This is a genomic window from Leptothoe spongobia TAU-MAC 1115, assembly GCF_018739885.1.
GTDB classification, from domain to species: Bacteria; Cyanobacteriota; Cyanobacteriia; order Phormidesmidales; family Phormidesmidaceae; genus Leptothoe; species Leptothoe spongobia.
This window is the reverse complement of record NZ_JADOES010000043.1, coordinates 1-44,515: the sequence shown is the minus strand read 5'-3', so window position 1 is coordinate 44,515 and position 44,515 is coordinate 1. Positions and strand designations below refer to the sequence as shown.

Below are 44,515 nucleotides of genomic sequence, written 5' to 3'. Positions count from 1 at the left end.
ACTAAGTCTGATGAAATTGGGGCCTTCCCTCATGAAACGAGCTGTTTAACCGTCTTTTTCCTTGTCATTGAGCGAGATCATGCCAAGCATGACCGCAAATCTGTGGCGAAAAATTCATGACACTAACCGTTGTTCACGACACACTTATCAGGACTACACTTATGCGGCTTACTCATCTCGGTGCATCTTACACTCCTCCTGCACAAGATTTCGAAACAGGCACAGCCAAGGCTAAGCCGTCTTTTCTAGGACGTCTTTTGAGGATGAGAGCTCCGGTTGCAAGACCTTTGAATCCTGGGAGAGGGGGCGATCTCAAAAGTCACTACAGAGCATAACATTAGAAAATTCAGTGTTGAATCCAGTAGAGTAGACGTCATAAAGCCTCTGACAAAACTGCCAGAGGCTTCTTTTTATATTCCTGATAATCACTGTATTGGCTAGGTGTAGCAACCTCTGCATCCCTTGGCTGTTATGTGTATCAAAATTGTTTGATTGAGTTGCTAGATGAGTAGTCATTTGAAGTCTAAAATTTAGCTAGTCCTCATTTCTTTCGATCGGTAATAAGGTACTTAGGTTGATTTCTTCACGCACCTCACGACTAACATAACAATCCCCATGTAGACAGCGAGATAGTAACTTATTGACATTGTAATAGTCTTTCAGGGATTGTATCTCTGCTTTGGTGAAGTTCCAGTTTTGGCCAAGATTTCTATAGTCTATGATAATTACTCTAAAGTCTTGAATCCATCTTGGCGAGTCGTTACGCCACCACGGATCAGTAAGCTGAATTTGGCTGGGAAGTTCTTGTTGGAGCTTTTCTAGCTTTTGTTTAATGGATGGTTCTTGTGTTTTCTTTATGCACTTTTTCATAAAATGAAGCATTGCTTTATGGTCACTTTTTAATGCTTTGAAGGATTCATCTATTGTCTCCTGTGAGGCTAGGCTATTAATATGACCTATTTTGCTTTGGATTGAAAGATTAGAATGAAGCACACTCATTAATTCCGAATCCAAGATAAAATCTTCACTTAATTTCTGGCTCGAAATAATTTTTTGATTAACGATCAAGTTAAAGTAAAAAACTTGCGCAATTGAATTAAAATTGCGATGATTTTTCGTGTTTTCCGCAGCGTCAGATTTTTCTTTTAGCCAATTTATAAAACTCTTGATTCTGGCGTTTTCTTCCGCGATTTTATCAATTTCGTATTTTATTAGGGTTAATAAAAAGTCTGCATTTGGCAACATGCATGCAGCGAGTAAAAAAACTTCTTGCCATCTATAATCACTAATATGAATGGCTAGTGATTGCAAGCATTTTTCCTGTTCTTTAGGGTCTAAGGTTTTGACGATTTTTAAGCTAACAAAATATTCATGAAATGTTCGATGAGAAAACGAATAAATACCTTTGGCAACTTCAACAATGAGTCCATGTTGAGCAATCATAGACTTTAAAATTGAACTGCAGTCTGGTTCCACCTCTTCTGGTGCTCTAATCGATCTTGGTAGGTTTTCGACATATTCTCGTATTTCAGCTTCGATAGTTGCCTTTTTGAATAACCCCTTATCTTTTTCGAAAGTAGCGTAGGCAATCTTGCTCAGTAAATCTTCTTTCTTGTTCTTAGAGAGTTTTCTGTAAGTTTCAGGTCTTTCAATAGCTCTACTGACATCCCATTTTCTGAGTAGAATATCTAGGCCTTCTTCATAGAGTTCAGTTTGATTTTTTGGAAATTCTTCTGATTCTTCAAAGACTAAGCATAGTAAAGTTAAAAGTAGTGGATTGGTTGCTAATTCACCAATTTCTTTGTCTTTTTTAATGTAGTTTATAAATTTTTTTGCTTTTTTAGGTGATCCTTTGACTGTAAACCAATTGCGGGCGAATAGGGCAATCTGCTTTTTCGTGAACTCGCACACTTCTACTTCTAGAAAGTTCTCAAAGGTATACTCGCTGGCTGCTAAACGGCATGTAATAATAAATCTATTGTTGTTGAATGCCTGAGCAAGATCTTTGATTTGTTTGATAATCCAGTTGAAGTGCTTCTTCCTGACCTCATCTAAACCATCGAATAAGAAAATGATTCTTGACTCTTTGAGGAGTCTGTTGAAGATTTCTTGGTGTACTTCACAGTGGCTTAGTTCATTTTCTATGTGTGTTCTTAAGTTGGTTTGATTTTCTTCGGCTTGAAAATCCTTGAGTGAAACGAAAATGGGTACATACCCAGGTAGAATTTCAGATTTATTGGTAAATGTGGCAAGATATTTTAAGAATGTTGTTTTCCCCGCGCCAGGTCTCCCAAGAATCATTAATTTGGGATAGTCCCTTACCAGCTGGATTCCTGAAACTTTATCTCCTTCAAAGAGTCTAGATATCGTAAACTTAGTATCGTCTTGTTGTTCACGTTGCTCGAACTTTTTTACTAAATCTTCTAACTCTATACGTCTTTTGGATGGAATTTGATCCGTAATCTTGACTTCTGTAAAAATATCCTCGACCTCGATAGGCCTATTCATGTCAAGAATTTGAATTTGTCCACATTTCGCATTAATCAGGGCTTGAGTTTTTTGTTGAGTTTCGCGTACTAAATCTTCGATTGCTTGATTGACAACTAGATAAGTATTTTCATCTGCTGGATGTGACTTTTGATACATGTCAAGCACCTCTAAGTAGAGGAGCTTAGCCTTACCAGGATTTCTGCCAGTAGGGACATTGAACTTTTTATAGACCTGTGTCATCCGAGAACTGTATCGATCTCTCGATATATGTAGTATTTGTTGGGCAACAAATAAATCTGAACGCTCAATATTCGCTAGCCGTTCTACAAAGGCATCTTTCTGGAATGAAGTTAAACCTTTTTGATTAGCTACTACCTCAAGATATTCGCGAGGGATAGAAGGCATGTTCAGGAACTAGGATGATTTACATCCGTTATAGCACCATATCTCTTGGAAATCTTATTGTATTGAAGTTCTCTGGAGTATTTCTGAGAACTCCTAGCCAGAAGATGTTCGTGTGGCTGACAGTTAAACAAAGCCTAACGTGACATTATGCATTTGTTTTTGAGATTTGTCATATTATTTCACATATGGAATCTCTCTCGTTGCATGCCTTTACGGTGTTTTTGCAACGTATGTCAGTAGATGTAAGCAAACTCAACAGATATGTCAGTAGTCAAATATGCGATTCTCAAAGAGAAATCGAGTTTCTGATGCATCGTTAAACCATCTATGAGGTGTAGTCAAGGGAGCATGCTTATATAGATTGCTCCTTTGGATGCTTCATTAGACCCTGTAGTGATACTAATTGGCTAGAACAGTATTCGCTTCGTGTACTTATCTAAACCTAATCAGGAGCATGAAAATGTCTTATGCACCAGAAAAAGACTTGTTTTATGAGGCTATCTGCCTGTATCACGATATGCCATTAGCCGTTCTTGGCAAGCTGTCTACAAAAGGCTACTTTAAGGAGTTTCATCAACCTGACTTATCACCCATTGAGGTTGATTTGAATTGTATTGGTGTTGTTTACACCGAGATGACTGCTCTTAAAAAAGGAGTGGTTAGGCTTGATGCTCGTTGGTGGTTTGCTCTGTCTAATAGTCATATGGCCATCCATCCAGGGCAACAGGTTCGTGTTACCGATCTGCAAAGCTGTACGTTGCTGGTTGAGCAATATCAGTGCAAGTAACAAGTGTCGTCACTTATTAATTGTTGATTTTACATTGGGTGTAGATCAATGCCAGATAAAAACGAAGAGATTGTTGATACTTCATATACCGGTTTACTGTATACCTGTCCAAAATGTTTGAATACATCTTTGCTGAAGGTGAGTCCTAGCTTATATCGATGTCTTGTGTGTAGTTCGCCGAAGCCTATTCCTAGCCAGCGGCAACGGAATAATAATTTTCCCAGTTTATGGCTGGTGGTGGTAGTTTTACTACTGTTATTTTTCTTTCTGTCATGATGATTTTTCTCTCTTTTAGAGTGATATGTATCTTGGTGGATGATCTGACGATGTGTGAGTGTATGGCTTAAACTGTTGATTTGGCCTGTTGTTAAAAGATTTGATGACCTCAAAATACTATCGTCCTGTTGGTGATGGTTTTTGAGGTTGTCGTTGATTCGATCTTTAGGTTCATTGCGCCTGTAGAGTGTAAAATTTTTATGTGATGCTCTGTCCTGTCAAGAAAGTATTTTTAGGGAGTTAAGCTCAGGATGATGTAGTTGCATACATGATTGCTTTTAAGCTTCTTAACTTAGAGCTATCACTCTGGCGTAAAAAAAAGTAGTGGCTCTTGTGTCTTCGTTAACTATCCGCGATAAAGTCGAAAGACACTTTTCGTCTGACGACTACGATGACCACCCCTGCTGATAATTCACCTCCGGCGGATACCGAAGCCTTAATCTTGCAATTGCGCCGTAAACAAGGCAATTGGGTTGATTGGGCTGCGGCTTGTCAAACGTTACAAAAGTCTGGCATGACGCCCCAGGCAATTTTTGAAGGAACTGGATTTGAGCAGATCCAGCAAAATCAGATCGTTGTGGCCGGTCAGGTATACCAATCCATTACGGGTGGCGCTGTATCAGATGCTGTGCTGGAGCACTTTACTAAGCGGGGGAGTGATTCCCTCTATGAGCTGCGGATCTTGTCCAAGGATGATCGGGCCAGGGCAGTTCAGTTTATCTACGATCAAGGTCTGGACTCTGAGGGCGTCCGAGACATTGCGAAAGCGCTAAAAGAATATTCGTACCGTAGTGAGCCTCCAGCAGGTTTCACCGATCATCCAGGTGATGCGGTGGCTTTTTCCTATTGGAGCTTGGCTCGGCAAAAATCAGACTTACAGGCTCGCTCTCGACTCATTGCCCAAGGATTACGCTTTGCCCATAGTGCTGGTGCCCGTGAAGCCATTGAGAAATTACTGACTGACTTTGCGGTAGTGAAGGCTAAGCCCATTCCTCGCTTACCCTTGTTTCGCATAGAAACAGATACCGATGTGCCCTTTGTGGTCGCGATGATTGGGGAGTGGCCGATTGCTGTGGATGAGTTTCAGTCTGTCCCGACCGTGGAGCCTGACCCTCTGTTTGGGATAGTGCGCTCATCATCTGCTCAGCAAGCATGGGTGCCTGTGCCGGGTTGGCAGGTGCTACTCACAGCACAGGATCCTGTGGCGCTGACGATGGACTTCAATGCGTTGCCTAATCAGGCTGATAGTTCTTTGTCTGAGACTGTGTTGGTGATTGTAGATCGGCAGCAGCAGGTATGGGATGATGGCAGCTATTTTGTAGTGGCTGGTGAGGATGGTCAGCTGGCAATGAGTTGGTTTGATTCTGAGCCAGGTTCCGTGCTTCTGGGCAGGGTGATTGTGATCGTGCGGCCTAAGAAAGTACTGGATGAAAATTACACCCAAGAACTTTGGCAGATTGATGAATAATCAGGAGGCGCTATGGCCCTAGAACGTCGATTATCGCGGGCAATGTTTGAAGCGACTGAAATAGTAGAACTACGTCAGATGTGCTTTACTCCAGGTCGGGTATTTGAGCCGGGCAAGTATATCACTGGGGATTTGCCTGATGTGGCTTTTACGATGGGTTTGGTGGAAAAGCTACCGCCTGTCCGTGGCAAGAGTGAAGAAGTCGCTGATCCCGCTGAAGAAGAATAGCGTTGCTGATTATAGGTAAGGAGTTAGGACTATCTATACGCGTCCGTTAGCTAAATTGATTGAGGAGTTTCAGCGGTTGCCAGGGGTGGGGCCTAAGACAGCTCAACGTCTCGCATTGCATATTCTCAAACGCCCAGAGACCGAGGTTCGCGCTTTAGCCCAGGCCCTGGTTGATGCTAAGCAGCAGGTGGGACAGTGCTCCATCTGCTTTCATTTATCGGCAGACCCGGTCTGTGATATCTGTCGCTCTACCCGTCGAGACAATCAAACCCTCTGTGTTGTGGCGGATTCACGGGATGTGATTGCGATCGAACGGACCCGAGAATTTAAGGGTAAGTACCATGTCCTGGGTGGTTTAATTTCACCGATGGATGGCATTGGTCCAGAGCAATTAAATATTGGTCAACTGGTTCATCGGGTGAATAAGGATGAAATCACTGAAGTGATTTTGGCCATCAGCCCCAGTATTGAGGGAGATACGACGACACTATACGTTGGCCAGCTGGTCAAACCCTTTACCAAAGTCACCCGCATTGCTTTTGGGTTACCCATGGGGGGTGATTTAGAATATGCAGACGAAGTAACCCTGGCTAGAGCCCTAGAAGGACGCCAGGCTTTGAGTTAAGACCATGAATGTCGGGACGGTGGGCGATGCCCACCCTGCATATCTAAACCACGTCCAAGTTGAAACCTGTAGTTTCTCCCACGGTAAAACGACCGTCCTGGACGTGGACAAGGTTTATTTCAGTTTCTGTTTAATAAAGGCCAGAATCTTAGCGGTCTGATTTTTTAACATGGCCACTTCTTTTTGTAGGGTGGCGACTTGCTGCTTCAAGGCTGCTATTTCAGCTGCACTCTCACCTGATGCAGCACCAGCGCCAGCAGCAGGAGCGGACGCGGCACTGGTTTGGGGACGCACTTTTCGTGCTTTGACCATGGATGCCTTGATGGCTTCGATGAGTTCTTTCTGTTCAAAGGGTTTCTGAATGAACTCAAAATATTCGAAGGGGCCTTGAATTTTTTCGGTGACCTCTTCCCGTCGTCCTGACATAAGGACAAGAGGGATTTTTTGGAGTTCAGGGGAGGCTTGGATTTCTTGGAATACTTCCCAGCCACTCATGCGCGGTAGCAAAAAGTCGAGCATGATGAGATTGGGCCGTTGGTTTCGAATAGCGTCTAAACCTTCGACTCCGTCGGTGGCCTCAATCACCTCAAAGTTACCTTGAGGCAACATGTCACGCACGCGCATACGGATAACCCGGCTATCATCAATAACTAAAATCTTATGATTTGCGGCCACAACTGACTCCTAATAGATAGCTACAGTTTAAGTAAAGGGTAGATTGCTGATTCTGTGCTAGCTCAGCAACGATATAAAAAGATGTTGCCCAAGTCGGCAACGATGTGAGTCTGACCCTGACTAGTTTCTAAGAATCATATAGGATCAAAAAGGCGATAGAACGCGGCTAAACTCTGTCCACGTCCAGAACTTCAGTTTTCTTGTCAAGGAAACCATAGGATCAACTTGGATGTGATTGATGAAGTTACCATCGTGCCCATACTCGCGTAATGCTGAGGATACCCAGCCTACTTTAGAAACGCTGATTGTGTCATGGAAAGTTTATCTCAAATGAGTTCCAGCGGTGCTGCTAAACCTGAGATTGTTCAGTTGCCAGATTGGCTGAGGCGTCCTATTGGACGGGCTAGTGAGCTGTCGACGGTTCAAAAAATTATTAAGCAACGGCAGATTCATACGATTTGTGAGGAGGGGCGGTGTCCTAATCGTAGTGAGTGTTATGCCAATAAGACGGCTTCATTTTTGCTGATGGGGCCTACCTGTACCCGTTCCTGTGGATTTTGTCAGGTGGATAAGGGCCATGCGCCGATGCCCCTCGATCCTGAGGAGCCTCAGAAAGTGGCGGAGTCCATCCAGTTGCTGGGGTTGACCTACGTGGTGCTGACGTCGGTGGCAAGAGATGATTTGCCTGATCAGGGTGCGGGTTGGTTTGTGGCCACTATGGATGCTATTCGTGCGGTTAACCCTGAGACTCAGATTGAGTTGCTAACTCCAGATTTTTGGGGTGGGGCAAATCCTGAGGAAAAGCAGCGCGAGCGACTGGCGATGATTGTGGCGGCGCAACCTGCTTGTTTTAACCATAATGTGGAGACGGTGGAGCGTTTGCAAGATCCGGTGCGTCGTGGGGCTAAGTACCGACGTTCGCTGGAGGTGCTGCGTTATGTCAAGGAGTTGGATGCGACGATGCCGACAAAATCGGGTCTGATGCTGGGCCATGGGGAAACGGAGGAAGAGTTGGTAGAGACTATGAGGGATTTGCGTGCGGTGAAGTGCGATCGCATCACCCTCGGTCAATACATGCGACCCTCCCTGGCCCATCTGCCTGTACAACGCTATTGGACCCCAGACGAATTTGAGCATCTGGGAGAAATTGCTCGCGATCTAGGCTTTTCTCAAGTGCGTTCAGGTCCGTTGGTCCGCAGTTCCTATCATGCAGGCGAAGATGGATGATGCCTGTAGAGGTGTTCCATAGAACACCTCTACAGCGTTTACCTACAATTTATTCAATGCATCGAGCACAATCCGATAACGCGTTGCCTCGTTATTGGTCAGGTATAGGCTACCGGCTTTCTCTAAGTCGGCCTCTGCACCAGCAGGATTTCCCAGGAGAGCGTTAGTAACGCCACGATAATAAAACACATCAGCGTCAAACACATTGGCTGCGATGACCGTAGAGAAGTCGGCGTAAGCTTCCTGATAGTTACCTTCTTCGTAATGTATGCGTCCACGGCTGGAGTAAGCATCCCAGTAGATATTATCTAGATCGATAGCAGTTGTGTAGTCACCCAGGGCATTAAAGCCATTGCCTAGATTGGCAAACGCATCTCCACGGCCTTTGTATGAGGGTGCATGGTTCGGATCGCGGGCCAAGGCCGCTGTAAAGTCAGCAACGGCAGCCTGCTGATCGCTGGTGAGTAAATGGGCCTGGCCTCGACCGTAGTAAGCTTCTGCAGAATCAGGTGCAAGCTCTAGCACCTGATTAAAGCTGTTGATGGCAGCTGATGTATTGCCTGTGGTGGAATACACCTGGCCACGAATTAAATAAGCGTCAGCATAGCTTGGGTCTAAGGTCAGCACCGTATTCAGTGCATCCAGGGCTGCCTTGGGGCGATTTTGGGCAATGAGTATAAAACTACGATTGTAGTGGGCTTCTATGTTGTTCTCGTCAATCGCGATGGCTTGGTCAATATCTTCGAGGGCAGGTGTCATCGCATCTAATTCGTAGTGAGTGACACCTCGATTTAGATAGGCTTCGGCATAGTCGTCTTGCAGGTCAATTGCCTGGGTAAAATCATTAATCGCTAGGTCTGGATTATCTAATTGCTTGAGAATTAAGCCCCGATGGAAGTAGGCAGACGCATTATTGGGATCTAAACGGACGGCATCGTTGAGATATTCCAACGCAGTTTCATAGCTACCCTGTTCAGAATCGATCAGCCCACGGTAGATATAGGCTGTGGCCGAGTTAGTATCTGTGGCAATAGCTCGGTCAAAATCTTCTGCTGCCAGACTAGTGTTTTGTAGATCGTAATGAAGAATGCCTCGATTTAGATAGGCTGCACTGTAATTTGGATCGATACTGAGGGCTAGATTGTAGCTATTTAATGCGGCGTTAGAATTTTCTAATCGGGCAAACGTAGCACCGCGAAACAAATAGGCGGGAGCATAATCTGGGTTGATGGCAATGGCCGCGTTGAACTCCTCAATGGCAGCTTCATTGTTGCCAGCCCGATATTGCTCGACGCCAGCGTTATATCGCTCAATATAGCTAGGTGTCTCGACAACTTCTTCGGGGATGGTGTCTATCGGTAACTCAGAGTCTTCGGGGATTGCCTCTGTGGGTAACTCGGATTCTGTGTCCAACGCATCCTCTGGGAGGGCTGGCTCTTCAAACTCCAGGAAGTCATCTTCCAAGATGTCTTCTGGCAGCACAGGTTCTATAAAGGTGGGCTGTGCTTCGGGTTGTGCGTCAGGGGCGGCATCGGCTTCAGTTTCTTGGAAAATTGCTTCTTCACTAAAGTCTTCGGCTGCTGTGGTGCCGACGACCTGAGCCATGCTAGAGGCCGCTGTGCTTCCTAGAAATGCCACTGTGCTCAGTAGGATCAGAGCAAATTGGTTAATATTCATGCCTATTCCCCTATTTATATGAGTTAACTAAAAGTTACCCAGAGTGAAGACTAGAGTTGCCATTAGTTCAATTACTGTTGATATGAGCGGAGTAGCAAGGGGCGACTCAACCGGATTGGCTACCAGCATTTGGACGGCTTGCGATCGCACATATCATCTCCCAGTGAATGGTCCCCCTGGCTCGTCTGCTCGATACTTCATGACTTGGGTTGGGTATCTAGCGGACCTTAGTCTGAGGATCACAGCGAATTTCTACTAAGAAGCCATCAGGGTCGTAGAAATAGATGCCTCGTCCCGTCGGTCGACTAACAGGCCCATGATCGATGGGAACGTTATTGTCCCTCAGTACCTCGACAGCCTGATCAAATAATGATGGCTCGATATCAAAAGCGAGATGGTTTGCCCGAGTAAATTGTTGAGTGGGATCTGCATTAGGCGGTTCTAGATCTGGTTCGCCAAATAGATCCAAAATAGTGCCATCGGGAAGTTCAAAATTAGTGACCTTGCCCTCAGCAACTAATTTCACAAGAGTTTCAGGAACTTTATTGCCAGTGAGTTCGTAGAGTCCTAAGACGGTGCCGTAAAAATAGCGTGAGGCACTCATGTCTTTGACATTCAACGCAATGTGATGAACTCCACGCAGGGTATTGAGATTGAGTCCTATGCCTTCTCGATCTTTAGATTTGGTCATAGCAATGCCTGAAGTTGTATTTCCTGAAAGAATGTATCGATTTGCTCCTTTTAAGAGCTTTGATCTCATCCATAACGCGAATTAAACGTTCTCTACAATCCAACAACTATATTTTTTTTATAGGGAAATTCAAGTTGAATTAGCTTTATGAAGAAGGTCGATAATAATAGATATAGTCCAACATTGCTGATCTTCGGTATGGTTGCATGGCTCAAGCTCAGGTTTATCGCCTAATTGACCGATCGACTCATCCCTAAAATCAGTAACGACAATCGTCTCCGCTTCGCTGAATTAACTTTAATTCCTATGCATAGTACTTTTATTGAACGTTTGCACAGTCCTGAAAGGCCCGTGATTGTTTTTGATGGGGCGATGGGGACTAACCTGCAGGTGCAAGAACTGACAGCTGATGACTTTGGTGGTCTGGAGTATGAAGGCTGTAATGAGTATTTGGTGATGACCAAGCCTGATGCGGTGGAAAAGGTCCATCGTGATTTTTTGGCAGCCGGAGCGGATGTCATTGAGACGGATACCTTTGGTGGTAGTACATTCGTTTTGGCAGAATATGGCCTGCAGGATCAGGCTTATGAGATGAATAAGCTGGCTGCAGAACTGGCCAAACGCTGTACGGCTGATTTTTCGACACCCGAGAAACCCAGATTTGTGGCAGGTTCCATGGGGCCCGGTACTAAGCTACCCACACTGGGACATATTACCTATGACGAACTGCTGGCAGCCTTTACCGTTCAGGCTGAGGGTCTATATGACGGTGGTGTAGACCTATTTATTGTCGAAACCTGTCAGGATGTATTGCAGATTAAAGCGGCACTCAATGCGATTGAAACTATTTTTCAGCAGAAAGGCGCTCGCTTACCACTGATGGTCTCCGTGACGATGGAAACCACGGGGACCATGCTGGTGGGGTCTGATATTACTGCGGTGGTTAGTATTCTTGAGCCTTATCCCATCGATATTTTGGGTCTGAACTGTGCTACAGGTCCAGATCTGATGAAGGAGCATGTCAAATATCTATCGGAGACATCGCCCTTTGTGGTGTCCTGTGTGCCCAATGCGGGCCTACCGGAAAATATTGGCGGTCATGCCCATTACAAGCTGACGCCGATGGAGTTACGCATGGCGCTGCATCGGTTTGTCGAGGACTTAGGCGTGCAGGTGATCGGAGGCTGTTGTGGCACGCGCCCTGAGCATATTGCCGCCCTGGCAGAGATTGCCAATGAGCTATCTCCTAAGCAGCGAGAGATTCGGATCTCGGCTTTGGGTAGAGAGACGGCAGAGGCAGAGCCTCGTCCAGCGTTGAATTATACGCCTGCAGCTGCGTCCATCTATGGGACGCAACCCTATGAGCAGGACAATTCATTCCTGATTGTGGGTGAGCGGTTGAATGCGAGTGGTTCTCGCAAGGTGCGGGAGCTGCTGAATGAGGATGATTGGGATGGGTTGATTGCGATCGCAAAGCGCCAAGTCAAAGAAGGTGCCCATATTCTCGACGTCAATGTCGACTACGTAGGTCGTAATGGCGAATCTGATATGCACGAGATGGTATCTCGTCTGGTCACCAACGTCACCCTACCCCTGATGCTCGACTCCACCGAGTGGACCAAAATGGAAGCTGGACTCAAGGTCGCTGGTGGCAAATGCATTTTGAACTCCACCAATTATGAGGACGGTGATGAGAGATTTTTCAAAGTTCTAGAGTTAGCAAAAACCTATGGTGCAGGTGTTGTTATCGGTTGCATTGACGAAGATGGTATGGCTCGTACTGCTGAGCAAAAATTCAAAATTGCCCAGCGAGCCTATCGGGACGCATTAGAATACGGTCTCCCACCCCATGAGTTGTTCTTTGATACGTTGGCATTGCCAATCTCAACCGGTATTGAAGAAGACCGAGAGAATGCCAAAGCAACCATTGATGCCATCAAAACAATCAGTGAAAATCTCCCTGGTGTTCACTTTATGCTGGGTGTGTCCAATGTCTCATTTGGCCTGAGTCCAGCCGCTCGGATCACCCTCAACTCAATGTTTCTCCACGAGGCAATGCAGGTGGGTATGGATGGAGCCATTGTCTCAGCAGCAAAGATTTTGCCGCTGATCAAAATTGATCCAGATCACCAAAAGGTCTGTAAAGACCTGATCTATGACAACCGAGAGTTTGATGGTGAAATTTGCACCTACGATCCCCTGGGTAAATTAACCACATTATTTGAAGGTGTCACCACAAAAGACGCTCGTTCGTCAGCATCATTAGCCGATCTCCCCATTGAAGAGCGCCTTAAGCAGCACATCATTGATGGCGAGCGTATTGGCCTGGATGAAGCTCTCCAGGTTGCCTTAGATACTCCTTATGAGCCTTTGCAGATTATCAATACTTTCTTACTTGATGGTATGAAAGTTGTTGGAGAACTCTTCGGGTCTGGTCAAATGCAACTTCCCTTTGTGCTCCAATCAGCCCAAACGATGAAGGCGGCCGTGGCGTTTTTAGAGCCGCTCATGGAGAAAGAAGATGGTGAAGATGATTCTGGAAAAGGCAAATTCTTAATTGCCACGGTGAGGGGAGATGTTCATGACATCGGTAAAAACCTGGTCGATATTATTCTCACCAACAATGGTTATAAGGTGATCAACTTGGGCATTAAGCAGACTGTGGATGCGATTGTTGCTGCCTACGAGGAGCATAAGCCCGACTGTATTGCCATGAGTGGCCTACTGGTAAAGTCCACGGCATTTATGAAAGAGAACTTGTCAGTCTTTAACGACAAGGGTATCTCTACTCCAGTGATTTTAGGGGGGGCTGCCCTGACGCCCAAATTTGTCTATGGTGATTGCCAAGAAACCTATGGTGGTCAGGTGATCTACGGTAAAGATGCATTTGCTGACCTCACCTTTATGGATCGGCTCATGCCTGCCAAGAAAGAAGATAGCTGGCAGGATACCGAAGGCTTTATTGGTGAATACGCTCAATATAATCAGAAAGGACGTAAGGCCATTGAGAAAGCCGAAGCTGAGCTTAATGGCGGTGCTAAGAAAAAAGCCAAAAAAGAGCCCGACGTCATCGACACGAATCGCTCTGAAGCGGTAGATATTGATATTGCTCGTCCTACTCCACCCTTCTGGGGGACCAAGGTCCTTAAACCTGAGGACTTTGATATGGATGAGCTGTATTGGCATCTAGACAAGCAAGCTTTATTTGCTGGTCAATGGCAATTTCGTAAGCCTAAGAATCAAACTCGGGAAGAGTACGACGTATTTTTAGCTGAGACAGTCCATCCAATCTTGGCTGAATGGAAGCAAAAGATTAAGGATGAAAACTTACTCCATCCTCAGTTGGTTTATGGTTACTTCCCCTGTACGGCGGTCGGCAATTCTGTTCATATCTATGATCCATCCGTGATCGATCAGGGTTTGACTCCTGCGGAAGCTGAGCCTCTGTTCACGTGGGAATTTCCCCGTCAGAGATCCCTGCGGCGTCTATGTATTGCCGATTTCTTCTTACCTAAGGACAAGAATCAATTCGATGTATTTCCGATGCAGGCGGTGACAGTGGGGCAAATTTCGGCAGATTATGCCCGTCAGTTGTTTGCCGAGGATAAGTACACTGACTATCTTTATTTTCATGGTTTAGCGGTGCAGGTGGCTGAGGCGATGGCGGAATGGTGCCATGCTCTGATCCGTAAGGAGCTGGGCTACGGCGATCAAGAACCTGATAATATCCGCGATATGCTAGCTCAGCGTTATCAGGGGAGTCGTTATAGCTTTGGTTATCCCGCATGTCCCAATGTGCCTGATCAGGCCAAGCAGCTAGATATCCTAGGCACTGATCGTATTGGCATGTCCATGGATGAAAGCGATCAGCTATATCCAGAGGAGTCCACCACAGCGATTATTACGTATCATCCAACCGCCAAATATTTCAGCGCGTAGATATTCGCATAACCTGGGATATATAACCTGTAGGGTGGGCACGGCCCACCTTTACTTATCAAAAAATTGAGGCCAGAACCGATGTCCAGTCACCGTGTTCCTATTCTCAAGCCAGATCAGTCTTATACTTTTGGCAGTTACTTCAAGATGAAGTTTCCTGTGGCTGAGATTTTGCAGGAGTTAGGGGTGACCTTTGAGGTGGCTGCTATTGAGTTTTTGCCTACGTCTAATGATTTGATATCGGTTGCTGAAACGCTTAAGACACGGCTAGAAAATCGTAGGCAGCGGGTACGACTGACCAGTGAAGCGGCTAGACGTGAGGTCTTGATTGCACCTGTATTGCTTGAGGTTGCTGATATTACTCAGGCCATTGTCAATATTGAGTATCCTGTCGAGGTTAATCAGTTTCTCAGTGGTGACTTGGATTATCTGTTAGAGGCCGAGCATCGAGTTTTGGTGGTAGAGGCGAAACAGGCAGATCTGACACGGGGGTTTACCCAACTGGCAACCGAGATGATCGCGCTGGATCAATGGGTAGAACTCAGCGATCCGATTTTATATGGAGCGATTACCACAGGAGATATTTGGCAGTTTGGTAGTTTTAACCGCGCTGAGAAACGAATCACTCAGGACACGATGCTCTATCGTGTGCCCACTGATTTGGCTCAATTGATGCAAATTTTAGTGGGTATTTTGCAAGCTGAATAAGTAGAAGACTCTGAATTGATTTATCAAAGAGATAGCTTAACAAAGCTACGATCCCTTGCCATTAGCTCATCATAAGCGAGTAAATTCCATTCCATTGCGATCATGGTTGAGCTGACGTCATGCTTCTTTTGTGACAGCATCTTAGCCCACATTACAAAAGCGTAAGATGTGGGCTTCTGCCTTTCAACATGGCCAATCCCCTACTTATATTGTTAATACACTCGTCTTTTCCCAAGACAGCCTAATTTGTTGAGAGCAATATTTAGAATGAGAGCACTGTTGACTGCAATTCTGGCCATCGTTGCCAGTGTAATGTTTGCCATACCCGCTTTTGCCGACGATGCCTATGTAGGTGATGTGGCTGCAGGGGAGAAGGTTTTTGCTAAGACCTGTGCTACATGTCATGCTGGCGGTAACAACGCTATCATATCTTCCCAAACCCTGAAGCAAGAAGCCTTAGAGCAGTATTTGTTTAACTACCGTCTTGAGCATAATGTTGAGGCGATTGTGTATCAGGTCGCTAATGGTAGAGGGGCTATGCCTGCGTTTCAGGGACGTATCAGTGATAGAGCCATTGCTGACGTTGCGGCCTATGTCAAATCTCAATCTGAAAGTGGTTGGGGCGAATAATAAGGCATCATTAGTCAGAGTTTCTAAAGAAAATGCCCAGACCTGAAAGTCTGGGCATTTTCTTTGCTTGAATCGGTTAAACCAGTCAAATTACCACTTCAGTAAATTGAACTGTTCCATGTCAACAGTGTCACGATTTCGATAAATCGATAGAACAATTGCCAGACCAACAGCGGCTTCAGCAGCTGCAATCGTAATGACAAAGACGGCAAAAACTTGACCTTTAATCTCAGCTGGATCCAAATAGTTGGAAAACGCCATCAAATTGAGATTGACCGCATTGAGCATCAGCTCAATGGACATGAGTACTCGAATCACATTTCGGCTAGTGACAAGGCCATAAATGCCCACGCAGAAAAGCGCAGCGGCAAGAATCAAAAAGTACTCTAGTTGCATCATAATTTAACTAAGTTCCTCTTCTAAATTAGCAACTGCCATTGTCCTAGTCGTTCTGAAGGTCATTGCTAGCAGCAGCAACGAGTTCACGAGGACGCTCTCGTAGAGTCAGTACCTTCTGCTCATTCTCAGGTTCTTCATCGGGTACATATTCCCGACGTGCCAGAATAATTGCCCCCACTAGTGCCATCAATAGCAGTACTGAGGCGAGTTCAAACGGTAATAAAAAGTCGCTAAAGAAGTGCTGTCCAATGACTTCAATCGCGGCTTCCCCGGCTGGTATTGCTGACGATAGATGCCAAGGTGTGGCCAGCACCATAGAACTTAAGAGGGCAAACAAGCCAGCACATACGGCGGCAGTTGCGGCCTTACCTATCCATGCATTGGCAACGGGTTGGAAATCTTCACGTTTATTCACTAGCATGATCCCGAATAGGATCAGAATATTGACCGCACCCACGTAGACTAAGATTTGAGCTGCTGCAACAAAGCCTGCATTCAGCAAAATATAGAGCCCTGAAATACTGGCAAATACCATCGCCAGCAAAAAGGCTGAGTAGACAATATTAGAAAGCAGCACCACCCCAAGGGCCGACGCTAGCATTAAGACACCAAGGATGCCTAGGGAAACGATTTGTACGCCTTCTGCTAAATTCACTACTACTCCGATTGTTCAGTCTGTTACGAGTTTGAGCTAAATCGGTCCCCTGAGTGAGCGACCAAACTTTTGCTAGACTACCAAACCTATGATTCGCTGGCTTCTTCAGCCTTAGCGGGTTTAGAAGCTTCTAGCTCTTCCAATATCTCTTGAGGTAGTTTACCAGCGCGACGGGATCCTGCTGGTAGTTCATGGGGATCCATGACACCTTTGGGGAGATAAGCCAGCTCGCGCATCGGGGTCACCATAGGATCATCTGTGACCTTATAGGGAAGACGACCTAGGGCAACGTTGTCATAATTCAATTCATGACGATCGTAGGCGGCTAGCTCATACTCTTCTGTCATGGAAAGACAGTTGGTCGGGCAATACTCTACGCAATTACCACAAAAGATACACACCCCAAAATCAATACTGTAATGATCAAGGGTCTTTTTCTTGGTCTTCTTGTCAAAGGTCCAATCCACAACAGGGAGGTTAATTGGACATACTCTGACACAGACTTCGCAAGCAATACACTTATCAAACTCAAAGTGAATCCGACCGCGATAACGCTCCGATGGGATTAATTTTTCGTAGGGATATTGCACCGTCACAGGACGACGCTTCATGTGGTCAAAAGTTACCGATAGGCCTTCCCCAATGTATTTGGCGGCTTGGACGGTTTCTTTGGCGTAGTCACCAACTTGCTTTAGAAAATTGAGCATTAGTTTTACCCTCCAAACGCAAATGGAAATGCGAGCTTGAGCGCAGCTGTGAGTAGTAGATTCACCAAGGAGACTGGGAGCAAAAACTTCCAGCCTAAATCAAGGAGCTGGTCAATACGTACACGAGGTACGGTCCAGCGTAGAAGAACGGCTAGAAACACAAGTAAATAGGCTTTCATCAGGGTCATCATGATCCCTAATGCTGCGGTAATCACTTGTAGCCAAGGGGTTGTTTCGCTAATGCCTAGACCACCAGAAATCACCTCCACTGGAATTGGAAAACTCCATCCTCCAAGGTATAGAACTGATACCAGCATGGCCGACAGCACTAAGTTTACGTAAGAGCCAACGTAAAAGAGGCCAAATTTCATGCCACCATATTCGGTTTGATATCCGGCGACAATTTCTTCCTCTGCTTCAGGGAGATCAAAAGGGAGTCGTTCGCATTCTGCTAGGGCGGCAATCCAAAATAGGAGAAAGCCTACTGGCTGCCGCCAGATATTCCAACTGAGAATGCCGTAACCTGCTTGCTGATTGACAATGTCAATTGTGCTAAGGCTGTTTGACATCATGACCACAGCTAGGACTGCTAAGGCTAGAGGAATTTCGTAGCTAATGGACTGAGCTGTTGCTCGCAATCCTCCTAGTAAGGAGTATTTATTGTTTGATGAGTAACCTGACATCAGCAAACCGATAGGTGTCACGCTAGACAGCGCAATCCACAAGAAAATGCCAACACCTAAATCAGTAATCACCATGTTTTGCCCAAACGGCACAACTAGGTACGAAACGAATACTGGGATTACAACTAAAGCAGGCCCCAAGGTGAAGAGAATCGGGTCTGCTTGAGCTGGGTTAATGTCCTCTTTAAAGATGAGTTTAATGCCGTCGGCAGTTGCTTGTAGTGCCCCTAGTGGACCGATATATTCGGGGCCAATGCGTTGTTGAGCGGCGGCTGAAATTTTTCTCTCTAGCCAGACAGCGATAAAAATGCTAACTGTGGCAGCTATCAGTATTAGTAACATCGGTAGCGGCATCCAAACCAACTTGGCCAAGGATGGGGGTAACCCCAGTGACACTAGTATTTGAATGAAGCTCTCTTGCAGGTCGATTCCAGAACTCATACCCAGAGTATATAGATGAAGCGGGGGGCCAGAGGGCCAATTTCCCTAATGATTCTAACCCTTAATATGGCGTGACAGGCGAAATACTCTTGCGCTACCAATAGGAATTTCTACGCATGGTTATAGATTTAACCGTAACCATACAAAAACCCCCCTTGATATGCATCAAGGGGGGCTGGAGTTCCTGAAAATCGTCACTGGTATAAGTGTCGTTGGATTTCTCAGTATTGACAAGAGGGGTGATGCCCATCACGGCTAAAAATGAGGGCTTATACGGATCCGTTCTGGCTGGTGTTGGGTGCTTGAACTTGCTTGTCCCACAGGTGTATACGCTCTGACAAATTAATATAGGCTTGATTGTGAGGCCCAGTATAAATTTGTGTGGGTCGAAAAATTCGATTTTCGGCTAATTGTTCTTTCCAGTGTGCTAGCCATCCGGCTACACGTGAGATCGCAAATATCGGTGTAAATAAATCTATGGGAATGCCCAGCTTTCGGTAGACCAGTCCAGAGTAAAAATCCACATTGGGATAGACCCCTTTATGTCCGAGTTTTTCGGTGACAGTCGTTTCGAGTTCTAGGGCGATCTCATAGTACTCATCCTGACCAAACTTCTCAAATAGCTGTTCCGCCAGCTTTTGTAAAATCACTGCCCGTGGATCTTTCACCTTATAAACTCGGTGACCAAAGCCCATAATCTTGGCTTTCTTCGCCATCCGGTCTTCTACAAATGGACGAACGTTTTCTACCGAGCCAATTAGCTGGAGCATGCTAATGACTTCTTCATTAGCGCCACCATGCAGTGGACCGGCGAGAGTACCAACGGCTGACGCAACTACAGCATAGGGATCGGTTAGTGTAGATGCCGTAACCATGGCAGAAAAGGTGGAGGCATTGATGGTGTGTTCTGCATGTAATGTGAGGCATACATCAAAAATTCTGGCTGCTAATGGGTCTGGCTCTTTCTCATTGAGCATATACAGAAAATTTGCTGCATAGTCGAGGTCATCCCGAGGTTGTACAGGGTCGTTCCCTTTACGTATCAGCTTAAATGCTGCCACCATCGTGGGAATTTTAGCGAGTAATCGAACAACGGCTGCCTGAATATAGGCGGGATTCTCAAGGGCTCGGCGCGAGTAAAACAAGCCTAAAGCTGCCGCACAAGCTTGCAGTGCATCCATCGGATGACCACTTTCAGGAAAGCATTTCATCATGTCGCGGATGCGATACTTTAACCGGCGATGATGCTGTATTTCATCTTTAAAGGCATCCAGTTCTTGCTTATTGGGTAGTCCCCCCCAAATCAGCAAATAGGCCGTTTCTAAAAATGTGCTCTTCTGAGCTAATTCTTCAATGCGAATGCCTCGGTACTCTAAAATCCCTTCCTGACCATTCACATAGCTAATGCTCGATTCTGTGGCGGGAATTCCCTCTAAACCAGGCCGATATTCGCATAGGGTCATTGTTTAATTGTCCTATCGCTGTTCTCCGTTATTCTTTAAGGATATCGACAATTGACAGCTGAAGTGATCGATTCCATGATTTTCCGGCGACACAGACAAACTTTTGTCAGAGAAAAAAAACTTCTGGATTAAAGATTGAGGTCAGGAGCCAGGATATTTTGGGTTGAGTGGATATTCTCCTGTATCGGGTTAAAGGATCAGTCGAGGAGGAGCCAACCAAAAAAGTTGGCTATGGCCGATCGCAACCTGGCCATCAGGTACCTCTAATCCAATAATTCCGGCTTTTTTGAGTACCCATTGGTGATGATTATCACCATGGACAAGTTGCTGCGCCCAGTTACTGAGATCGGGCTCATGTCCCACCAAAGCGAGGGTGGGACGTTTTACGGATTGCCAAGTTATCAGCCAATAGAGCCAATGTTCTAAATTTCCGCCCGGAGCCAGCGGCTCAAAAATCTGATATTTTTCTGCTAATCCTGTCTGGCACAATAGCTCAGAGGTTTGCGTTGCTCGTATAAACGGACTGGTCAGCAATGTATTAAATTCCAGGCCAAGCTCCATGAGGCGCTGAGCTATTTTTGCGGTTTTTAGCCTCCCTTTCTCAACTAGTGGGCGCTGACTATCATCGTGATAAACGCCTCGCTCCGCCGCAATTCCATGGCGGATAAAGTACACCTGAGTGCTGATTTGCGAGGGTAGATCCGTCATATTTATAGCAACGTCATCTCTAATCTGTATTGATCACCCCATCTTCTGGGTTAATCAATTTCAGGAGTTTCTGTTTAATCTGCACATCAAAGACTTCCCACTTGAGCCGGTTATAGTCTCCGTTTTCATAAAAGCCTGATAAAAAACCCACCGGTACTTCAAAGCCACCGGCTGTGGCGCGACCGCCACCAAAAAAGCGACCCTGGTCATCTTGCCCAAAGGCTTCCTTGATAAACTCATCTGGATCGAGGGTGATTTTACTAGTGCGTAAGGAGCCAATTACCAATTCCCGTTCGTCATCTTCATCGTGGACGATGCCATAGACGACGGCGGTGTGCACATCTTCTTCGGTTAGTAAAAAGTCTGTTGCTTGTGGGATCGCATCTCGATCTTCATAGCGAAGGTAGCCAACACCTGCAATAGAGACACTATTTTGGATGTTGCGATTGCGTAAAGAACGTTCGATGATATCCATGGCTCTTTTCGATCGAGAAGCCTGGAGAATGGCACTCAGGAGTTGTGCATCGCAATATTGGCTCAGGTAAGCGGCAGCCATAAAGTCTGCTTCTGCCGCTTGCATCAGTTGCCCTGTATCTGAGCGTAAGCCATGCATCAGAGCTGTGGCACATTTAACATGCTTACTATTACTGCGATCTAGATCTAAAAGACCTGTTTGCAGATATTGGGTCAAAATTGTGGCTGTTGCCCGAGCATCGGGACGAATATCGGAAAATTCTGCCTTGGAGCTACCTTGTAGACTATGGTGATCAATGACAACCATAAGTGGAACGCCAGCTGTATTGACTCGTTCCAGGAGCTGACTGGTGGTGCCTTGGGTATCGACCAAGACATAGCCTGAATACTGGGACAAATCAGGCGGCTTTTGGTTGGACCAGCGTTTTGCGGGAAGATTTGTCAGTTTCACTAACGCAATATTTTCTTGATGGCTAAGGGTGCCGGAATAAAAAATATCGCAATCCACATCATAGGCAGCGGCAATCAACTTATAGGCCCAAGCTGAAGATAGGGCATCGGGATCTGGAAAGTCTTGTAATAAAATCAGCTGCCGACTATCGGCATAGGTAATCAGCAAATGCCGTAGGGAGGCTGCAGGACCATCGCTCAAATCCATGCTGGATCTATAATTGGTTCGATTGGAAGATTGAAGCAATGCGTCTTGGGATGCCATGCACAAGAAGGAGTTAGATAATTTTGCGTAATGCTTGGACGGTGTGTAGGTAGATTAACCTGTCAGGCCAATTACGTACTTACGCCATTCCTTATGGGCATCTCCACGAGTGTGGCGTGCAATTTCAAAGTAAAGACTGCTATGGGGTTTGCGTGGTGTAATTCGTAATGGCATTCTGGCTTCTTTTGGGGTGCGATTACCCTTTTTGACATTACACCGCACACAAGCTGATACCATGTTTTCCCAGACTTCCTTGCCACCACGGGAACGGGGAACAATGTGGTCTAGTGTGAGCCCGTCTCCAGCGTAGCCACAGTACTGGCAGGTATGGTTATCGCGGTACAGCAGATTGCGGCGAGTTAGAGGAATTTCTTTGTATGGGATACGTACGTAGTGACGTAACCTAATTACTGTCGGCAGAGGAAAATTAGTGTATATCACTAAACCGTTATGTTCTACGGTTTCAGCCTTGCCTTTGATAATCAATACAACAGCCCGCCGCCAACTCGTAATGTTCAACGGCTCATAGGACGCATTCAAGACAAGAACCTTACTCATTGAGGTTCATCTAAAAGTTGTGATTTGATACTAGCACAGGTCGTTGGAGTGCCTGGGTACTTCCGATACTGTGCTATGGCTTTGCTATGGCCGTAATCTAGCCGTACTGTAACTTGGCGGCAAAGGAGATCAATATGTTGAGTTGGGACGATACGCCCAGCGTGTCAGCCATGAGATGCTCGCGGGCCTGGGTAGAAATCAACTTGGATGCGATTCAGCACAATGTGTGCCAGTTTCGGCGGCTTTTGCGACCGACGACGGACTTGATGGCGGTGGTCAAAGCGGATGCCTATGGTCATGGTGCGGTTGCCGTGGCCCGAGCTGCTGTATCGGCAGGGGCAACATGGCTAGGGGTAGCAACGGTGCCTGAAGGTATTGAGCTACGCCAGGCTGGCCTCAATGTTCCGATCTTGGTGATGGGGGCATTACATCATGCTGATGAGGTACGAGCGCTGGCGCGTTGGCAGCTACAGCCTACAATTGTTACTCCCAAGCAAGCGTTAGTATTTGCAGAAGCATTGAGCGATGCTTGTTTGCCACTCCCGGTCCATATCAAGCTAGATACAGGGATGTCTCGTTTGGGCTTTGATTGGCAGCGAGCGGTTGAGTTTGTGGAGTTTGTGGCGGGTTTACCTGCGCTGCAGATTACGAATCTGTATTCCCATTTTGCGACGGCTGATGAAGCTGATGAGACGGAGATGCGTCGTCAACATGAGCGGTTTAAGCGTGCGATCGCTATGCTCCAACGTCACAACCGCTTGCCCGCTCGCCTACATTTAGCGAATACAGCGGCTACACTCAGCGATGCTGCTGCACTTCAGTACGATATGGTTCGGATCGGCTTGGGTCTTTATGGCTTAGCACCCTCCCCTCACTTGAAAGCCGTCCTAAACTTAAAACCCGCACTAGAGGTGAAAGCACGTATTACACACTTAAAGCCAATTGCCGCTGGTGCCGGTGTGAGTTACGGACATCGGTTTGTGGCAGAGCATCCCATGACCATTGCTGTTGTTGGGATTGGCTATGCCGATGGCATTCCCCGTTTATTGTCGAATCAGATGCATGTGCTCATTGGCGATGAGTGTGTGCGCCAAATTGGTGCGATTACGATGGATCAGCTGATGTTGGATGTATCTGATATACATGGATTAAAAGAAGGGGATATCGTCACTTTGCTCGGTGCATCTCCTTCCCACCAGTTGACTGCAGATGCTTGGGCTAACTGGGTTGGGACCATTTCTTGGGAGATTTTATGCGGCTTTAAACATCGATTGCCGCGCATTATCCCAAGAAATAACGCTAGAAAGCTTTACCCTGCTGAAGATAGCTTGTTATAATGCAAATCTCACCTTGGAGAGGTGGCTGAGTGGTTGAAAGCGGCTCCCTGCTAAGGAGTTATAGGGCGTAAGCTCTATCGAGGGTTCGAATCCCTCCCTCTCCGTTTTTTGAATACTTAAAAGCTAAAGTCTGGATTTTAAGTTAGCGACTGGCATTGTGGACGGCCCATAATAGCCTTTCAGCGCTGGCATTGGTGTGGGCAAATGAAAACAAATGCTGAAACCTGAGTTTGCCTGTTCGGTCGATTACAAACTGTGCTGGTAGCGGAGCGCCCAAAGCTTGGCCTGTGCCATAGAGGCGAAAAGTAGCACAGCTAGGATTCACCAGTAATGGCATCGCTAACCCAAGGTCCTGCTGCACGATTTTACTTTGGCGCATATCCGTACTCGTAATCATGAGTACTTCGGCACCGAGTTGCTCAAACTGTTTGTGAGCTGCCACCATCGAAACAATATGGGGATAACAGAAGGGGCAGTATTGCTTTTCGGTAAAAATGCGTGTAAAGGCGATGACGATCACCGCCTTGTGGCGATAACTGGACAGCTTGATTGGGGCTCTTTGACCGACTACAGGCAACTCAAAATCAGGTAAGGTTTGCCCTACCTGAAACCTGTTTAATGCAGGTAATGGTAAAAAGTTTTTAAAAAATCGCCGACTAATGACCCCTCGGAAATCCATAGAGGTCAGCTTGAAAGCTGCGGTCATTGATAATTAAATAGGGACTAGATTTGGGTTATAGGTACTGCTGACTTTGGGGCAGCAGTCTAAATCGAAGCAAAGAATTCTTTCGATTTCACGGGATCGGGGTTCATCGTTTTCTCCCCTGGAGTCCAACCCGCTGGACAAACTTCGTCTGGATGAGATTGCACATGCTGCACTGCTTGCAGCACACGAAGGGTTTCATCAACGCTACGACCAAATGACAGGTTATTAATCGTTGCATGCTGTACAGTCCCATCTTTATCAATGAGAAATAGACCACGCAATGCGACACCTGCTTCAGGCTCTAGTACATTGTAGGCAGAGCTGATTTCCTTCTTGATATCGGATACCAAAGGATAGGCTAAATCTCCCAGGCCACCAGCTTTTCGCTCAGTTTGTATCCAAGCTAAGTGGGAAAACTCACTGTCAACTGAAACTCCTAACACTTCAGTGTTGAGATCCTTAAACTCATCGTAGCGATCGCTAAAAGCTGTAATTTCGGTTGGACAAACAAAGGTAAAGTCTAGCGGATAGAAAAATAGAACGACATACTGTCCACGATAGTCAGATAGTTTAATAGTTTTAAACTCCTGATCAACAACGGCAGTTGCCGTGAAGTCAGGAGCAGGCTGACCAACACGCAGACATCCTTCCGCTAAGTTACTCATCCGCTTGTCTCCTGTAAATTAAGTTGACTACTTTGCAAACGACGAAAGCCTATGGCTAATGCTTGATGGCATTAGCTTTCAAATACGATTCTATACCGTGAATTGATTCCCTCAAAACTGCTAATCAAGTTAGCATAATTCAAGAAAACACGTATATTTAGGGATTAAAATGGCTCAGACGTGATTTGAACACGTGACCAAGGGCTTATGAGTCCCCTGCTCTACCACTGAGCTACTGAGCCGGTTGTTGTCACTTTACATTTAGCAACTCATTAAATTTATCACGAAATGTCAAGGAACTAAATAGGGAATTGAATTCTTCGCCGGGAGTAAGCCTAATACTGCCAATGGCAAGTTGTGATTGCAATCCCTATTGACCTATGCGAAGGCAAGCACCGATTTACTCACAGTAAATCGGTGCTTGCCTTTTGATATTAAGTAAAGCTGAGACCTTTACCGTCCAGGTAACATTGCCATTGGGTTCACTGTTCCACGTTCAGGTAAGTGAACCTCAAAGTGAAGATGAGGACCCGTACTGTATCCAGTACTACCCATGTCAGCAATATGTTGACCTTGAGTCACTCGTTGACCTGAGCGAACTACGATACGACTGTTATGAGCATAACGCGTCATACTACCGTCGGCATGACGTACTTCGACCAGATTCCCATAACCGCCGGAGTTCCAACCCGCTCTTTCAACGACACCGGGAGCTGCTGACACAATAGGAGTTCCTACAGGGCCTGCAACATCAATACCACGGTGCATTCGTCCCCAACGCCAGCCATAGCCAGATGTCAGAGTTCCTCGGGTAGGCCAAATATACCCATTGAAGTAATCAGGCGCTTCTGGCAGATATTCATCCGCTGAAGGCAGAATTGGCATCTCAGGCGATACTACCTGTCCAGTTGCTGGAGCTGGAGACGATACATAGACGCTTGGATCTAGGGGAGCTGCTGCTAGCAGTTCCGAGCGTTGAGATGTCTCATCAGATGTAGCTCTTGCTTCCAAATGACTTCCCTGAAACTCAGGATTGACCACAATGCTCTCTGCGGATTGAACAGGTTGTCGTAATGCAACCTCGTTATCCTGAGTTAGGGAACCGCTTATTTGTTGAGCAGAGTTAACGTCTGCCAATAAGTCAGCTGTGTATGGATCTTCGATAGATACCTCATCCGCTTCTGCTTCAGGGGTATCAATGGAAGTCTGTGTCATAACTTCAGCCGATTGAGCACCCTGAAGCTTATCCAGCATAGAGGATGCATCAATGCGATTCTCGACTGTCGATTGCAAACGACTTAAACGAGTACCATCAAAGCCACCAATGCCCGAAGAAGAAGCCGTGATCTCGGGCGAAACTTGTGCCAGAGAAGTAACAGCCTCAGAGATAGTAAGCTCATTAGCTACTTCTTCTGGAAGTGCTAGAGTGTCGCCCGCTACGATAAAGTCAGGATCCTCTAAACCATTGACTTCTGCGAGTTCCTCGGAAGTTGTTCCCAAGGCCATTGCAATATCTTCAACGGTATCGCCGGGACGAACCTCAACTTGATACCCTTCAGATGCCGTATCGGTGACATCTGGATCTTGCTCAGGAGAAGCAGTGAGTTCATTCACAGGCTCATCAAGAGCAGTCGCTTCTAACTCATCAGCCTGTACCTCATTGGTGATATCGGCTGGATTGCTTCTAATGTCAGTATTGGATGCTGATGCTAACTGTTCTAGATCAGCCTGGAATCCATCAGATTGTGAGACCAATCCAGCTGAGCGCAGAGAAATATCACCAGTAAGTTCTTCAGCAGCTACAACAGTAGGCTCATCTTCTGGAGTTGCATTAGATGCCTCAGCGTTTTGTAGGTCAGTGGCGGCATCATTCTCCCCAATACTCGCCATTAGACTTTCAAGGCTGGGGTTTTGAGCTTGCTCATTAGAACTTCTCTGTACGCCTGGCAGCAGAGATACTAATGTCGGTTTGGTTTGATCTTCATTAGGAACCTTAATTACCTGACCTACCTGTAGGGGGGAATCAGGAGATATACGGTTGGCAACCTTAATGTCTTGGACCTCAACCTGATGCTCCTTGGCAATTTGCCAAAGACTATCACCCTGCTCAACGGTGTGATAGACCGCTAAACCTTGACCATTCACCGAATACTGATCAATCTGCTTGTTTAGTACAGATGGTAGCTGGGGTGATTCGCTTGAAGCTGCGGACTTTGTAACAACAAAGGACCCAACCGCTGCGGTTGCTTCACTATCTGCGAATAAAACTCCAGATGCACCAAATGAAAGTGCAAGTCCCAGCATAGCGGCAGACTTTGATCTACCAGCGTTTCCAGACGGAGCTTGCTCATTAACAGCATTAATGTTGGAAAAACATGAATGACTTGTTTCAGACTTGGGCTCCTGAGAATTTGCTCGTTTCAAGGAATAACCTCCTAAATGACCAGCGTTCAACTGTTCGAAACCAACTTGTCCCTATGCAGCTGCCCGCTCGCGGGTCGTTGACTACAAGTTGAATCAGGTAGACGGTGTACCAGCATGAAGCCAAAAATGTCCTACAGCAGGTAAACACCATTCATACCCAACTTAGGCAAGTTTACACGACTTAATCAAAAGATCAATCCCGTACAAAACAAGTTCCATTAGATTCTCCAAAATCAACATGAAATTGAAATTGCCATGGATTTTTATTTTCATAAGGGGTTAGATGAGTCGTCCGGAATCTTTCGAATCCTTTTGTAGACAAGCCTTTAGACTATTCTGCTGATCTTGAGTCAAACAGGATTTTTGGTGAAGACTATCCTCATTTCCCATCCTGTAATTTTGTCAAGGTTGATTCACCTAAAAAGTCTGCTTTCCTATGCTGCCCAGTTCTTTCACCAATTTGATCGAGATTAGAGCGCTGGCATGCCTGGGCGGTGATAGAAAATTTTTATCGCTGGAATTCCAGGTTTGTATCTTAGGTGACTGTCTTTGATGCTTGTCTACGGAGCTTGTTGTGTTGTTTACACCCGAAAGATGAATCATGATGAGCATCTCTTTTTAACTTGAAGGATGCTGCCAGACCCAGGTTAATCTTCTATTTATTGTGAGTAGTCCTTTTGTGATCTTTCTCTATATATATCTATGGGTTCATAGATATATAGTCTGCTCACTGATAATCCCTACAGTCGAATGATGAGTTCTTTGAGCGCTTTAAGGGTGGGTTGAGGAGCTGAGATGGCCGATTTGTCGGAGTGCCTCAAACAAGCCCACTGCTGCACTGACTGAAAGATTGAGACTACGGACACTCTGGTGGGGCATAGGAATTTTCGCTGTATGGTCACAGGTCTCTAAGAACTCCTGAGGTAGCCCCTGACTCTCGCTGCCAAATAGCAGCCAATCATCTTCCTTGTAGTTAATCTCTATGTAGCTATATTGGCTTCTGGTTGTAAATCCAATCAGTCTGCCACCTCTGGCTTGATGATGCTGGCAGAAGCTTTTTAGGGATGAGTGGACTTGTAAGTTAACGTGAGGCCAGTAATCTAAGCCCGCTCTTTTGAGATACCGATCACTGAGTTCAAAGCCTAGAGGTTCTACGAGGTGTAGTTCAGTGGTTGTGGCAGCACAAGTACGAGCGATATTGCCTGTATTAGGGGGTATTTCTGGATAAACAAGTACAATTTTGGGCATTGACATCACCTTAAAGAGTGAGACCTTCCGTTTTGAGTTGCCCATTTGACTCTTCAGGGCCATTTCAAACGGTTTTATATAGGTGTTACTAATCAATCGAACTAAATTACGAAGCGGAGCAAGTTTTTAGGTGTCCTGACGGAATGAAAGGATTGATAGTCCTAAGGATCGTAGGTGTTCGATAACTGAAAATGGTTTTCTCTGTGGCTTGAGCCTCTGGATAGCCAAGCTGTAGTGTGATGCCTCTTAGGCTGGTTGGCACAGGTCACTTTGTAGGGCTTTCTCCTGAGTTTCCATGACTTGAATGGTTTGTGCAATTATTTGGGTGACATCCATGCCTGTTTCACATTGCTTGATCCAGTTTTGTGCTTGGTTACCTTCTCTCACAATTTGTTTGATTGGAGTTAAGAAGCAAGCAATGCCATGGGCTTTAGCAATTGGCAGAACATCGTTATAGATTTGCATAATCCAGGTGGAAGCGTTGATAGGTTTTCCGTCATGCCAATGACGTAATTGTGCGTTGAGACTAGCTTTGGCGACTTGTATTTCGTTTTTATAAATGATGTCTAGTAAGTCATCGTGGCGGCTTTGGGCAGGAAGTTGGCTGGCAATCAGGGGATCTAGGGTTGGATCCTGTTGAAGTTGAAGAATCCGAGATTCAAGGAACGCAGTAATTGCCAAGAGGTGAATTGGGTCAGTCACTAAGTCGGAAATCCTGATTTCCAGTCGGTTGAGATTGTAGGGGCGATAGTCTCCGTTTGGACGTACCGAACTCCAGAGATGTCGTACATTTTGCATCGTACCTAGCTTGAGCTGTTCTTCAGTCCATTGAATGAAGTGGCGATGGCTTTCAAATAGAGGAACGTGCTGTGGAGTTTGGGGGAATACATGCCAGCGGGTGGAGTGATAGCCGGTCATTTGGTTGTCGAGAAACGGGGATGATGCGCTCAAAGCTAAAATCAGGGGTGCTTCAGCTCTAATGAGTCGATAGGCGCGCATCAACATCTCTGGATCGCTAATGCCAAGGTTAATGTGAATACTAGCAGTGACGACGTTAGTCCCGTAAGTGTTTTCAATGTAGGCGTGATAGGGATTGTTTGGATCAGAGCGATAAAAAATCTTGCTATTGCCCGTGGATAAGGTACTACCTGGAATTAGGGTATAGCGTGAGTCAAGATTCTGTAAAAAGTTTCTCAAACGGCGGCGGGGACTGACTAGCTCACAGAGTAGTTGCTCGTAATGTTGAAGTGGAGGCGTGGTGTACTCAACATTTCGACTGTCTGGTTCTCGGACAAACCCACTGAGGGACTTGGTAATCTTGTCGGACAGACCGATTATTTTTCCATCAGTATGGCCGGTATACATTTCGACTTCAAACCCTTTTGACAGCAGCACGGTGTTACTCCAAGGTAGGCCAGCTTGCTTGTTCGGAAACAAGTGATACCTGTACATCTTAAAGGCTGAAGAGTTGACTGAGGCTGTCACTTAGGGACGGGATTGCTGAGTGTGAGAGGATCGTTTGGTGACGATAGCTTGCTGACAAGATCTTAGGTAAACGCTACTGCAGGGTTTGGACGTTTGGCATCTGGCTAGATGGACAAGGTAGATGATTGCTTAACACATATATATAGGAGCTTACTTGTGGCATTAACTGCAGGGTAAGTTTGTCCAGTTGTTCTCTATATATATGCATCAATTTTTCGATATCAGTTGTATGTGTTTTGTATGGCAAGACATCGTTCTTTGAATAGGCGACTCCAATGCGTGAAGTTATAACTGGCCGGGCACTCTATGTAAGCTAAGTCTGTCTAGTATGCTTAATGCATATACTCCTGCCGTGATGGCTGTGTGATTCGCGGTTCGCTCCTCTGGCTCAAGAAAAATATTTTTCTCTTGAGGATGCGATTATCGCAGGTAGATAGGTTAAGCTACTAGGAAAACATACCTAGTTACACATCTGCTGTTTTATAAGTTTGGTTGACTGTGAATCAGGACGCTTTAGCTTTTACCTCAAATAAGGTGACGGATGGTAACTCTGTTATTCATCTCAGCCCTTCTGCTTGTCAGAACGTCAGTATCACAACTGAAAAGTTAGCTCCTCGTCAGCGGCAGATTGTAGCATCTGTGGCTGTTCCTTGTTCTCTAGATCAGGTCTGGAATGTGTTAACTGATTATGAGAGTCTGGCAGACTTTGTTCCTAACTTGACTAGTAGTCGACTATTAAGTCGTCCGGACGGAGGTATCCGATTAGAGCAAATCGGGGCTCAATGTTTTTTGAATTTTAAATTTTGTGCGCGCGTCATTTTGGATATGACGGAAGTTTTTCCTCGGGAAATTAAGTTCTCAATGGTTGAGGGTGACTTTAAGAAATTTCTGGGACGCTGGTCTTTGCAACCTGCGCTTCTGGGTAGTCAGGCGGCTACGCTGTTGTGTTATGAGCTTATTGTGCAACCACCGCTAGCTATGCCTGTGCAGCTGATTGAGCACCATATTTGTCATAATCTAACTCAAAACTTACTGGCCATTTGCGATCGCACCAAAGAGCAATTTGCCTAAGAAAAAAACTGACGGTAGTTTTTTGTTGAGCTTTTTACGATAGATGCATCCAAAATAGTTAGCTGTCGCTCATGCTGATAGCTAACTATTTTGCTCTTATGTGCTATTCCCACCTAGTTTATTCCTGTGCCAGGATGCACTGTCGTCTTGGAATTCTTGACTGTGCGTCAGTGGTGGCCATTTGGTAGTCTTCGTTTGTGGGTGGTTGTAATCGTCCCGATACAGCGTAATAAATAAGAACGAAGAACTCACGGAAAATATGCTCACGCCACATAGAAAAGTCGGCTTTAACAGGATGGGGAATCACCTCAAACCCAAAGCTACGGAAGATTAAGGTGGCACGAGCAATATGCAGCTCGTCGGTGATCAGTAATATCGTTGGTTTTGGTGAAGATGCTACTTGGTTAGGCATCAGTAGCTCAGAATAAAAAGCATTTTCCCATGTGCTACGGGAGCAGCTTTCCCCGCTAATGCTGACTGCAGGGATGCCTCTATTAGTGGCGAGTTCAATTATGACAGGAGCATCTAGGATCCCGCTGATAAATATATGGGGAGCCTTACCTGCATTCCATAGCTGTATTGCTGCGTCAGTTCTATATTTTGTATAGTCTGGGCCTCGCCCTAGCACCACAATGGCATCTGCTGATGCACTAGGATCTGGTCTTGCAATGCTCATCTGCAAGACTTTGTTCAGCCACCAGGGTGAGAGACCTAATATCACGAGTGCGCTGGCTGCCCACCATAGAGCTTTATGACTGCGTCGAGTAACCGTTTTCTGACCAGTTTGGCTACTACTAAGCTGTGCTCCATGCTTTATGACTGAGCGACTTGGACAGTTGGGACAAGGCATGAATAATCGTTAGCAGCTTACAGCATGCCCATCATAATAATTATCAATTCGTTTCATATGTACACAAGGCAAAAAAATAAGCGCTGCTGTTAAAGTTTTCAGCAGCGCTTATTTTTTTGATACCCCCAGGGGAATTCGAAAATCATGATGTCTGAAGCGTAAGCCTTTTTTGAATCGTTGTTTCAGATGTCTAGGTCTAAATGCTAGCCTAAAAAATGGCCTGAATTTTATTGTTTTCAGTTCTCTTGCGAGGCTGATTTTTTTTTAGACTTTAGCAATTTTATACTCAGATGCGCATTAGGTAATTGTGGGTAAATCTGGATAGAGCCCTTGCGATATTAGTAATTGTCGCCGTTGGAGTCGATTTGCATCATTGAACTTTAGTAAGAAAATGGTGGTCCGTCCAATGGCTGTGAGTCCCAGAATATAAGCATCCTGAAGTTCAAAATGTTTGCTCCATGTATTGATTCGGGGGTTAAATAATGGCGTAATTTCCCCAGTGAATGGATCAATGCTGGTTAGGTCCGATCCTTTATGACGATTGCAAGGTAAGCAGGCTAAGACCAGATTGTCTGTATTGGTCTGGCCACCATGTTTGATGGCGACGGCATGATCAATTTCGTGAGTGTAAATTGAAAAAGTCTGATGGATTTGGCAATACTCACATTTCCCTTCAGCTCGCTTGCTGACTGCTCTTCTTAATGAGTCTGGAATATAAGCCATGCTGTGATCAGACTTCAGGCGAAGGCTTGAGGTTAGAAAAAGCTCTGACTTTAAGTAAGCTCACAAGATGGTCGAGCTGTTCGTATAGATCTAATTCGCCTTTTTCGGCTGGGCTAAGGGATGCCTCGCGATTTTTTTGTAATAGATTTTGTAAACGAGTTTGGGATTGGTCAGAAACCTTGAAACCAATTATTTGTTGGGATGTAGGACGACTGATCAGGAAATCAACTACTTCTTGATAGGTGGCAGGTGGAGTGGCCATGTCTATAGAAGGCAAGGATTCACTGTCCGAAGTTTCGCTCAGTAACGTGGCCGAAATGAAGCGCGTGAAAATATCAGAGAGTTCGCTTTGAAAAGGGGCTAGGCGTTGAGCAAATTCGTCAGGAACTTCGATCGTAATCTGTGCCATTTTAATAGTTGCCTTGCAAGCATTCTTTCCTATTGTAGGATTTGTCACTCAGCCTATTGATTAGGTTTACCGTTCTAGTATTCTAGAAAGTTTCGACGCAGGCATGGACTATTGGCTGAAGGTCCAGCTCAGGCATCAGTGCATTGACAGACATACAACGTAGTTTTGCAAGATCTGCAACGGCCTGAATGCGTTCGGCGTTGGCTTCTTCGAGTTGATCGGATAGTGTAACCAGGTCCTCATGTTCTTCGGGAGTTAGTGTTTCGGAGTCACGCTTCCCAATAAGGGAGTGATAACGTTGCCACTCAATATCTGAAAAGCTTTGATTGATGATTTGAATTAGATCAGCTTGCTCTTTTGGGAGCTGAGCCTCTATAGCTTTTTTGGGCGCTTGTTGTTGAAGGCTTTGATGCAGTAGCTGTAAAACGTAAGTATCTGGGGTCAGCCCTGCTCTTTCTGCAGCCTGTTTGATTTGATGCTCAAGTTCTGGAGTGATTTCGATAGTGAGCGCCATTGGAAATCCGACGATGTATCTATATATATTAGTTAACCTGGCGATGACTGAGTAGAAGCTGTAGTCAAAAGTTGAGCAGGTCTATTAATTGCCCGTGATCGGGAAACGCTATCAGTTTTGGTGATGTTTCTTTTGTAGCTATGGTTAGAACGGTGGAGCTATGTCATGGGTTGGGGTGCATATTGGGGTTTCTTGTGCTACCAATTTGGATGATTCAGTGTTTTTAGGCAAACCATCTAGAGTCAAGATGCCAAATTCGCTCAGGTTCCATTCTTCGCTTAGGTTGAGCCAGTGGTAGATTCGGAAACTAAAGATTTCTTTGTCAGCTACAACAGTGCCGACCGGGCTTGGGCGGAATGGATTGCTTGGGTCTTTGAGGAGAAGGGATATAGCGTCATTATCCAGGCATGGGATTTTCGACCTGGCGGTAACTTTATTCTAGATATGCAACGGGCCACTGAAGCTGAGCGTACCGTAATGGTGCTATCTGATGCTTATCTTCAGGCGTCATATACCCAACCGGAGTGGGCTGCTGCTTTCAAGCAAGATCCCGAGTCTGAAGCTCGTAAACTCCTTCCCATTCGCGTTTCGCCTTGTCAACCGCAAGGAATGTTAGCCCCTGTAGTGTATGTAGACTTGGTGGGCAAGACCGAAACTGAAGCTGAAGAGCTGTTAATGGTGGCACTTCAGGAGCGGGCTAAACCCAGGACACGCCCTGTCTTTCCCCAAGAGGAAGCTGCACGTCAACGGGTTACACCTAAGACTGTTTCCTTCCCTGGGACCACTGCGGAATTTTCAGAACCAGCGGAGCAGGCTGAAGCAAGTGAGCGGTCAGTAGTTCAGCCACTGGTGGGACCGCACTCTTCTAAGGTGTCTAAAGCGGATTGGTTAAACTTGTTTGACAACTTTTCTGGGAAGGATTTTGCTTATGTGCAAATTGCTTTTCTCTGTGCTTTCAAGGTTGTATATGGCGACTTTTGGACAATACGACCTGATCATCCTCAGTTAAGCGAATTAGCTCAAATTCGTAACCTGTTGACGTCTTATGATAATCCGCAGTTAGCAGTACAGTTTGTAGGACAGGCTATCGTTGAGCTACAGCGTGCTAGTGAAGATGAGCCACGGGATCTTACCTTCCTGCAGCGCTGGCGAGAAACAGTTGCGGAAGTACATGGTGGTATTGCTCTTACAAAAACTGAGCCGATTGTTCCAGGTATTAATCAGGGTTACTTACTCCTGGCGTTGAAAGAAAGTGGTCGAGTTACTAAGGAGGGAGCCTCTGTCACTGTCTTTTCTGGGTTGCATGCGACAGGGGTCTCGAACTCCATTGAGTGGGATGCCGATACAATCACCTGCTCCCTCGATCAAGTGGCTGAGCATTTATCCGATCTGATTCATAAAGCTGAAGAGGTGTTGAGCCCTTATGGATGTGGCAGAATCACCGTTGAGCTATTTTTGCCCTGTGTGTATTTAGAGGAAAATGTAGCTGACTGGGAGGTGCAAAACGAGCAACAACGTCCCCGTTCTCTAGGCAGGCATCGAGGCTTTGTGGTGCGATCGCTAGACCGCGTGTTCAGCAAACCAACCCAAACAGTGTTAAGTCAAAACTGGCAGTTATTAGAGGATTGTGTAAAGGCTCAAAAGGCTTGTGAACGGTTTCACCTGCAAGACACGTGCCCTGAGCCCGGTGATTTAGAGGTTTTTTTAGAGGAGCAGCCGGGATTAAAGCTGGTGGCTGACCTGCCAGAGGATAGCGAACAACGCCAGGATATTTTGTATGACATTATCAACTCGGCGGTGCCGATTGCCCTATGGTCGAGTCCAGCTTGTGACGGTACGACGGATGAACGCCTAACTGAATTTGAGACCCTATTGAGCGCCAGCCAGTTGACAGATTTTGCCAATCTGGCCCAGCAATGGCGGCGGCGACGGATACAGGTTAACAATATGACGGCTAAACAGCTTAGACTACTCTGTGACTGCCCTGAGCGCTGGCCTCAACTACCAGATAAGCGTCGAGAGGATGATCTGTTAGTTGCGTCTTAGGTTTGCTCTCCCAATAGCTTATGACTTGGAAATACTTTCACGGCAATTGCGAAGATACTTCAAACCCACTGGCAGCGCTGCCTGATCGTCCACCCTGGCGGGAGTTTTTGCCACTAGAGGCTGTTGATCAAGAGCTAGATGCTCAGTACTGGCGGGCGTTGCGTGCTGAAGCTCAGGAAAACCAACGCATGCTTGACCGGGGACGCACATTTCGGATTCAAACCGATGGTCAGGCAGAACGAAAAGGCTATTCGGAAATTATTGATGCGGTCAATGCGGCTATCCACCTCCGGCGTCCACTGTTAGTGACTGGAGCACCGGGGTCTGGCAAGACTTCGCTGGCCTATGCCATTGCCTATGAGCTGCAGCTGGGGCCTGTTTTGACCTGGCCGATTACGGCTCGCTCAAATCTGATGGATGCGCTTTATCGTTATGATGCGATCGCACGCCTGCAAGATGCCCAACTGGATAAAACCCGCCAGGGCAATGCTCAGGCCTCAGCAGCAGTCTCAGAAGAAGGCGATCTAGGGGACTATATCCACCTGGGGCCAGTGGGAACGGCCTTTATCCCATCCCGGTTGCCTCGGGTACTGTTGATCGATGAAATCGACAAAAGCGATCTGAACTTACCCAACGACTTACTGAATCTATTTGAAGAAGGGGAGTTCGAAATCCCTGAATTGGTCAGGCGAAAGCGGCACAAAGGGGGAGTGAGGGTGAGCGAGGCCGCCGTGACCGTACGCACTGCTGATCGAGATATGGATGTGCCCATTACCAATGGGCGGGTAAAGTGCTGTGAGTTTCCCATTGTGTTGATGACCAGTAATGGTGAACGGGACTTTCCTCCTGCCTTTTATCGTCGATGTTTGCGGGTGACTATGCCCAATCCAACGCCAGCATCCTTGTTGCCCATTGTCCGTTCGCACTTTGACCAAGTGGATCAAAATGGATGGACCCAGGCGGAAGAGAATCTCAAGACGCTGATTGCTCAATTTCTTGATAAAGGCAACAAAGCTGATCGGGCCACAGACCAACTCCTGAATGCCATTTACCTGATGACGCGCCAGGAAAGTCCGAGTGAGCAAGAAATGGAAGGACTGCAAAAGCTGCTATTCAAGCGTCTGAGTGAGTTGGGCTAATGGCTACCTCAGGGGAGACGGCAGGGCCAAAAGAGTCGATTAGTGAGCTGATCCAGTTGCTGGTGGAGGAACAGGAATTTCACGGGACTGAGATTGCAGAAACCCTATGGTTGGCCTTGCAGATGGAGCCAGTGGTTGCGACCAGACCTGAGGAGTCACCAACGGAGCCAGAGCCGGAAAAATTGCCCTCTGTCACCATTGAAGACGCACCGCCACCGCCACTGCCGCTGCCAATGACAGAGTCAGAACCGAAGGCGAATCTGGTTTCCTCGGCGACTCAAGCAGGGGTGTTGCCAACGGAAACTCTCCCGGTGTGGATTGCTGACCCGGCGATGCTGACTGATCCGTTATTGGTGATGCGGGCACTGAAGCCGTTGATTCGGCAGATGGAGGTGGGGACTGGTCGCCAGCTGGATGAAGCGGCAACTGCAGAGGGCATTGCCCGCACCCGTCTATGGTTGCCGGTTTTAGCGCCTGATGTGGAGCCATGGTTTGACATCATTCTGATCATTGATCGGGGTTCCTCCATGCACATCTGGCGGCGGTTGGTGGAGGATGTGGTGCGGATTCTGCGTCGGTATGGTGCCTTTCGGGATTTGCGGGTATTTGATATTGAGATCAATGCCGAGGCCCAATACCTTGAGGAGCAAGTCCTGCTGAAATCTCACCCGGAGCGGCCTGGTCATCGCCCTAGTGAGTTGCTTGAGCAGCGGGGGCGACGCATCGCCATTGTGTTGAGTGATTGTGCCGGGGCCTATTGGTGGGATGGCACGCTGCTACCGATGCTGCAAACCTGGGCCAGGGTAATGCCGACCATGGTTTGGCAAATGTTGCCGGAGTGGATGTGGGAGAGAACGGCTCTGGGACGGGGTATTTCTGTCGCTCTGAGGAACGATATTCCTGGTGCTGCTAATCAGCAGTTGATGAAGCGAGTGATGGAGCGAGATGTCCCTCTGGAGGATGTTGACCATCGAGTGTCTATACCGGTGGTTACCAGTGAGGTGCGGGATCTCACCAATTGGAGTTTGATGCTAGCGGGCGATCGCCGGGAGGTGACGCCTGGTTTTTTGTTACCGCAATCAGGGGGGCAGATACCCAAAACCAGGACCATTGAAGAGATTGCTTGCGATCGGGTTGAGGCAGATGCCAGTTTTAGTGATGATGAGGCGTTGACAGCCGCTGTCAATGAGGAGATTTTGGCCATTGCCCGTGACCGTGTAGAGCGGTTTAGGCAGTTGGCCTCTCCGTCTGCCCGACGTTTGGTGATGTTGCTGGCTGCTGCCCCTGTGATCACGTTGCCTGTGATGCGGCTAATTCGGGGCTCGATGGTGCATGGGGAAAGCTCTCCCTTGCCTGTGGCCGAGGTGTTTTTAAGTGGGTTGTTGCAGCGCCTGCCAGGGCAAGAGCAGGTGGAGCCAGATAATGTGCAGTATGACTTTGTGCCCAAGGTGCGTGGGGTGTTGCTAGAGGTACTGCCGCCAGAGGAAACGATTGGGGTGGTCAACAGCATATCGGCGGCGGTGGAGAAGCGATGGAATCTATATTCCCAGGGCTTAGAATTCCGAGCATTTTTGCTGAATCCCAATGAGGATGCACCGGCAGGTTTAGAAGGCTTACGGTCGTTTGCCAGCGTGACGGCAGAGATTTTAGAACCCTTGGGTGGGGAGTATGCCGCATTTGCTCAGCGGTTACGACAAGGATCAGGGATAGAGCCCTTACAGGAAGATATTCAGAAAGAAGATGATTTTACTATTCCTGAGTTGAGGGATATCGAGTTTGTCCATGCAGAGCTGATCGACGTTAGTGATCAGGCCGATGCTGCGCCTGAAATTACACTGATCGCAGATGAGTTTAATGTGGCGACTATCGTTGTTGAAGCAGATAACGGGGAGGCCGATGCTGATAGGAGTGATTTTGAACTGTTTGAGTTTGTATCAGCCACATTGGTGCGCCGACAGGCGTTAGATCAATCCCAGGAGATATCGAGTCAAGTTCTGAGGTCAAATAGCGAATGGGTGATTCAGCGTCAAACGCGGTCTGCCTATCGCTATATTGAGATTTTGAAGAGACCTTCATTTTTTGTCAGACTCGCCCAACGGTTTGGCCGTCAGGAGAATGCAGATAGACTTGAATTAGAGATGGTCTCAGTCCCTGGTGGAACGTTTACCATGGGCTCACCGGATACTGAACCACAACGCTTAAAAGATGAGGGACCACAGCATGAGGTTGCTGTGCAGCCTTTCTTGATGGGACGGTATCCAGTCACCCAGGCCCAGTGGCGCTTTGTAGCTGGTCTGGAACAGATTAATCAAAGCCTGGCTCCTGACCCTTCGCGTTTTAAGGGCAATAACCGACCTGTGGAGCGTGTTTCCTGGTACGACGCTGTAGAGTTTTGTAAGCGGCTTTCTGCCCATACGGGGCGTGAGTATCGTTTACCCACTGAAGCGGAGTGGGAATATGCTTGCCGCGCAAGAACCAACACACCGTTTCACTTTGGCGAAACCATCAGTACTGAGGTTGCTAATTACGATGGCAGTGCTTATGCAGGCGGGCCAAAAGGAAAAAGTAGAGGATCTACTACTCCAGTGGATGAGTTTGGCATTGCCAATGCCTTTGGTCTGAGTGATATGCATGGCAATGTGTTTGAGTGGTGTCAGGACCATTGGTATGACAGATATGAGGGTGCTCCAGCAGATGGCAGTGCCTGGTTAAATCGTAGTAAAGGAGCAAATCGTGTCATACGCGGCGGCTCCTGGCTCATCTATCCGGGGTATTGCCGCTCCGCTTACCGCTACTACGATTCGCCCGCCCACCGCGACTACTCTTTCGGTTTTCGAGTTGTATGTTCAGCGCCCAGGATTCTTCCGTAACCCTTTACCCTCTGGTTCTCAGGCTTTGCCTGTGGACCTTGCCCTCTTGCCCTTTGCCATCTATATCGAGTGTTTTCTTTTGAGTATCGAGTGTTTTCCTTTGAGTGCCCGAAACTCCTGACTCCTGACCCCTGACTCCTGACCCCTGACTCCTGACCCCCTGATTCTTGCCTCATGTCCCCTTTCACTACTCGTCGTACCCATGCTGTAGCATCAGCCTTTACCGAGCCTCTGGAGGGACTCAATGAGGCCATCCCTTTGGATATGATTCTGGTTCGGGGGGGGACGTTTATGATGGGCTCACCGGAGGATGAGCTGGATCGAAAAGTGTCTGAAGGCCCTCAACACTTGGTAAATGTGCCGGATTTTTTTATGGGGCGTTACCCCATTACCCAGGCCCAGTGGCGTGTGGTTGCCGAGATGGGGCAAGTAAATCGACCGTTACCGGTTGATCCATCTAATGCGAAAGGACTTGATCGGCCAGTGGAGCAGGTTTCCTGGTATGACGCTGTGGAGTTTTGTGCTCGTCTGGCCAGACTGTCCGGTCGTCCCTACCGATTGCCCAGCGAGGCTGAATGGGAATATGCCTGCCGAGCCGGGACTCAAACCCCTTTCTCGTTTGGCAAAATCCTCACTCCTAAGCTGGCAAACTATGACTGTAGAAAAACTTATAATGGTGGTCCAAAAGGTGACTGGCGACGAGAGACAACACCGGTTGCTCAGTTTGGTATCGCGAATGCCTGGGGTTTGTGTGATATGCATGGCAATGTGCATGAGTGGTGCCAAGATCATTGGCATGAGAGCTATGAAGGTGCTTCAGCGGATGGCAATGCCTGGTTAACTGATAATGAAGGGGCAAATCGTGTAAGACGCGGCGGCTCTTGGGCTGACGCTCCTAGGCATTGCCGCTCCGCTTTCCGCGACTATCCTTTACCCGGCAACCGCAGTACCTATATTGGTTTTCGAGTTGTATGTTCAGCGCCCAGAATTCTTCCGTAACCCTTTACCCTTTGGTTCTCAGGCTTGGCCTGGGAATCTTGCTCTTTTGTTCTTTGCTTTCTTTGGTGTGTAGCACCTCGCAATTGTTTGCTATTTCCCAGCCTGTGCCATGCCAGCAACCCAAGACCGTGAACCTCGCATCACTATTAATAAACGCAAGGCTCAGCATCCCTGTTTTGATGAAAGGCTGGACGAGGGACTGACCTTACGGATGATGCAGATCCCTGCAGGTCGTTTTACGATGGGTTCTCCAGACAATGAGCTAGACCGGTTGGATTGGGAAGGGCCTCAGCATCAAGTCTCTGTGTCCACGTTCTTTATGGGTAAGTATCCTGTTACTCAGGCTCAATGGCGCTTTGTGGCCGGTTTAGAGCAGGTTGCCCGAGAGTTAAAGCCTGACCCTGCCCGATTTAAGGGGGATAATCGTCCGGTAGAGCAAGTGTCCTGGTATGACGCTGTAGAGTTTTGCGAGCGGTTTTCCCGCTTTACAGGTCGTGACTATCGTTTACCGACGGAGGCTGAATGGGAATATGCCTGTCGAGCTGAAACGACAACACCGTTTCACTTTGGTGAGACCATTAGTACTCAGCTGGCTAACTATCGAGGAACTGATGACGAGAGCTTAGAGTGGTCAGGTTCCTATGGCAATGGCCCCAAAGGTGAATATCGGCAGGAAACGACTCCTGTGGATTACTTTGATATGGCTAATGCGTGGGGGCTGTGCGACATGCATGGCAATGTTTATGAGTGGTGCCAGGATCATTGGCATGGCAATTATGACGGTGCTCCAACGGATGCAAGTGCCTGGACAGAAGGCGGGAATTCATCTAGACGTGTCTGTCGCGGCGGCTCCTGGATCTTCGATCCTAGGAATTGCCGCTCCGCTTACCGCTTCAGCTATACGCCCGGCGCCCGCGACGCCGATATCGGTTTTCGAGTTGTATGTTCAGCGCCCAGGATTCTTCCGTAGCCCTTTACCCTATGGTTGCCAGGTTTTGCCTGGGGACCTTGCTCTTTTCCCCTATGCGGCGCGTTAGCGCCTCGAAGTTTTTTGCGAGAATCGAACTCTCAAACAGTTATCCAAGTGAGGTGAGACCTGCCAACTTTGGAGGTCTTAATATGGGTATCAACTTAAAGCGGAACGTTTGCCCAAGGGCAGAAGTCAGAATTCAGGAGTCAGAATTCAGTGCCTTACTGGCTCCTGGCTCCTGACTCCCCACCCAGTCAGGATTTCCCGGCTTAAATTGATACCTTAACAATGTTCAGCTATACCTGGCTCTGATGGTTTCTGCTTACCGCCAAAGAAGTTTTGATTCGGCGGCAGGATACTCATCTTGATAGTTTGGTGAGTGTTTTGCGAGAGGACCGAGTTCGTTCGGTAATTGGTCCAATGTTGGCGGGTCAAGAGTTAGGAGTCATTTCCCACGATGACCGACAGTTTTTGGTGGATTTAGGATTGGTGGTACGAAACCCTGCTGGGGGACTAATGCCAGCGAATCCGATATATAGAGAAGTGTTACCCAGGGTATTGGCCAGTGGTCCTCCATGCTTGGAGGCTCACTAACCATTTGTTTTACTTCTAGGGCCTTGGGCGATCAATGCCTGATTGACAGCTCGCAGGATGGCTAGCTCTTTTTCAGCCTGATCCAACCGTCGCTCTAACTCAGTAAATAGCTTGCTGCAGTTATTAGACAACGTTTCATAGTCGCGCTTTAGATGATTGATGTCCCGTTCTAGCCCGTAGCCTCTACGGACTCTGCCAATCCCCCAACCGATCACACCTGCCAGAGCTGTGAGAATCGTAATGATGAGTGGTAGCTGGTTGATAAAAACTTTCATAGTCCCTTCCTGGCAACAGAAAAGGCCGGGCAACCGGCCTTAGCTCTCGGATGACAACGCTTGAGCTTTTTCAAGGCGCTTGCTAGTTATGCCGTCCCCAGGGTATCGGGAGCATCCCCAGTACTCGCTGGGGTCACGGCTTCAAACTCAATGGATAAGCCAGTTGCAAACAGTCGGTGACTGATTAAGTCCTGGTCCCAGGTCTTGGTGAGGGATAACCCGGCCACGCTGAGCTGAGACACGTTGAACTTCATTTGATAGCCATCCACCACACCGCCCGCACCATCGGAAATTCTGCCGATGTAGGTAGCAATGGTGCCATCGTCTGACGTCGTGCGCTCAAAAGTAATTGTCTGCTCAGAGGCATCACTCATCAGCACTTTGGCACTGGTGACATAACCATCAGTCCGTTGCACTTCATCAACGGCAACGGGCTTAGCCGCCTGCTGGTCGGCAATCATTTGTAGAAAGATTTGTCCATCTACTGGCTCACCCAGATAGTTGATGTTGAAGCTCAAATCCAGATTCGGCAGATTCTCTTGGATCAGACTCAAGACTTCCTGACGCTCAGCCTCTTGGAGGTTGGGTAGCTCTGCCACTTGTACTTGCAGTTCCTGGATTAGCGTCTGATTGGTTGAAATGTCTTGGGCCTGCTGATCAATGCGAGAGTTGAGGGCAACGGCCACTTCTTGAATGGCTGCATCGGGAGCCATGGGCAGGACTTGAGACAGTAGACTTAAGGCATCGACAGCCGATTGTTTAACAGTAGAAACCATAGGACGTTAAAGAGCGTTACGAAAGAACAACAATGAGGCATATAGCTCGGGGGAAAGCTGGGACTCATAGCCATAGCCCCAAGGTTTCGAGCGGTCACGGTCACATCGCATCTCCAGCACAAAGGTAGTTTGAGATGCAATCGTAAACACCCCCTCAATGGGGATATGCCAGGAATAATGCAAGGAATAGGCCGTGGCACTGGGCCAATTGATCAGAGAGTCCATGGATCGAAATCGGCCCCGCATGCGGCCATTCTCCATACCGGTCGTCCACCCTCTGAAACAGTAGTTACCAGCCGGTAAGACTACCTGACCAATGGCATTGAGACTGCCGAAGCCGGTGGATTTAAAGGTGAATGGTCGGGGCAACCATTGGTTCGGTGGGTGAAATGCACCACCGCCTTGACCATGGGTGTTTCTAATTTGGAAAATGACCCATTCTAGGTCTGTGAACCCGTTTTGAGTCCCTAAGGCAATGCTAGGGTCAAGACTTGCCCGATAGGTTCTCCCATTTCTGACAACCAGCAGCTGATCGCTTTGCTGGTAGGGCAGGGGTAGCCCCGGTAGTTCAGAAAACTCTTGGCTCACGGAAAGAGAATGGACACTCCAAAAAAGGTGAATTGCTTAGGACTGCTGTTGCTTGTCTGAAACAACAACACTCCATCTGGGTTCGGCACACTAATCGTGGTTGCAACGGTGATCGCTTCCCGTGCCCATACCTCGATCCGATAGTTCGATATCCAGGTATGGGGCCAAAACTCCAGGTAGTAGCCCAGTCCAGTCCA

Annotated in this window: 40 protein-coding genes, 2 tRNA genes and 1 pseudogene; 17 read left to right on the top strand and 26 right to left on the bottom strand. The window is 47.1% G+C overall.

The annotated features are described in order from the left end of the window. Positions 1 to 534 precede the first annotated feature (534 nt). Positions 535 to 2,895, bottom strand: coding sequence for an NACHT domain-containing protein (locus IXB50_RS18125; RefSeq protein WP_215610401.1), 2,361 nt, complete (start codon positions 2,893 to 2,895; stop codon positions 535 to 537). 460 nt (positions 2,896 to 3,355) lie between these two features. On the opposite strand from IXB50_RS18125, the gene IXB50_RS18120 reads away from it, so the two are divergent. The 4 genes from IXB50_RS18120 to recR all read left to right on the top strand — a co-directional run bounded on the left by IXB50_RS18120 (position 3,356) and on the right by recR (position 6,279). Next, positions 3,356 to 3,682 (top strand): NfeD family protein, encoded by a 327-nt coding sequence (locus tag IXB50_RS18120; RefSeq protein WP_215610400.1) that lies wholly within the window; start codon positions 3,356 to 3,358, stop codon positions 3,680 to 3,682. A 667-nt stretch (positions 3,683 to 4,349) separates the two neighbouring features. Then, on the top strand, positions 4,350 to 5,426 hold the full coding sequence (locus IXB50_RS18115) for a RuBisCO accumulation factor 1 (protein WP_215610399.1): 1,077 nt from the start codon (positions 4,350 to 4,352) through the stop codon (positions 5,424 to 5,426). Between the two features lie 12 nt (positions 5,427 to 5,438). Continuing rightward, entirely contained in the window at positions 5,439 to 5,654 is a 216-nt protein-coding gene (locus tag IXB50_RS18110) for a hypothetical protein (RefSeq protein ID WP_215610398.1), read from the top strand. Positions 5,655 to 5,685: 31 nt separating this feature from the next. Continuing rightward, positions 5,686 to 6,279, top strand: coding sequence for a recombination mediator RecR (recR, locus tag IXB50_RS18105; protein WP_215610403.1), 594 nt, complete (start codon positions 5,686 to 5,688; stop codon positions 6,277 to 6,279). 114 nt (positions 6,280 to 6,393) lie between these two features. On the opposite strand, the gene IXB50_RS18100 is transcribed toward recR, so the two are convergent. Next, a complete protein-coding gene (locus IXB50_RS18100; RefSeq protein WP_215610397.1) occupies positions 6,394 to 6,954 on the bottom strand; it encodes a response regulator in 561 nt (186 codons plus the stop codon). A gap of 312 nt (positions 6,955 to 7,266) precedes the next feature. On the opposite strand from IXB50_RS18100, the gene lipA reads away from it, so the two are divergent. Continuing rightward, positions 7,267 to 8,181, top strand: coding sequence for a lipoyl synthase (gene lipA / locus IXB50_RS18095; protein WP_215610396.1), 915 nt, complete (start codon positions 7,267 to 7,269; stop codon positions 8,179 to 8,181). 42 nt (positions 8,182 to 8,223) lie between these two features. Here lipA and IXB50_RS18090 read toward each other — a convergent pair whose 3' ends face one another. Together IXB50_RS18090 and IXB50_RS18085 are read right to left on the bottom strand one after the other, a co-directional pair. Continuing rightward, positions 8,224 to 9,858: a tetratricopeptide repeat protein gene (locus tag IXB50_RS18090; protein WP_215610395.1), complete on the bottom strand. Its 1,635-nt coding sequence runs from the start codon at positions 9,856 to 9,858 to the stop codon at positions 8,224 to 8,226. A gap of 217 nt (positions 9,859 to 10,075) precedes the next feature. Beyond that, a complete protein-coding gene (locus IXB50_RS18085) occupies positions 10,076 to 10,549 on the bottom strand; it encodes a VOC family protein (protein ID WP_215610394.1) in 474 nt (157 codons plus the stop codon). A 306-nt stretch (positions 10,550 to 10,855) separates the two neighbouring features. Here IXB50_RS18085 and metH point away from each other — a divergent pair, with 306 nt between their 5' ends. The 3 genes from metH (at position 10,856) to IXB50_RS18070 (ending at position 15,826) form a co-directional block, all read left to right on the top strand. Continuing rightward, on the top strand, positions 10,856 to 14,488 hold the full coding sequence (gene metH, locus IXB50_RS18080) for a methionine synthase (RefSeq protein WP_215610393.1): 3,633 nt from the start codon (positions 10,856 to 10,858) through the stop codon (positions 14,486 to 14,488). Between the two features lie 81 nt (positions 14,489 to 14,569). Next, a complete protein-coding gene (locus tag IXB50_RS18075) occupies positions 14,570 to 15,196 on the top strand; it encodes a hypothetical protein (RefSeq protein WP_215610392.1) in 627 nt (208 codons plus the stop codon). Positions 15,197 to 15,463: 267 nt separating this feature from the next. Then, complete coding sequence (locus IXB50_RS18070) at positions 15,464 to 15,826, top strand: c-type cytochrome (protein ID WP_215610391.1); 363 nt, start codon at positions 15,464 to 15,466, stop codon at positions 15,824 to 15,826. A gap of 90 nt (positions 15,827 to 15,916) precedes the next feature. Here IXB50_RS18070 and nuoK read toward each other — a convergent pair whose 3' ends face one another. From nuoK to IXB50_RS18030, 8 genes are all read right to left on the bottom strand, one after another. Continuing rightward, entirely contained in the window at positions 15,917 to 16,222 is a 306-nt protein-coding gene (gene nuoK, locus IXB50_RS18065) for an NADH-quinone oxidoreductase subunit NuoK (RefSeq protein ID WP_006517218.1), read from the bottom strand. Positions 16,223 to 16,268: 46 nt separating this feature from the next. Next, the gene (locus IXB50_RS18060; protein WP_215610390.1) at positions 16,269 to 16,880 is read right to left on the bottom strand and encodes an NADH-quinone oxidoreductase subunit J; all 612 of its coding nucleotides are present in this window, start codon (positions 16,878 to 16,880) and stop codon (positions 16,269 to 16,271) included. 86 nt (positions 16,881 to 16,966) lie between these two features. Beyond that, a complete protein-coding gene (ndhI, locus tag IXB50_RS18055) occupies positions 16,967 to 17,587 on the bottom strand; it encodes an NAD(P)H-quinone oxidoreductase subunit I (RefSeq protein ID WP_215610389.1) in 621 nt (206 codons plus the stop codon). Between the two features lie 5 nt (positions 17,588 to 17,592). After that, positions 17,593 to 18,711, bottom strand: coding sequence for an NADH-quinone oxidoreductase subunit NuoH (nuoH, locus tag IXB50_RS18050; protein WP_215610388.1), 1,119 nt, complete (start codon positions 18,709 to 18,711; stop codon positions 17,593 to 17,595). A gap of 269 nt (positions 18,712 to 18,980) precedes the next feature. Then, complete coding sequence (locus tag IXB50_RS18045; RefSeq protein ID WP_215610387.1) at positions 18,981 to 20,174, bottom strand: citrate synthase; 1,194 nt, start codon at positions 20,172 to 20,174, stop codon at positions 18,981 to 18,983. A gap of 189 nt (positions 20,175 to 20,363) precedes the next feature. Then, positions 20,364 to 20,882: a phosphohistidine phosphatase SixA gene (gene sixA / locus IXB50_RS18040; protein WP_215610386.1), complete on the bottom strand. Its 519-nt coding sequence runs from the start codon at positions 20,880 to 20,882 to the stop codon at positions 20,364 to 20,366. Positions 20,883 to 20,901: 19 nt separating this feature from the next. Next, the gene (locus IXB50_RS18035) at positions 20,902 to 22,014 is read right to left on the bottom strand and encodes a DHH family phosphoesterase (RefSeq protein WP_407658821.1); all 1,113 of its coding nucleotides are present in this window, start codon (positions 22,012 to 22,014) and stop codon (positions 20,902 to 20,904) included. 111 nt (positions 22,015 to 22,125) lie between these two features. Next, positions 22,126 to 22,629 (bottom strand): HNH endonuclease, encoded by a 504-nt coding sequence (locus tag IXB50_RS18030; RefSeq protein ID WP_215610384.1) that lies wholly within the window; start codon positions 22,627 to 22,629, stop codon positions 22,126 to 22,128. Positions 22,630 to 22,763: 134 nt separating this feature from the next. Here IXB50_RS18030 and alr point away from each other — a divergent pair, with 134 nt between their 5' ends. Both alr and IXB50_RS18020 read left to right on the top strand, forming a co-directional pair. Next, positions 22,764 to 23,966 (top strand): alanine racemase, encoded by a 1,203-nt coding sequence (gene alr / locus IXB50_RS18025; RefSeq protein ID WP_215610383.1) that lies wholly within the window; start codon positions 22,764 to 22,766, stop codon positions 23,964 to 23,966. Positions 23,967 to 23,981: 15 nt separating this feature from the next. Next, positions 23,982 to 24,070: transfer RNA gene (locus tag IXB50_RS18020), tRNA-Ser, on the top strand. A 38-nt stretch (positions 24,071 to 24,108) separates the two neighbouring features. Here IXB50_RS18020 and IXB50_RS18015 read toward each other — a convergent pair. The 6 genes from IXB50_RS18015 to gshA all read right to left on the bottom strand — a co-directional run bounded on the left by IXB50_RS18015 (position 24,109) and on the right by gshA (position 30,404). Then, positions 24,109 to 24,672, bottom strand: coding sequence for a peroxiredoxin family protein (locus tag IXB50_RS18015; RefSeq protein WP_215610382.1), 564 nt, complete (start codon positions 24,670 to 24,672; stop codon positions 24,109 to 24,111). A gap of 59 nt (positions 24,673 to 24,731) precedes the next feature. Continuing rightward, the gene (locus IXB50_RS18010) at positions 24,732 to 25,337 is read right to left on the bottom strand and encodes a peroxiredoxin (RefSeq protein ID WP_215610381.1); all 606 of its coding nucleotides are present in this window, start codon (positions 25,335 to 25,337) and stop codon (positions 24,732 to 24,734) included. Between the two features lie 170 nt (positions 25,338 to 25,507). Then, positions 25,508 to 25,579 (bottom strand) — tRNA-Met (locus tag IXB50_RS18005). Between the two features lie 211 nt (positions 25,580 to 25,790). Continuing rightward, on the bottom strand, positions 25,791 to 27,761 hold the full coding sequence (locus IXB50_RS18000) for a peptidoglycan DD-metalloendopeptidase family protein (protein ID WP_215610380.1): 1,971 nt from the start codon (positions 27,759 to 27,761) through the stop codon (positions 25,791 to 25,793). A 771-nt stretch (positions 27,762 to 28,532) separates the two neighbouring features. Next, the gene (locus tag IXB50_RS17995; protein ID WP_215610379.1) at positions 28,533 to 29,009 is read right to left on the bottom strand and encodes a tRNA (cytidine(34)-2'-O)-methyltransferase; all 477 of its coding nucleotides are present in this window, start codon (positions 29,007 to 29,009) and stop codon (positions 28,533 to 28,535) included. Positions 29,010 to 29,255: 246 nt separating this feature from the next. Beyond that, positions 29,256 to 30,404, bottom strand: coding sequence for a glutamate--cysteine ligase (gene gshA, locus IXB50_RS17990; RefSeq protein WP_215610378.1), 1,149 nt, complete (start codon positions 30,402 to 30,404; stop codon positions 29,256 to 29,258). Between the two features lie 588 nt (positions 30,405 to 30,992). Here gshA and IXB50_RS17985 point away from each other — a divergent pair. After that, the gene (locus IXB50_RS17985) at positions 30,993 to 31,565 is read left to right on the top strand and encodes an SRPBCC family protein (RefSeq protein ID WP_215610377.1); all 573 of its coding nucleotides are present in this window, start codon (positions 30,993 to 30,995) and stop codon (positions 31,563 to 31,565) included. 118 nt (positions 31,566 to 31,683) lie between these two features. Here IXB50_RS17985 and IXB50_RS17980 read toward each other — a convergent pair whose 3' ends face one another. The 4 genes from IXB50_RS17980 to IXB50_RS17965 all read right to left on the bottom strand — a co-directional run bounded on the left by IXB50_RS17980 (position 31,684) and on the right by IXB50_RS17965 (position 34,061). Beyond that, the gene (locus IXB50_RS17980; protein WP_246564665.1) at positions 31,684 to 32,241 is read right to left on the bottom strand and encodes a YdcF family protein; all 558 of its coding nucleotides are present in this window, start codon (positions 32,239 to 32,241) and stop codon (positions 31,684 to 31,686) included. 471 nt (positions 32,242 to 32,712) lie between these two features. After that, entirely contained in the window at positions 32,713 to 33,138 is a 426-nt protein-coding gene (locus IXB50_RS17975) for an HNH endonuclease (RefSeq protein ID WP_215610375.1), read from the bottom strand. 7 nt (positions 33,139 to 33,145) lie between these two features. After that, complete coding sequence (locus IXB50_RS17970; RefSeq protein WP_215610374.1) at positions 33,146 to 33,547, bottom strand: hypothetical protein; 402 nt, start codon at positions 33,545 to 33,547, stop codon at positions 33,146 to 33,148. Between the two features lie 82 nt (positions 33,548 to 33,629). Next, a complete protein-coding gene (locus IXB50_RS17965; protein WP_215610373.1) occupies positions 33,630 to 34,061 on the bottom strand; it encodes a hypothetical protein in 432 nt (143 codons plus the stop codon). A gap of 291 nt (positions 34,062 to 34,352) precedes the next feature. Between IXB50_RS17965 and IXB50_RS17960 the strand changes: the two genes are divergently transcribed. The 6 genes and pseudogenes from IXB50_RS17960 to IXB50_RS17935 all read left to right on the top strand — a co-directional run. Then, complete coding sequence (locus IXB50_RS17960) at positions 34,353 to 36,107, top strand: TIR domain-containing protein (protein WP_215610372.1); 1,755 nt, start codon at positions 34,353 to 34,355, stop codon at positions 36,105 to 36,107. A gap of 20 nt (positions 36,108 to 36,127) precedes the next feature. Beyond that, on the top strand, positions 36,128 to 37,246 hold the full coding sequence (locus tag IXB50_RS17955; protein WP_215610371.1) for an AAA family ATPase: 1,119 nt from the start codon (positions 36,128 to 36,130) through the stop codon (positions 37,244 to 37,246). Beyond that, on the top strand, positions 37,246 to 40,116 hold the full coding sequence (locus tag IXB50_RS17950) for a formylglycine-generating enzyme family protein (protein ID WP_246564662.1): 2,871 nt from the start codon (positions 37,246 to 37,248) through the stop codon (positions 40,114 to 40,116). The genes IXB50_RS17955 and IXB50_RS17950 overlap by 1 nt, the downstream gene beginning before the upstream one ends. A 174-nt stretch (positions 40,117 to 40,290) precedes the next feature. After that, positions 40,291 to 41,115, top strand: coding sequence for a formylglycine-generating enzyme family protein (locus tag IXB50_RS17945; RefSeq protein WP_215610370.1), 825 nt, complete (start codon positions 40,291 to 40,293; stop codon positions 41,113 to 41,115). Between the two features lie 109 nt (positions 41,116 to 41,224). Next, positions 41,225 to 42,085, top strand: coding sequence for a formylglycine-generating enzyme family protein (locus tag IXB50_RS17940; RefSeq protein ID WP_215610369.1), 861 nt, complete (start codon positions 41,225 to 41,227; stop codon positions 42,083 to 42,085). 327 nt (positions 42,086 to 42,412) lie between these two features. Beyond that, positions 42,413 to 42,655: pseudogene (locus IXB50_RS17935) on the top strand (ATP-binding protein); the annotation flags it as partial. A 20-nt stretch (positions 42,656 to 42,675) separates the two neighbouring features. Here IXB50_RS17935 and IXB50_RS17930 read toward each other — a convergent pair. From IXB50_RS17930 to IXB50_RS17915, 4 genes are all read right to left on the bottom strand, one after another. Then, positions 42,676 to 42,954, bottom strand: a complete 279-nt coding sequence (locus IXB50_RS17930; RefSeq protein ID WP_215610368.1) for a hypothetical protein — start codon at positions 42,952 to 42,954, stop codon at positions 42,676 to 42,678. A gap of 86 nt (positions 42,955 to 43,040) precedes the next feature. Then, positions 43,041 to 43,730 (bottom strand): hypothetical protein, encoded by a 690-nt coding sequence (locus IXB50_RS17925; protein WP_215610367.1) that lies wholly within the window; start codon positions 43,728 to 43,730, stop codon positions 43,041 to 43,043. Between the two features lie 6 nt (positions 43,731 to 43,736). Then, positions 43,737 to 44,318 (bottom strand): hypothetical protein, encoded by a 582-nt coding sequence (locus IXB50_RS17920; protein ID WP_215610366.1) that lies wholly within the window; start codon positions 44,316 to 44,318, stop codon positions 43,737 to 43,739. After that, positions 44,315 to 44,515, bottom strand: a 201-nt coding sequence (locus IXB50_RS17915; RefSeq protein WP_215610365.1) for a hypothetical protein, incomplete at its 5' end; no start/stop codon positions are given. The genes IXB50_RS17915 and IXB50_RS17920, both read right to left, overlap by 4 nt.

What these genes read in the sequence shown, in the direction of transcription:
- IXB50_RS18015 (WP_215610382.1), bottom strand. Translation starts at nt 24,672, where the DNA reads ATGACCGCAGCTTTCAAGCTGACCTCTATGGATTTCCGAGGGGTCATT.
- sixA (WP_215610386.1), bottom strand. Translation starts at nt 20,882, where the DNA reads ATGACGGATCTACCCTCGCAAATCAGCACTCAGGTGTACTTTATCCGC.
- IXB50_RS18085 (WP_215610394.1), bottom strand. Translation starts at nt 10,549, where the DNA reads ATGACCAAATCTAAAGATCGAGAAGGCATAGGACTCAATCTCAATACC.
- IXB50_RS17965 (WP_215610373.1), bottom strand. Translation starts at nt 34,061, where the DNA reads ATGGCGCTCACTATCGAAATCACTCCAGAACTTGAGCATCAAATCAAA.
- IXB50_RS17940 (WP_215610369.1), top strand. Translation starts at nt 41,225, where the DNA reads ATGCCAGCAACCCAAGACCGTGAACCTCGCATCACTATTAATAAACGC.
- lipA (WP_215610396.1), top strand. Translation starts at nt 7,267, where the DNA reads ATGGAAAGTTTATCTCAAATGAGTTCCAGCGGTGCTGCTAAACCTGAG.
- nuoK (WP_006517218.1), bottom strand. Translation starts at nt 16,222, where the DNA reads ATGCAACTAGAGTACTTTTTGATTCTTGCCGCTGCGCTTTTCTGCGTG.
- IXB50_RS17975 (WP_215610375.1), bottom strand. Translation starts at nt 33,138, where the DNA reads ATGGCTTATATTCCAGACTCATTAAGAAGAGCAGTCAGCAAGCGAGCT.
- IXB50_RS17970 (WP_215610374.1), bottom strand. Translation starts at nt 33,547, where the DNA reads ATGGCACAGATTACGATCGAAGTTCCTGACGAATTTGCTCAACGCCTA.
- IXB50_RS17950 (WP_246564662.1), top strand. Translation starts at nt 37,246, where the DNA reads ATGGCTACCTCAGGGGAGACGGCAGGGCCAAAAGAGTCGATTAGTGAG.
- IXB50_RS17955 (WP_215610371.1), top strand. Translation starts at nt 36,128, where the DNA reads ATGACTTGGAAATACTTTCACGGCAATTGCGAAGATACTTCAAACCCA.
- nuoH (WP_215610388.1), bottom strand. Translation starts at nt 18,711, where the DNA reads ATGAGTTCTGGAATCGACCTGCAAGAGAGCTTCATTCAAATACTAGTG.
- alr (WP_215610383.1), top strand. Translation starts at nt 22,764, where the DNA reads ATGTTGAGTTGGGACGATACGCCCAGCGTGTCAGCCATGAGATGCTCG.
- ndhI (WP_215610389.1), bottom strand. Translation starts at nt 17,587, where the DNA reads ATGCTCAATTTTCTAAAGCAAGTTGGTGACTACGCCAAAGAAACCGTC.
- IXB50_RS18120 (WP_215610400.1), top strand. Translation starts at nt 3,356, where the DNA reads ATGTCTTATGCACCAGAAAAAGACTTGTTTTATGAGGCTATCTGCCTG.
- IXB50_RS17930 (WP_215610368.1), bottom strand. Translation starts at nt 42,954, where the DNA reads ATGAAAGTTTTTATCAACCAGCTACCACTCATCATTACGATTCTCACA.
- IXB50_RS18110 (WP_215610398.1), top strand. Translation starts at nt 5,439, where the DNA reads ATGGCCCTAGAACGTCGATTATCGCGGGCAATGTTTGAAGCGACTGAA.
- IXB50_RS17995 (WP_215610379.1), bottom strand. Translation starts at nt 29,009, where the DNA reads ATGCCCAAAATTGTACTTGTTTATCCAGAAATACCCCCTAATACAGGC.
- IXB50_RS18115 (WP_215610399.1), top strand. Translation starts at nt 4,350, where the DNA reads ATGACCACCCCTGCTGATAATTCACCTCCGGCGGATACCGAAGCCTTA.
- IXB50_RS18125 (WP_215610401.1), bottom strand. Translation starts at nt 2,895, where the DNA reads ATGCCTTCTATCCCTCGCGAATATCTTGAGGTAGTAGCTAATCAAAAA.
- IXB50_RS17925 (WP_215610367.1), bottom strand. Translation starts at nt 43,730, where the DNA reads ATGGTTTCTACTGTTAAACAATCGGCTGTCGATGCCTTAAGTCTACTG.
- IXB50_RS18010 (WP_215610381.1), bottom strand. Translation starts at nt 25,337, where the DNA reads ATGAGTAACTTAGCGGAAGGATGTCTGCGTGTTGGTCAGCCTGCTCCT.
- IXB50_RS18070 (WP_215610391.1), top strand. Translation starts at nt 15,464, where the DNA reads ATGAGAGCACTGTTGACTGCAATTCTGGCCATCGTTGCCAGTGTAATG.
- IXB50_RS18090 (WP_215610395.1), bottom strand. Translation starts at nt 9,858, where the DNA reads ATGAATATTAACCAATTTGCTCTGATCCTACTGAGCACAGTGGCATTT.
- IXB50_RS18075 (WP_215610392.1), top strand. Translation starts at nt 14,570, where the DNA reads ATGTCCAGTCACCGTGTTCCTATTCTCAAGCCAGATCAGTCTTATACT.
- IXB50_RS18035 (WP_407658821.1), bottom strand. Translation starts at nt 22,014, where the DNA reads ATGGATTTGAGCGATGGTCCTGCAGCCTCCCTACGGCATTTGCTGATT.
- IXB50_RS18045 (WP_215610387.1), bottom strand. Translation starts at nt 20,174, where the DNA reads ATGACCCTATGCGAATATCGGCCTGGTTTAGAGGGAATTCCCGCCACA.
- IXB50_RS17945 (WP_215610370.1), top strand. Translation starts at nt 40,291, where the DNA reads ATGTCCCCTTTCACTACTCGTCGTACCCATGCTGTAGCATCAGCCTTT.
- IXB50_RS17980 (WP_246564665.1), bottom strand. Translation starts at nt 32,241, where the DNA reads ATGAGCATTGCAAGACCAGATCCTAGTGCATCAGCAGATGCCATTGTG.
- IXB50_RS18030 (WP_215610384.1), bottom strand. Translation starts at nt 22,629, where the DNA reads ATGAGTAAGGTTCTTGTCTTGAATGCGTCCTATGAGCCGTTGAACATT.
- metH (WP_215610393.1), top strand. Translation starts at nt 10,856, where the DNA reads ATGCATAGTACTTTTATTGAACGTTTGCACAGTCCTGAAAGGCCCGTG.